The organism is Halorubrum distributum JCM 10118, assembly GCF_000337335.1.
Classification (GTDB): domain Archaea; phylum Halobacteriota; class Halobacteria; order Halobacteriales; family Haloferacaceae; genus Halorubrum; species Halorubrum distributum.
Window position 1 is genome coordinate 1 of the sequence record NZ_AOJN01000023.1, and the last position, 53,972, is coordinate 53,972.

58 protein-coding genes, 4 tRNA genes and 1 pseudogene (1 of these 63 running past the window's edge) are annotated in these 53,972 nt (G+C 69.7%); 23 read left to right on the top strand and 40 right to left on the bottom strand.

Translation table 11 applies throughout. The annotated features are described in order from the left end of the window. Positions 1 to 184: 184 nt before the first annotated feature. Positions 185 to 568: a glycine cleavage system protein GcvH gene (gene gcvH, locus C466_RS03975; RefSeq protein WP_004595290.1), complete on the bottom strand. Its 384-nt coding sequence runs from the start codon at positions 566 to 568 to the stop codon at positions 185 to 187. 128 nt (positions 569 to 696) lie between these two features. Continuing rightward, complete coding sequence (fen, locus tag C466_RS03980) at positions 697 to 1,674, bottom strand: flap endonuclease-1 (protein ID WP_004595289.1); 978 nt, start codon at positions 1,672 to 1,674, stop codon at positions 697 to 699. A gap of 140 nt (positions 1,675 to 1,814) precedes the next feature. On the opposite strand from fen, the gene fer reads away from it, so the two are divergent. Continuing rightward, complete coding sequence (gene fer, locus C466_RS03985; protein WP_004595288.1) at positions 1,815 to 2,471, top strand: ferredoxin Fer; 657 nt, start codon at positions 1,815 to 1,817, stop codon at positions 2,469 to 2,471. A gap of 57 nt (positions 2,472 to 2,528) precedes the next feature. On the opposite strand, the gene C466_RS03990 is transcribed toward fer, so the two are convergent. From C466_RS03990 to C466_RS04000, 3 genes are all read right to left on the bottom strand, one after another. Next, positions 2,529 to 3,110: a DoxX family protein gene (locus C466_RS03990; RefSeq protein WP_004599582.1), complete on the bottom strand. Its 582-nt coding sequence runs from the start codon at positions 3,108 to 3,110 to the stop codon at positions 2,529 to 2,531. Positions 3,111 to 3,284: 174 nt separating this feature from the next. Continuing rightward, positions 3,285 to 5,498, bottom strand: coding sequence for a DHH family phosphoesterase (locus C466_RS03995; RefSeq protein ID WP_004595286.1), 2,214 nt, complete (start codon positions 5,496 to 5,498; stop codon positions 3,285 to 3,287). A gap of 106 nt (positions 5,499 to 5,604) precedes the next feature. Next, on the bottom strand, positions 5,605 to 6,213 hold the full coding sequence (locus C466_RS04000) for a YIP1 family protein (protein ID WP_004595285.1): 609 nt from the start codon (positions 6,211 to 6,213) through the stop codon (positions 5,605 to 5,607). A gap of 164 nt (positions 6,214 to 6,377) precedes the next feature. Here C466_RS04000 and C466_RS04005 point away from each other — a divergent pair, with 164 nt between their 5' ends. Then, complete coding sequence (locus C466_RS04005) at positions 6,378 to 6,842, top strand: type IV pilin (protein ID WP_004595284.1); 465 nt, start codon at positions 6,378 to 6,380, stop codon at positions 6,840 to 6,842. Positions 6,843 to 6,909: 67 nt separating this feature from the next. Here C466_RS04005 and C466_RS04010 read toward each other — a convergent pair whose 3' ends face one another. Both C466_RS04010 and C466_RS04015 read right to left on the bottom strand, forming a co-directional pair. Next, the gene (locus tag C466_RS04010; RefSeq protein ID WP_004595283.1) at positions 6,910 to 8,043 is read right to left on the bottom strand and encodes a Gfo/Idh/MocA family protein; all 1,134 of its coding nucleotides are present in this window, start codon (positions 8,041 to 8,043) and stop codon (positions 6,910 to 6,912) included. 26 nt (positions 8,044 to 8,069) lie between these two features. Then, complete coding sequence (locus tag C466_RS04015; protein ID WP_004595282.1) at positions 8,070 to 9,041, bottom strand: sugar phosphate isomerase/epimerase family protein; 972 nt, start codon at positions 9,039 to 9,041, stop codon at positions 8,070 to 8,072. A 178-nt stretch (positions 9,042 to 9,219) separates the two neighbouring features. Here C466_RS04015 and C466_RS04020 point away from each other — a divergent pair, with 178 nt between their 5' ends. Continuing rightward, positions 9,220 to 10,116: a PspA/IM30 family protein gene (locus C466_RS04020; RefSeq protein ID WP_004595281.1), complete on the top strand. Its 897-nt coding sequence runs from the start codon at positions 9,220 to 9,222 to the stop codon at positions 10,114 to 10,116. Positions 10,117 to 10,191: 75 nt separating this feature from the next. On the opposite strand, the gene C466_RS04025 is transcribed toward C466_RS04020, so the two are convergent. The 3 genes from C466_RS04025 to C466_RS04035 form a co-directional block, all read right to left on the bottom strand. Continuing rightward, on the bottom strand, positions 10,192 to 11,238 hold the full coding sequence (locus C466_RS04025) for a dipeptide epimerase (protein ID WP_004595280.1): 1,047 nt from the start codon (positions 11,236 to 11,238) through the stop codon (positions 10,192 to 10,194). Beyond that, positions 11,238 to 12,293, bottom strand: coding sequence for a DUF1611 domain-containing protein (locus C466_RS04030; RefSeq protein WP_004595279.1), 1,056 nt, complete (start codon positions 12,291 to 12,293; stop codon positions 11,238 to 11,240). Before C466_RS04030 ends, C466_RS04025 begins: the two co-directional genes overlap by 1 nt. Before the next feature lie 511 nt (positions 12,294 to 12,804). Then, complete coding sequence (locus C466_RS04035; RefSeq protein WP_004595278.1) at positions 12,805 to 13,122, bottom strand: DUF5785 family protein; 318 nt, start codon at positions 13,120 to 13,122, stop codon at positions 12,805 to 12,807. A gap of 132 nt (positions 13,123 to 13,254) precedes the next feature. On the opposite strand from C466_RS04035, the gene C466_RS04040 reads away from it, so the two are divergent. Then, positions 13,255 to 13,722 carry a hypothetical protein gene (locus C466_RS04040; protein ID WP_004595277.1) on the top strand — a complete coding sequence of 156 codons (468 nt, stop codon included), beginning with the start codon at positions 13,255 to 13,257 and terminating at the stop codon, positions 13,720 to 13,722. 15 nt (positions 13,723 to 13,737) lie between these two features. Here the strand turns inward: C466_RS04040 and fdhF are convergent, their stop codons facing one another. After that, a complete protein-coding gene (gene fdhF / locus C466_RS04045; protein WP_004595276.1) occupies positions 13,738 to 15,882 on the bottom strand; it encodes a formate dehydrogenase subunit alpha in 2,145 nt (714 codons plus the stop codon). 316 nt (positions 15,883 to 16,198) lie between these two features. Between fdhF and C466_RS04050 the strand changes: the two genes are divergently transcribed. Next, positions 16,199 to 17,368, top strand: a complete 1,170-nt coding sequence (locus tag C466_RS04050) for a glutathione-independent formaldehyde dehydrogenase (RefSeq protein ID WP_004595275.1) — start codon at positions 16,199 to 16,201, stop codon at positions 17,366 to 17,368. 52 nt (positions 17,369 to 17,420) lie between these two features. On the opposite strand, the gene C466_RS16890 is transcribed toward C466_RS04050, so the two are convergent. Continuing rightward, positions 17,421 to 17,588 carry a hypothetical protein gene (locus C466_RS16890; RefSeq protein WP_004595274.1) on the bottom strand — a complete coding sequence of 56 codons (168 nt, stop codon included), beginning with the start codon at positions 17,586 to 17,588 and terminating at the stop codon, positions 17,421 to 17,423. Positions 17,589 to 17,785: 197 nt separating this feature from the next. Between C466_RS16890 and C466_RS16895 the strand changes: the two genes are divergently transcribed. Continuing rightward, on the top strand, positions 17,786 to 17,938 hold the full coding sequence (locus C466_RS16895) for a hypothetical protein (protein WP_004595273.1): 153 nt from the start codon (positions 17,786 to 17,788) through the stop codon (positions 17,936 to 17,938). Positions 17,939 to 17,948: 10 nt separating this feature from the next. Here C466_RS16895 and C466_RS04055 read toward each other — a convergent pair whose 3' ends face one another. Beyond that, positions 17,949 to 19,103 carry a CobW family GTP-binding protein gene (locus tag C466_RS04055; protein WP_004595272.1) on the bottom strand — a complete coding sequence of 385 codons (1,155 nt, stop codon included), beginning with the start codon at positions 19,101 to 19,103 and terminating at the stop codon, positions 17,949 to 17,951. 90 nt (positions 19,104 to 19,193) lie between these two features. On the opposite strand from C466_RS04055, the gene C466_RS04060 reads away from it, so the two are divergent. Continuing rightward, positions 19,194 to 19,793, top strand: coding sequence for a hypothetical protein (locus tag C466_RS04060; protein ID WP_004595271.1), 600 nt, complete (start codon positions 19,194 to 19,196; stop codon positions 19,791 to 19,793). 4 nt (positions 19,794 to 19,797) lie between these two features. Here C466_RS04060 and yqeC read toward each other — a convergent pair whose 3' ends face one another. Then, entirely contained in the window at positions 19,798 to 20,529 is a 732-nt protein-coding gene (gene yqeC / locus C466_RS04065; protein WP_004595270.1) for a selenium cofactor biosynthesis protein YqeC, read from the bottom strand. A gap of 126 nt (positions 20,530 to 20,655) precedes the next feature. Between yqeC and C466_RS04070 the strand changes: the two genes are divergently transcribed. Further along, positions 20,656 to 22,569: an aldehyde ferredoxin oxidoreductase family protein gene (locus C466_RS04070; RefSeq protein ID WP_004595269.1), complete on the top strand. Its 1,914-nt coding sequence runs from the start codon at positions 20,656 to 20,658 to the stop codon at positions 22,567 to 22,569. A 39-nt stretch (positions 22,570 to 22,608) separates the two neighbouring features. Here the strand turns inward: C466_RS04070 and C466_RS04075 are convergent, their stop codons facing one another. The 4 genes from C466_RS04075 to mvk all read right to left on the bottom strand — a co-directional run bounded on the left by C466_RS04075 (position 22,609) and on the right by mvk (position 25,871). After that, positions 22,609 to 22,950, bottom strand: coding sequence for a hypothetical protein (locus C466_RS04075; protein ID WP_004595268.1), 342 nt, complete (start codon positions 22,948 to 22,950; stop codon positions 22,609 to 22,611). Further along, positions 22,947 to 23,990 carry an Mrp/NBP35 family ATP-binding protein gene (locus C466_RS04080; protein WP_004595267.1) on the bottom strand — a complete coding sequence of 348 codons (1,044 nt, stop codon included), beginning with the start codon at positions 23,988 to 23,990 and terminating at the stop codon, positions 22,947 to 22,949. The genes C466_RS04075 and C466_RS04080 overlap by 4 nt, the downstream gene beginning before the upstream one ends. 64 nt (positions 23,991 to 24,054) lie before the next feature. Then, a complete protein-coding gene (locus C466_RS04085; RefSeq protein ID WP_004595266.1) occupies positions 24,055 to 24,858 on the bottom strand; it encodes an isopentenyl phosphate kinase in 804 nt (267 codons plus the stop codon). After that, positions 24,855 to 25,871 (bottom strand): mevalonate kinase, encoded by a 1,017-nt coding sequence (gene mvk / locus C466_RS04090; RefSeq protein ID WP_004595265.1) that lies wholly within the window; start codon positions 25,869 to 25,871, stop codon positions 24,855 to 24,857. Before mvk ends, C466_RS04085 begins: the two co-directional genes overlap by 4 nt. 126 nt (positions 25,872 to 25,997) lie before the next feature. Here mvk and C466_RS04095 point away from each other — a divergent pair, with 126 nt between their 5' ends. Together C466_RS04095 and C466_RS04100 are read left to right on the top strand one after the other, a co-directional pair. Next, on the top strand, positions 25,998 to 26,585 hold the full coding sequence (locus C466_RS04095) for a mechanosensitive ion channel domain-containing protein (protein ID WP_004595264.1): 588 nt from the start codon (positions 25,998 to 26,000) through the stop codon (positions 26,583 to 26,585). An 85-nt stretch (positions 26,586 to 26,670) separates the two neighbouring features. Further along, the gene (locus tag C466_RS04100) at positions 26,671 to 27,021 is read left to right on the top strand and encodes a DUF4870 domain-containing protein (RefSeq protein ID WP_004595263.1); all 351 of its coding nucleotides are present in this window, start codon (positions 26,671 to 26,673) and stop codon (positions 27,019 to 27,021) included. An 86-nt stretch (positions 27,022 to 27,107) separates the two neighbouring features. On the opposite strand, the gene rpsB is transcribed toward C466_RS04100, so the two are convergent. The 13 genes from rpsB to C466_RS04165 form a co-directional block, all read right to left on the bottom strand. Beyond that, positions 27,108 to 27,935, bottom strand: a complete 828-nt coding sequence (rpsB, locus tag C466_RS04105; RefSeq protein WP_004595262.1) for a 30S ribosomal protein S2 — start codon at positions 27,933 to 27,935, stop codon at positions 27,108 to 27,110. Positions 27,936 to 27,951: 16 nt separating this feature from the next. After that, a complete protein-coding gene (gene eno, locus C466_RS04110) occupies positions 27,952 to 29,154 on the bottom strand; it encodes a phosphopyruvate hydratase (protein ID WP_004595261.1) in 1,203 nt (400 codons plus the stop codon). Next, positions 29,154 to 29,330 carry a DNA-directed RNA polymerase subunit K gene (locus C466_RS04115; protein WP_004595260.1) on the bottom strand — a complete coding sequence of 59 codons (177 nt, stop codon included), beginning with the start codon at positions 29,328 to 29,330 and terminating at the stop codon, positions 29,154 to 29,156. The genes eno and C466_RS04115 overlap by 1 nt, the downstream gene beginning before the upstream one ends. A gap of 2 nt (positions 29,331 to 29,332) precedes the next feature. Continuing rightward, complete coding sequence (locus C466_RS04120; RefSeq protein ID WP_004595259.1) at positions 29,333 to 29,527, bottom strand: DNA-directed RNA polymerase subunit N; 195 nt, start codon at positions 29,525 to 29,527, stop codon at positions 29,333 to 29,335. A gap of 12 nt (positions 29,528 to 29,539) precedes the next feature. Then, complete coding sequence (locus C466_RS04125; protein WP_004595258.1) at positions 29,540 to 29,938, bottom strand: 30S ribosomal protein S9; 399 nt, start codon at positions 29,936 to 29,938, stop codon at positions 29,540 to 29,542. Next, positions 29,932 to 30,381: a 50S ribosomal protein L13 gene (locus C466_RS04130; protein ID WP_004595257.1), complete on the bottom strand. Its 450-nt coding sequence runs from the start codon at positions 30,379 to 30,381 to the stop codon at positions 29,932 to 29,934. The genes C466_RS04125 and C466_RS04130 overlap by 7 nt, the downstream gene beginning before the upstream one ends. Beyond that, positions 30,378 to 30,731 carry a 50S ribosomal protein L18e gene (locus tag C466_RS04135; protein WP_004595256.1) on the bottom strand — a complete coding sequence of 118 codons (354 nt, stop codon included), beginning with the start codon at positions 30,729 to 30,731 and terminating at the stop codon, positions 30,378 to 30,380. Before C466_RS04135 ends, C466_RS04130 begins: the two co-directional genes overlap by 4 nt. A 39-nt stretch (positions 30,732 to 30,770) precedes the next feature. After that, a tRNA-Leu gene (locus C466_RS04140) sits at positions 30,771 to 30,855 on the bottom strand. A gap of 149 nt (positions 30,856 to 31,004) precedes the next feature. After that, positions 31,005 to 31,757, bottom strand: coding sequence for a DNA-directed RNA polymerase subunit D (locus C466_RS04145; RefSeq protein ID WP_004595255.1), 753 nt, complete (start codon positions 31,755 to 31,757; stop codon positions 31,005 to 31,007). Position 31,758: 1 nt separating this feature from the next. After that, a complete protein-coding gene (locus tag C466_RS04150) occupies positions 31,759 to 32,151 on the bottom strand; it encodes a 30S ribosomal protein S11 (protein WP_004595254.1) in 393 nt (130 codons plus the stop codon). Between the two features lie 6 nt (positions 32,152 to 32,157). Beyond that, positions 32,158 to 32,685 carry a 30S ribosomal protein S4 gene (locus tag C466_RS04155; protein WP_004595253.1) on the bottom strand — a complete coding sequence of 176 codons (528 nt, stop codon included), beginning with the start codon at positions 32,683 to 32,685 and terminating at the stop codon, positions 32,158 to 32,160. Then, positions 32,682 to 33,203, bottom strand: a complete 522-nt coding sequence (locus tag C466_RS04160; protein WP_004595252.1) for a 30S ribosomal protein S13 — start codon at positions 33,201 to 33,203, stop codon at positions 32,682 to 32,684. Before C466_RS04160 ends, C466_RS04155 begins: the two co-directional genes overlap by 4 nt. Positions 33,204 to 33,259: 56 nt before the next feature. Further along, positions 33,260 to 33,345 (bottom strand) — tRNA-Ser (locus C466_RS04165). A 757-nt stretch (positions 33,346 to 34,102) separates the two neighbouring features. Here C466_RS04165 and C466_RS04170 point away from each other — a divergent pair. The 6 genes from C466_RS04170 to C466_RS04195 all read left to right on the top strand — a co-directional run bounded on the left by C466_RS04170 (position 34,103) and on the right by C466_RS04195 (position 38,512). Then, positions 34,103 to 35,143 (top strand): zinc-binding dehydrogenase, encoded by a 1,041-nt coding sequence (locus tag C466_RS04170; protein WP_004595251.1) that lies wholly within the window; start codon positions 34,103 to 34,105, stop codon positions 35,141 to 35,143. Beyond that, on the top strand, positions 35,133 to 35,498 hold the full coding sequence (locus tag C466_RS04175; RefSeq protein WP_004595250.1) for a hypothetical protein: 366 nt from the start codon (positions 35,133 to 35,135) through the stop codon (positions 35,496 to 35,498). The genes C466_RS04170 and C466_RS04175 overlap by 11 nt, the downstream gene beginning before the upstream one ends. A gap of 84 nt (positions 35,499 to 35,582) precedes the next feature. Then, positions 35,583 to 36,161 carry a (d)CMP kinase gene (gene cmk, locus C466_RS04180; protein WP_004595249.1) on the top strand — a complete coding sequence of 193 codons (579 nt, stop codon included), beginning with the start codon at positions 35,583 to 35,585 and terminating at the stop codon, positions 36,159 to 36,161. 21 nt (positions 36,162 to 36,182) lie between these two features. Beyond that, complete coding sequence (locus C466_RS04185) at positions 36,183 to 37,163, top strand: RNA-guided pseudouridylation complex pseudouridine synthase subunit Cbf5 (protein WP_004595248.1); 981 nt, start codon at positions 36,183 to 36,185, stop codon at positions 37,161 to 37,163. Positions 37,164 to 37,186: 23 nt separating this feature from the next. Further along, positions 37,187 to 38,395, top strand: a complete 1,209-nt coding sequence (locus C466_RS04190; protein ID WP_004595247.1) for a succinylglutamate desuccinylase/aspartoacylase family protein — start codon at positions 37,187 to 37,189, stop codon at positions 38,393 to 38,395. A gap of 46 nt (positions 38,396 to 38,441) precedes the next feature. Continuing rightward, positions 38,442 to 38,512: transfer RNA gene (locus C466_RS04195), tRNA-Pro, on the top strand. Positions 38,513 to 38,691: 179 nt separating this feature from the next. Here the strand turns inward: C466_RS04195 and C466_RS04200 are convergent. Then, entirely contained in the window at positions 38,692 to 39,102 is a 411-nt protein-coding gene (locus C466_RS04200; RefSeq protein WP_004599583.1) for a type IV pilin, read from the bottom strand. Positions 39,103 to 39,408: 306 nt separating this feature from the next. On the opposite strand from C466_RS04200, the gene C466_RS04205 reads away from it, so the two are divergent. Continuing rightward, positions 39,409 to 40,920, top strand: a complete 1,512-nt coding sequence (locus tag C466_RS04205; protein ID WP_004595243.1) for a replication factor C large subunit — start codon at positions 39,409 to 39,411, stop codon at positions 40,918 to 40,920. 144 nt (positions 40,921 to 41,064) lie between these two features. Here C466_RS04205 and C466_RS04210 read toward each other — a convergent pair whose 3' ends face one another. Then, on the bottom strand, positions 41,065 to 42,201 hold the full coding sequence (locus C466_RS04210; RefSeq protein ID WP_004595242.1) for a sensor histidine kinase: 1,137 nt from the start codon (positions 42,199 to 42,201) through the stop codon (positions 41,065 to 41,067). 144 nt (positions 42,202 to 42,345) lie between these two features. Here C466_RS04210 and C466_RS04215 point away from each other — a divergent pair, with 144 nt between their 5' ends. Next, a complete protein-coding gene (locus tag C466_RS04215; RefSeq protein ID WP_004595241.1) occupies positions 42,346 to 43,425 on the top strand; it encodes a zinc-dependent alcohol dehydrogenase family protein in 1,080 nt (359 codons plus the stop codon). Between the two features lie 3 nt (positions 43,426 to 43,428). Here the strand turns inward: C466_RS04215 and C466_RS04220 are convergent, their stop codons facing one another. From C466_RS04220 to C466_RS04240, 5 genes are all read right to left on the bottom strand, one after another. Continuing rightward, positions 43,429 to 44,355 carry an amino acid ABC transporter permease gene (locus C466_RS04220; RefSeq protein WP_004595240.1) on the bottom strand — a complete coding sequence of 309 codons (927 nt, stop codon included), beginning with the start codon at positions 44,353 to 44,355 and terminating at the stop codon, positions 43,429 to 43,431. After that, complete coding sequence (locus C466_RS04225) at positions 44,355 to 45,101, bottom strand: amino acid ABC transporter ATP-binding protein (protein ID WP_004595239.1); 747 nt, start codon at positions 45,099 to 45,101, stop codon at positions 44,355 to 44,357. Before C466_RS04225 ends, C466_RS04220 begins: the two co-directional genes overlap by 1 nt. Next, positions 45,098 to 45,928: an amino acid ABC transporter permease gene (locus tag C466_RS04230; protein ID WP_004595238.1), complete on the bottom strand. Its 831-nt coding sequence runs from the start codon at positions 45,926 to 45,928 to the stop codon at positions 45,098 to 45,100. The genes C466_RS04225 and C466_RS04230 overlap by 4 nt, the downstream gene beginning before the upstream one ends. A gap of 1 nt (position 45,929) precedes the next feature. After that, complete coding sequence (locus tag C466_RS04235) at positions 45,930 to 46,733, bottom strand: basic amino acid ABC transporter substrate-binding protein (RefSeq protein ID WP_004595237.1); 804 nt, start codon at positions 46,731 to 46,733, stop codon at positions 45,930 to 45,932. A gap of 122 nt (positions 46,734 to 46,855) precedes the next feature. Beyond that, the gene (locus C466_RS04240) at positions 46,856 to 47,695 is read right to left on the bottom strand and encodes a COX15/CtaA family protein (protein WP_004595236.1); all 840 of its coding nucleotides are present in this window, start codon (positions 47,693 to 47,695) and stop codon (positions 46,856 to 46,858) included. Between the two features lie 338 nt (positions 47,696 to 48,033). On the opposite strand from C466_RS04240, the gene C466_RS04245 reads away from it, so the two are divergent. Together C466_RS04245 and C466_RS15805 are read left to right on the top strand one after the other, a co-directional pair. Then, a complete protein-coding gene (locus tag C466_RS04245; RefSeq protein ID WP_004595235.1) occupies positions 48,034 to 49,536 on the top strand; it encodes an MATE family efflux transporter in 1,503 nt (500 codons plus the stop codon). Between the two features lie 204 nt (positions 49,537 to 49,740). Further along, positions 49,741 to 51,001, top strand: a pseudogene (locus C466_RS15805) (RNA-guided endonuclease InsQ/TnpB family protein). A 58-nt stretch (positions 51,002 to 51,059) separates the two neighbouring features. Here the strand turns inward: C466_RS15805 and C466_RS04250 are convergent. Then, positions 51,060 to 51,515 (bottom strand): DUF5814 domain-containing protein, encoded by a 456-nt coding sequence (locus C466_RS04250; protein ID WP_004595233.1) that lies wholly within the window; start codon positions 51,513 to 51,515, stop codon positions 51,060 to 51,062. A gap of 160 nt (positions 51,516 to 51,675) precedes the next feature. On the opposite strand from C466_RS04250, the gene C466_RS04255 reads away from it, so the two are divergent. Next, a tRNA-His gene (locus C466_RS04255) sits at positions 51,676 to 51,748 on the top strand. Positions 51,749 to 51,776: 28 nt separating this feature from the next. Here the strand turns inward: C466_RS04255 and C466_RS04260 are convergent. After that, on the bottom strand, positions 51,777 to 52,511 hold the full coding sequence (locus C466_RS04260) for an MBL fold metallo-hydrolase (protein ID WP_004595232.1): 735 nt from the start codon (positions 52,509 to 52,511) through the stop codon (positions 51,777 to 51,779). Positions 52,512 to 52,693: 182 nt separating this feature from the next. Here C466_RS04260 and C466_RS04265 point away from each other — a divergent pair, with 182 nt between their 5' ends. Continuing rightward, positions 52,694 to 52,900, top strand: coding sequence for a hypothetical protein (locus C466_RS04265; RefSeq protein WP_004595231.1), 207 nt, complete (start codon positions 52,694 to 52,696; stop codon positions 52,898 to 52,900). After that, a protein-coding gene (locus C466_RS04270) for a hypothetical protein (protein ID WP_004595230.1) crosses the window boundary here: on the top strand, positions 52,897 to 53,972 show its 5' portion. 1 nt of this gene lie beyond the right edge of the window; 1,076 of the gene's 1,077 nt are visible here — the first part of the coding sequence; its start codon is at positions 52,897 to 52,899; only part of the stop codon is in view: it crosses the right edge, with 2 bases visible at positions 53,971 to 53,972. Before C466_RS04265 ends, C466_RS04270 begins: the two co-directional genes overlap by 4 nt.

The window sequence follows — 53,972 nt, forward strand, 5'->3', positions numbered from 1 at the left end:
GGAACGGCGTGGAGATATACCGCGACCGCCCCCGCGAGGAGTGGCCCGTCCGTTCGCGGCTCGTCGGTTCGCGGCTCGTCGGTTCGCGGGTGAAGTGGCGTCGGAAGGTGGCGTGGTCATGGTCGTGTGTCGGGTGGGTGTGTCGTCCGGGGGCCGCGGGCCGTCCTCGGCGTCGGTCCGGGGATCAAGCGATCTGGTCGTCGTACGCGTCGGCGTCGAGGAGCCCTTCGGCGTCGCCGCCGTCGGCGGGCTCGACCTCGAGCATCCAGCCGTCGCCGTACGGGTCCTCGTTGACGAGCTCCGGACGCTCGAAGAGGTCCTCGTTGACCGCGACGACCTCGCCCGAGACGGGCGCGTACAGGTCCGAGACGGCCTTGATCGACTCGACGACGCCGAACGACTCGCCGGCGGCTACCTCGTCGCCGACCTCGGGGAGCTCGACGAACACCACGTCGCCGAGCTCGTCCTGCGCGAAGTCGGAGACGCCGATCCGAACGGTGTCGCCGCCGGTCGTCGCCCACTCGTGCGATTCCAGGTACCGTCTGTCGTCGGGAACGTCGAAGCTCATTGGTCAGGGTCGCCGCGGTCCGCTCGGGGTCCGGCCCGCGACACGTGTGATTGACCCTTCTGACGACGAGGAAATAAAAGGTGTGTTCGCGGCGGTCGCGGCGGGGGAAGACCGTTCGGCGCGCCCCGTCAGGTCCACCGGTCGAGCCCGGTCTGGACCTGCGACTCCGCGATGCGCTCGAACCCCCGCTCGACCTCGTCGGCGTCGACGCCCCACTCGTCGACGACGTACGCGCGGGCGGCCTCGACGTCGGGGTTCACGTCGGCGTCGACCGCGACGTCCTCGGCCGGAGGGTCCATGAACAGCTCGCGGATCGCCTCGGCGCTCGGGACCTCCGCGTCGCGGGCCTCCAGAACGCCCCACAGGTCGCCGTGTTCCTTCACCGCCGTCACCGCCGTCTTCGGCCCTATCCCGCGGACCCCCTCGTTGAAGTCGGTGCCGCAGAGCATCGCGACGTCGACGAGCCCCTGCCGGTCGAGGTCGAGGTCCGAAAGCGTCGCCGCGAGGTCCATCAGCTCCGGGTCGCCCTTGCTCGTCAGCTGGCGGAGCGTCGTCGGCGCGCCGAACAGCAGGGTGTCGTAGTCCTCGCTGCCCGCGTGGTCGACGGCGCCGGTCGCAGCCATGTGCGCGCACTGCGCCTCCCCCTCGGCGGGCGCCTCCACGATCGGCACGTCGAGCAGTTCCAGGAGCTCGCGGGTCGTTTCTTGGATCGTGTCGGTGAGCCGCTGCGTGCGCGCCTCCAGCCGCGCGGCCTCGACGGCGTCGCCGCGCTCCTCGGCGGCCGCCCGCCGCTCCTCGGCCTGCTCGCGCTTCTCGCGGCGCTCGGCCACCTCGTCGGCCTTCAGGTCGGTGACGGCGCCGTCGAACACCATCACCGGGATCAGGTCGTGCTCGAAGAACTTCGGGAGCCCCTGGACGACCCCGATGAGGTTGGCGACCTCGACGCCGTCGGCGGTGGTGTACGTCTCGTCGCTCGTCCACTTGACCGTCGTCGTGAGGTAGCGGTACAGCCAGTTGTGCGCGTCGACGGCGACGACGCTCCCCTCCAGCTCCGCGAAGGGGACGTCGCGGATCGACGCGAGGTCGCGCAGGTCGGCGTTTCCCATTGTCGGAGTCAGGGGCGCGCCGCTCTTAAACGCTCACGGGTCCGGCGGCGGGCGGCGGTCGCCCTCGGCAGTCCCCCGCGGTCCCCCTGCCGACTTCTGGGCCGTTTATGTGCGTCACCCGCGTAGGTGTCCCCGTCTGAATGGTCTCCCCGTTCGAGGTGTTGGAAGTCGACGAGGACGCCGACGACGAGGCGATCGAACGGGCCTACCGCGAGCGCGTGAAGCGCGCGCATCCCGACCAGGGCGGTTCGATCGAGGAGTTCCAGCTGGTCCGCCGCGCCTACCGAGAGCTGTCCGAGCGCGACGGCGACGGCGACGGGAGCGGGGACGGAGTCGACGCCGCGGACGTCGACCTCTCGGAGGGAGACGACGCGCGCGAGCCCAAGTCGACCCGCGTCGAGTTCCTCGACTACGAGGCCGTCGTCGACTACGGCTGGTCGCTCGACGACGACGAGCTGTTCCGGAAGGCCGGCCAGGCCGACCTCGGCCCCGACGCCCACGGTCGCCTGCTCGTCCACCCCGACGAGAGCCTGCTGGAGGCGGCCGAGCGGAGCGGCTTCGCGTGGCCCTTCTCCTGTCGCGGCGGCGCCTGCGCGAACTGCGCGGTGTACCTCGCCGAGGGGGAGCTCTCCCAGCCGACCGACCACATCATGCCCGAGGACCTCGCCGAGCGGGGGTTCCGGCTCTCCTGTAACGGCTACCCGCTGACCGACGAGCTGTCCGTCGTGTTCAACGTGAAGCAGCGACCGGAGCTCGACGACCTCATCCTCCCGCCCGGCCCGTTCACGCGTCGCTGAGCGTCGGGTACTCGGTCGGCACAAAAACGTTCGGCGTCGGGTCGCCGCCGGCGTCCGTCACCCGAGCAGGTACCGCAGCGCCGGAGCGTTCTCGACCAGTTCCGTCTCCTCTAACGCCCGGTCGATCCCGACGATCCGACCCGCGCCCCACGCGCCGAGCCCGAACAGGATCAGCATGTACACGAGCGAGCTGTCGACGAAGTAGCCGTGCGCGACCGGGAACCCGTCCATGAGTCCGCCCTGCCACGCGGCGGTCCAGAACATCGACATCATGATCGCACCCATCAGCGCGGCGAACCGGAAGAGGACGCCGAACAGCAGCGCCAGCCCGATCAGGATCTGTCCGAACACTACCATCGGGTCGATGATCGCCGCGAAGTCCGCGAAGAAGAGGAACAGTCCCTGGAGCGGATTAGCGTCGGCGATGGCGTTCTGGAGGAACCCGACCGAGCTCCACGCGAGGGGGTCGGCGAGACCGCCCTCGAACAGCTTCGCCAGTCCCGCTTGGAGGAACACCCACGCCATCACGACCCGGAGTCCCAGCATCGAGTACGCCAGCCACGTCTCCGAGTAGTTGAAGTCCACGTTGCGGCCGAGCAGGTCTGCGCGGAGCGTCCGTTCCGACGGTTGTGTTGCCATAGTGTGACACCTCACGTGAGGAAGTTTCACACACCAGCAATAATCTACCGGCGGGTCCGATGCTCAGCAGTTTTGGAACTGTAGTGAGCCAAAACCCGTGCGCATATTCGACTGGGGCGCCCGCAGAGGGCGGACGGCCCGGTCGCTCCGGTCAGAACGACTCGGTCGCCCCGGTCAGAACGACTCGGCGACCGCGGCGACGACGGCGTCTTCGACCGCGTCGCGCTCGCCGGAGAGGAACTCGATCTTGCCCTCGCGGACGCCCGCGGTGGCGATGTCCGCGTTCGGCGCGAGCTCGCGCGCGCGCTCGGCCACGTCGCGGACGGAGACGTCCGCGGTCGTGCGCACGTACAGTTCGTCGGTGCCGACGCCGACCGTCGCGAACGGCTCGCCGTCCGCGCGGCGCCGGTGGAGGTCGTCGAGCAGCAGCGGCGTCGGCGGGAAGTCGTACCGGTGGGTGTAGCCGTCGGTGTCGAGCAGCGCGAACTCCACGCCGTCGACCGCCTCGGTCACGACGTTCGCGTCCGCCGTCTCGACCTCGGTCTCCAGCTTCTCGCGGAACTGTTCGGAGACGTGCGCCGCGAGGTTGCCGCCGTCCGAGAACAGCAGGTCGGCGATCAGTTCGCGCTTGTCCTGGTACGACTGGTAGTACGCCTCCAGGGCGACCGCCTCGCGGAGCTCCGCGACGCGCTCGGCGTCGTAGCCCGCGTCGCGCGCGAGGTCGACATAGCGTTCGGGGGCGTCCGCCCAGTAGCTCACGGCCGGCAGGTGCCGGAGGTCGTCGCGGACCTCGCCGTTGATCGCGGACGCCAGCGAGGCGACGAGCGCGCCCGTCGAGAGCGTCTCGTCGCCGTCGACGTCGGCCAGCTCGGGCGAGACGAGCGTGTCGACCGCGTCCCGCGTCTCGGGGTCCGCGACCGCGGCGTCGACGACGACCGCGTCGACCCCGTACACCGACAGCAGGTCGATGCCGTCGGCGGACTCGGTCGTCGAGCCGGCGCCGACGAGCAGGAAGAGGGGGAGCTTCTCGTCGTGGCGGTCGCGGTCCTGGAGCATCCGGGTCGCGTCGTTGGTGGCCGCGTCCATCCCGTACACCGGCTCGTCGAGCGGGCGGCGGGTGAAGTAGTGGTACTCGGCGTCGCTCTTCGCGTGCTCGTCGCGGATCAGCGGGAGGACGGCGCGCTCGACCGCGGCGCCGGCGACGTAGCCGTCGGCCGTCGCCGGGTGGCGGACGACGATCGGCCGCGACTCGAGGACCGCGCGGCGGACCGCCTCGGCCGCGTCGAGGAGGCCGTCCGCGAGCTCGGCGACCGTCTCGTCGCCGCCGAGCGGCTGGAGGCCCTCGGGTCGCGCCTCGTCGGTGAGCGCCTCGGCGATGCGGCGGCGGACCGCCTCGGCCCCCTCGCCGTCGAGGAGGACGAGCGCCTCGGACTCGACCTGAACGTCGCCGCGGTGGCTCTCCACCTCGCCGTCGACCCGCACCGCGTCGCCGACCTCGACGTCCGGGTGCGCGCGGACGCCCGGCTCGACGAACGCGGCCACGTCGACCGCGCCCGTCTCGTCGCTGACCTCGAACACCGTCGGGCCGCCGGTCTGGCGGACGCCGACGACCTCGCCCTCGATCCGGACCGCGTCGCCGACTGCGTCTCCGAGCGTCTCGATGGACACGCGCTCGGGTTCCGCGTCGGCTTCGTCGTCGGCCGCCCCGGACTCCGCCGGCTCCGCGTCGTCGACGGTCGCTTCGCCGCCGCTCTCGGCGGACTCCGCTGCTGCCGAGTCCACGTCTCCCTCGGGCTCCGCACCCTCGTCGTCGGTCACGTCCGCCTCGGGCTCGTCGGTCTGCTCCGTGGCGGCCGACTCCGCCTCGCCCTCGGCGGGCTCGTCGACCGACGCCTCGGCCGCCCCACCGTCGTCCGCGTCGACCGTCGCTTCGGGTTCGGCGGGCTCCTCGCTCGTCGGTTCGTCGGCGCCATCGGCGTCGTCAGCGGCGTCGGTATCCGTTTCCTCGTTGGGGAGGTGTTCCCCGGAAGACTCCTGAACGAGGACGCCGCGGAACTCGCGGTCCGCCTGTCGGATCGACCAGCCGAGGTCGACGTTGCCGTTGTCGCGGACGCCCTTCACCTGGACGAACACGTCGTCGCCAGGCTCCCAGTCGAGGCTGTCGAGGCGGCGGTCGAGCTCGGAGCGGTGGAGCAGTCCGGTGACGCCCGGCGCGAGGTCGACGAACACGCCGAACTCGGCGTACCCGTCGACGACGCCTCGGTAGAACCGGCTCGGAACCAGATCGTCGGGAGCGTCGCCGCGGAAGTCGAACACGACGTCTTCCTGGTGCGAGTCGCAGACGCGACCGCCCCCGACGTCGGTGCCACAGATGATACAGGATCCCATTTGAATACACCGAGAGTCTCGGGCCTAAAACGGTTGTCGAAAGCCCGCTAGCGACTCGACGAGAACGCCACGAACGCTCGGCCGTCACGCCACGAACGCTCGGCCGTCACGCGCCCAGCAGCGTCCGCGCCGCGGCCACGACGCGGTAGCCCACGCCGTAGCCGAGCGCGGCGGGCGGGAGCGCGGCCGCGACCGTCCGGACCGGTCCGAGCCCGTGGATCTCCCTGAACCCGACGAACAACAGCACCGCGGCGTACGCGCCACAGAGCACCCGGAGCTCGGGGATCGCCGGCCCGCCGAGCGCCATCGGCGAGCTCGCGTACGCGACGACTTGGACCGTCTCACTCACGCCGCCGCGGTCGCGCAGCCCCAGCCCGCCGTCGAACTCGACGCTCGCCAGCACGACCGAGACGGTCGCGACCGCGGCGGTCAGGTGAAGGCCGACCGGCGCCGCCAGCGCGACCACGACGAGGAACACCACGGCCTCCGACAGCAGCCGCGAGGAGGGGACGACGACGGGCATCGCCGCGGGGTCCGACCCGATCCAGCCGAGCGTGAACGCCGCGGCGACCGCGACCGCGAACGTCAGCGCGGGCGCCTGATCGCCGGGCGTGACCCCGTTGGCGAACGCTCGCCGCGGCCGGACGAGAACCTCGCCCCACGTGCGCGCGATGCCGCGGAGTCCGCGGGGGCGTCCGCCCGCCGAATCGCTCATCCGAGACGTCACGGTCGGAGTTCGGCCGCGCGGAATAACCCGTTTCCGGTTCGCTACGCGGAGGGCCGAACTCGGTCCGGTCGCTCGGCCTCGCCTTCCAAACTTATCAGCGCTGATACGCGGCGCGCAAACGCTTATATCGGTCCCGTCTGAGTGTCGCTCGAATGGCTGCGTTCCGAGACGACGAGCGAGGGTTCACCCCGCTGGCGGGGACGGGACTGCTCGTCGGGGTCGTCGTGTTGCTGCTCGCGCTCGTCGGCGCGGCGGTGTTCGGTCTCATCGACGGCGTCGCCCCGCCGGACGCCGAGTTCGAGGGGCAACAGGAGAACGGCTCGCTCGTGGTCGTCGCGCTCGGCCCCGAGCCGGTCCCGGCCGAAGAGCTGTACGTCCGCGGCGAGGACCCGGACGGGAACGTCCAGTTCGGCGCGTGGCCGGGTGACGGCGTCGTCAGACCGGGCGATCAGGTCGTCGTGCCCAACGCCACCGGCAACGAGAACTTCGAAGTCGTCTGGGAGCCGGTGGCGTTCGACACCCGCGAGACGCTCGGGAGCTACGACGGCGAGGACTCCGCCATCCAAGAGTGGAGCGAGGAGAGCGGCGGCAGCCCGGGCGGCGCCGTCGGCGTCTGAGGCCGGTCCGGGCGATAACCGAGGGAACCGAACACGAACGCTCGCGAGCGTTCGCTCGGCCGTGACGCTACTCGACCGCGACCCACTCCCCGCGCTCGTCGGCGCGCTCGATCGCCGCGAGCGCGCGCTGGACCTCGTACCCCTCTTCGAACGACGGCTCGAACGGCCGGCCCTCGGCGACCGCCGAGAGGAACTCGTAGTTCTCGTGTACGAACGTGTGCTCCCACCCGATCACGTGCCCGGGGGGCCACCAGCGGTCGACGTACGGGTCCGACTCCTCGGTCACCAGCACCGTCTCGTAGCCGCGGTTCCCCTCGCGGAGCACCTCCAGTTCGTTCAGCCGCTCCAGGGAGAACCTCAAGCTTCCCTTCGATCCGTGGACCGCGATCGTGTGGTCGTTCTTGTGCCCCTCGGCGACGCGGCTCGCCTCGAAGCTCCCGGTCGCGCCCGACTCGTAGGCGACCTGCGCGTCGTACGCGTCGTCGACCGTCACGTCGCGGTACTCCTCTATCTCCCCCTCGTCGTCGTAGACGGGCCGCTCGTCGACGAACGTCGTCAGCTGTCCCGAGACGCGGTCGATCCCGCCGACAGCGTCGCCGACGAGGAAGTTCGCGAGGTCGATCGTGTGCGCGCCGAGGTCGCCGAGCGCGCCGGATCCGGCCATCTCGGCGTCCATCCGCCACGCCCACGGCGCCTCGGGATCGACGAGCCAGTCCTGGAGGTACCGCCCGCGGACCTGCCGGATATCGCCGAGTTCCCCGTCCTCTATCAGCCCCTTCGCGTAGCGGATCGCGGGGACGAAGCGGTAGTTGAACGCGGCCCCGGCCGTGACGCCCGTCGCGGCCGCCGCGTCGCGCATCGCCGCCGCCTCCGCCATCGTCGGCGCGAGCGGCTTCTCGCAGAGGACGGGGACCCCCGCTTCGAGGGCCGCGATCGACGGCTCCGCGTGGACGTGGTTCGGCCCGAGGTTGTAGAAGACGTCCACCTCGTCGAGCGCGGCCTCCCAGTCGGTCGCGGTGTGCGAGAAGCCGAACCGCTCGGCCGCGTCCGCGAGCGCCGCCTCGTCGCGCCCGACGAGCGTGTGGCGCTCGATCTCGGGCGCGTCCGGGAAGAACATCGGGAGCCGCGCCATCGCGTTCGCGTGCGCCTTGCCCATGAATCGATACCCCAGAACGCCGATCTTCAGTGGTTCGTCGGTCATTGTCATGGATTATCGCGGTCGCCGCCTCACTCCGCCCAGTAGGCGTCGCCCGGTTCCGTCTCGAACACCGCGCGGTCGAGCACGTCGACGGCCTTCTCTAACCCCTCCCGGGACGACGTGAGCGAGTCCTCGTGTTCGATCGACAGCGCGCCCTCGTAGCCGACCATCCGGAGCGTCGAGACGACGTCCTTCCAGTGTTCCTCGCCGTGGCCGTAGCCGATCGAGCGGAACAGCCACGAGCGGTCGGCCTCCTCGGCATAGCCGGTCGTGTCGAGGACGCCCTTCACGCGGGCCTTCGCGTCGTACACTTTGGTGTCCTTCGCGTGGACGTGGTGGATCGCGTCGCGCTCGCCGAGGAAGCGGATCGCCTCCGTCACGTCGATCCCCTGCCAGTAGAGGTGCGAGGGGTCGAAGTTGGCCCCGATCCGGTCGTTCGTCGCCTCCCGGAGCGCGAGCAGCCCGGTCGGCTCGTAGGCCAGCATGTTCGGGTGCATCTCGATCGCCACGTCGACGCCGTGATGCTCGGCGTGCTGCGCCAGGTCGCGCCAGTAGGGGATCGCGACCTCGTCCCACTGGTAGTCGAGCGCGTCGGCGTGTTCCGTCGGCCACGGCGCCGTGACCCAGTTCGGCGTCGAGTCGCCGGGCGCCCCGGCGGGGAGCCCGGAGAAGCAGGTCACCGCGTCGACGCCCAGCTGGTCCGCCAGCTCGATCGCCTCGCGCAGCTCGCGGTCGGCCGCCGCGGCCCGCTCCTCGTCGGGATGGAGCGGGTTGTTGTGCGTCGCCAGCGCGGAGATCCGGAGGTCGTGGTCGTCGAGCAGCGCCCGGAGGTCCTCGCGGGCCGCCGCGTCGTCCAGGAGCGCCTCGCGGTCGACGTGGTCCTCGCCGGGCCAGCCGCCGACGCCGAGTTCGACGGCGTCGACGCCGATCCCGTCGAGGTACGCGGCCGCGTCGTCGAGCGGTTCGTCGCCCAAGGGAACCGTTAGCACGCCGATGTCCATGCGCGGAGCTTCACCGAGGCCCCGCATAAGCCTTCAGGAAGCGTCGGCGTGGTCGCCGGTCGAATCGATCCGCGGGTCCGAGACGCTCGTCCGCGACCGCGCTCCACCGCCGCGATCCGGGCCGCTCCGCGCCGCGAACCGCATGAGGTTTTAACGGGTGGAACGCGTACGACGTGGTATGGGAATCCTCTCGCGCGCCTCCTACGTCATCCGCTCGAAGGTGAACGCCCTCCTGAACCGAGCGGAGGACCCGGCTGAGTCGCTCGACTACTCGTACGAACAGATGCGCGACGAGCTCCAGGACGTCAAACAGGGGATCGCCGACCTGACGACCCAGAAGAAGCGCCTGGAGATTCAGAAGCGCAAGCTCGAAGAGAACGTCGAGAAGCACAACCGCCAGGCCCGCGAGGCGGTCCAGCAGGACCGCGACGACCTCGCGCGCAAGGCCTTGGAAAAGAAGAAGTCGAAGATGACCCAGATCGAGGAGCTGGAGGGCCAGATCGCCGAGCTGAACAACACGCAGGAACAGCTCGTCGAGAAGAAGAACAAGCTCCAGAACCGCATCGAGGAGTTCCGCACGAAGAAGGAGACGATGAAGGCCCGCTACGAGGCGGCCGAGGCGTCCTCCCGCGTCTCCGAGGCGATGACCGGCGTCGGCGACGAGATGGAGGACGTGAGCCGCTCCATCGAGCGCGCCGAGGAGCGCACCGAGGAGATGGAGGCGCGCGCCGAGGCGATGGACGAGCTGGAGGACTCCGGCGCCTTCGAGGACGCGCTCTCGGACAAGGACAGCATCGACCGCGAGCTGGAGGGGCTCTCGACGAACAGCGAGGTCGACGCGGAGCTGGAGACGCTCAAGGGCGAGCTCGGAAAAGGCGAGTCATCGAACGGCGACGCCGCCGTCAGCGACGAGGAAGTCGACGACGAGCTGGCCGACATCGAGGCCGAGATCGACTCGGACGACTTAGAGAGCGACCTCGATGGTGACGGCGGTTCCGGGAACGCCGACCTCGACGAGGAGCTCGACGTCGAGCTCGAGGAGTCGGAGTCCGACGCGGACGAACAGCGGAACTGAGGTCGCGCCCGGTCAGCGTTCGGTCCCCGCCCTCACCGCGGTCCCCGCCTTCTTTCTTCCCCGCTTCCGATCAGCTCACTCCGACGCCGGCCGCGCTCCGGTCCCCGCGTGGTCCCGGTCGGCCAGTCGGATCTCGCCGTCCGTGAGCTCGACGCCCTCGTACGGGTCCTCGGCGAGCAGCAGCGAGCCGTCGACGTCGGCGTAGTCCAGTAGGGGCGCGAGCTGCGCGGCCGCCGCGATGGAGGCGTTCGACTCGATCATGCAGCCGCACATCACTTCCAGCCCGTGCGCCCGGGCGGCGGCGATCAGCCGGCGCGCCTCGGAGAGGCTCCCGGTCTTCATCAGCTTCAGGTTCGCGATGTCGCACCGGTCGGCGATCGCGGGCACGTCCGCGGCCGTCACGCAGGACTCGTCGGCGGCGATCGGCAGCTCGGCCCGCTCGTAGACGTAGCGGAGCCCCTCCGGGTTCTCGGCGGGCACGGGCTGCTCGACGAACTCCACGTCGCGCTCGGCGAGCCACGCGCTCTTCGCGACCGCCTCCTTCGGCGTCCACGCCTCGTTGGCGTCGACGCGGAGCCGCGCGTCGGGCGCGGCCTCGCGGACCGCGTCGATCAGCTCCCGGTCGCGGTCGGTACCGAGCTTGATCTTCAGCACGTCGTAGCCGGCCGCGACGGCGTCGGCCGCCTTCTCGCGCACGCGGTCGGTCTCGTCGAGCCCGATCGTGAACGAGGTCTTCGGCGCGTCGCTCGGGTCGAGCCCCCAGAGCCTGTACAGTGGGACGCCGAGCCGCTTCGCAGCGAGGTCGTGGACGGCGATCGAGACGGCGCAGCGGGCGGCGGGGTTGCCGTTCACGACCCCCTTCAGTTCGGCCTCGATCTCGCGGAGCGCGTGGGGGTCGCCGACGCGATCGACGGCGTCGAGCAGGTCCGGCATGACCGCGGCCACCGTGTCGGCCGTCTCGCCGTAGTGGGCCGACGGCGCCGCGCCGCCGACCCCGGTCATCCCCGCGTCGTCCGTGATCCGAACGACCACGTTCTCGGCCTCGGTCTGGGTGCCCCGCGAGATGGTGAACGGGTTTTCGAGGGGCAGCGAGACCCGCTCGAACTCGGTTTCGAGGCTCATTAGCTACCGAGCCCCGCGTCGACGATTCCGTCCACGATGCGGTCCGCGCCGTCCCGGACCGGGTCGGCGGCCGGGACCTCGACCTCGTCGCCGAAGTCGGCCACGGCGTCCGCGGCGGCCGCGTCGTCGGCCACGTCCTTCGTGTTGAGCGCGCCGGCGACGACGCTCGTCTCGTGGACCGGCGCCGCGAGGTCCTCGTAGAGGTCGACGTAGTCGGCGAGCGGCGGGAGGTCGAACGACTCGTAGCCGTGGACGACCTCGCGGCCCGCGGCGTGACAGAGGACGAGACCGTCCGCCATCGACCCGTGGAGGATGCCGCAGGTGACCGCCGAGTAGGCGGGGTGGACGATGCTCCCCTGCCCCTCGACGACGAGCAGGTCGTGGTCGTCGCCGGCCTCGACGAGCATCTCCTCGACCGCGCCCGCCGCGAAGTCGGAGACGACGCGGTCGATCGGGTTCCCCCACCCCGCGATCATGATCCCGGTCTGTCCCGTCGGGACGAACGCGGCGTCGATGCCGCGCTCGCGGGCGGCGGCGACGATCTCCAGCGAGGCGGTCATCTTCCCCACCGAGCAGTCGGTGCCGACCGTGCACACCACGTCTGCCTCGACGTCGCCCGAGGCCCCCGACGCGACCGTGAGGTCGTCGTCGGGCTTCCGGACGTCGACGAGGTCGACGCCGTGCTCGTCGGCCAGCGCGGCCAGCCCCTCGTCCTCGTTTAAGAAGTAGTGGAGGCCGCTCACCACGTCGCAGCCGGCCTCGATCGCGGCTTCGACGTCCGACCGCCACGACTCGTCGAAGCCGCCGCCGATCGGCGCGATCCCGATATATAAGGCGTCGAGGTCGCCGTCGGCCGCGGCGTGCGCGTCCGCGAACGACTCGACGATCGGCGCGTCCGCGATGTCCGGGACGTGGTCGGTCACTCGGTCGCCGGCGCGGTCGCGGTCGAGGACGCCGCACACCTCCTGGTCGCCGTAGCGCATCACGCCGAGCGCGGTCTTCGCGCGGTCGGGGAACTTCTCGTGGGCGAGGACGGCGATCCGCTCGTGGTCCATGGTGGGTCGCTCGCCCCGGGAGTTCTTAAAAGAGTCGAGGGTCGGCCGAGGGGCCGACTCGACCGCAGCGATTTCATCGGACGGAACTCCGACCATCGCTGCGACATTTATAAACAAACTGCGGTGGCGCGTGCCTGCGAGGCCGCCCCTGCGGCCGAGCAGCACGCGCGAGGGAAGTCAGTCGCCGGAGCGAAGCGGAGGCGACTGACGAGGCTGGGGAGGTGTGAGGCGCGGTGCCGTGCGGTGCGGGGCGGGACTCAAAGGGGCAGCCGGGAAGCGGTCGCAGGCGACGCAAGCACCGCAGGGAGCGGAGCGACCGAGGAGCGCAGCGAGCGTGCGGCCGCTTCCCGGCTGGGGCTTTGGAGGAGTTCGCCGTCGATCCGCCAGCGGCCATTTATAAATAAGCGGCTGGGGCTTTGGAGGAGTTCTCAGCCGAGTTACAGTCTCCTATTTATAAACGAGCGACTGGGGACCATTCAAAAAGAACGACCTCGCGATCTGAACGCGCGTCTTACGCGCTGCCGTCGACGAACTGGTCGGCGCCCTCGTAGAACCAGTAGCCGTTCTCGCGCATCGCCCGACCGAGCTCCTGATGGAACTCGACGAAGTCCGCGAACTCCTCCTGCTCGACGTTCTCGAAGATTTCCTCGACGGAGACGACCGTCTCGAAGTCGATCCGGATCGGGTGGTCGCCGTACTGCTCGACGTACTCCGCCGCCGTCAGCGGGAAGTCCTCCTCCTCGTCGATCTTCTTCGCGAGCACGGCGTGGCCGTACTGCCGCATGCCCTCGCTCCCCTGCTCGCCGTCGGGGTCGTGTGGCCAGTCCATATGGGGAAATTCGCCGGATCGGGGATAGTGGTTTCGGATGCGGCGGTGACGGCCGGCCGCGCCCCGCGACCTGCTCAATCACACGCCGACCGCCGCACAAGGCACTTCACGGCGCTGCGCGTGGCTCGCGACATGCGCCGCAGAGCCCTCCTCGCGTCCGCGGCCGCCCTCTCGACCGCCTCGCTCGCCGGCTGTCCGACGCCACCGTGGACCCACGATCCCACGGAGATCGACGGCGCCGAGGTGACCTTCCGCCGCGAGTACGACGGGGAACTCGACGTCACGGGCTCCGGCGGGAACGACGTCGCTGAGGTGCGCCGCCGCCTCGACGAGGATCCGCCGCGGCTGGTCGTGGCGGGATCGCTCCTCGACGGACCCCGGCGCTGCTATCGGGTCACGCTGTTCGAGGCCGGTCTCGACGACGGGATGCTCCGCCTCCGGATCGTCTCCGAGGACGACCCCGACTCGGACGTCGACCGCTGCTCGGACGTCGCCGAACCACACCCGTACTCGGTCGCCGTCGCGTTCGCCGACGCCTCCGTTCCGGAGCGCGTCGAAGTCCGCCACGGCGATGAGGCGGTGCTGGAAGAACGCGTATAAAGGAGCCGACGTCGCTTAGTCGTCCGCCGAAGCCGGCGAGTCGTCGCCCGCGGCCTCGATGTCGACCTCGATCTCCGCGGACGCGGCCTTGTACTCCGGAATCTTGGCGCGCTCGTCGAGCACGTCGTTGGTGAGGCGGTTCGCGGAGGCGGCCGCGAAGTGCGGCGTGGTCCAGACGACCCCCTCCTTGATGTCCTCGGTAACGTCGGCGCGGACGGTGATCTCGCCGCGGCGGGACTTCAGCACGACGTGGTCGCCGTCCTCGATCCCGTACCGCTCGGCGTCGTTCGGGTGGACGTCGACGAAGTTCTCCGGGTGCTGCTTCGAGAGCGTGGGCGAGCGCCGGCTCATCGTCCCGGTGTTGTAATGCTCTTCGAGCCGCGCGGTGGTCAACACGAGCGGGTACTCCTCGTCGGGGACCTCCTTCGGCTCCTGGTGGACGACGCCCTCGATGCGGCCGAGGCCGTCCTCGGTCTCGAACTCGTCCTCGTAGAGGAACGGGTCGCCCTCGTCGCCCTCCTCGTAACAGGGCCAGTGGAGCCCCGTCTCGCCGAGCGCGTCGTAGGTCATCCCGTGCATGATCGGGCACACCTCGCGCAGCTCCTCGAACACGTCCTCGGGGCCGTCGAACTCGAACTCGTCGCCGTCGAACAGCCGCGTGCCGACCTCACAGAGGATGTCGAGGTCGTGGCGCGTGTTCTCGTGGACCTTGTGGACCCCGCGCATGCGCTGGACGCGCCGGTCGGTGTTGGTGACGGTGCCGTCGCGCTCGGCCCACGTCGTCGCGGGGAGGACGACGTCCGCGAGCTCGGCGGTCTCGGTCATGAAGATGTCCTGGACCACCATGAAGTCGAGATCCTCGCGGAACCGCTGCTCGGTCCGGTTGCCGTCCGGCTCGCTCATGATCGGGTTCTCGCCCATGACGTAGAGGCCGTGGACGGTGTCGCCGATCGCGTGGGAGATCTCGACGTTCGTCAGCCCGGGCTCCGCGGGCACCTCGAACCCCCACACGTCCTCGACCGACTCGCGGGCCTCGTCGTCGTCGACGAGCTGGTACCCCGGGAGGACGTTCGGCATCGCGCCCACGTCGCAGGTCCCCTGAACGTTGTTCTGTCCGCGCAGGGGGTTGACGCCGGTGCCGGGCCGGCCGAGGTTCCCCGTGATCAGCGCGAGGTTGATCTCGTTTTGAACGTTGTCGACGCCGCAGGTGTGCTGACTCATCCCCATTCCGGTGAAGATGGCGGCGTCGTTCGCCATCGCGTACTTCTCGGCGGCGAGCTCGATGTCCGCCAGCGGGACGCCGCACTCCTCGGCGGCCGCCTCCTTGTCGAAGTCCGCGAGCGTCTCCTTCAGGTGGTCGATGCCCTTGGTGCGCTCCTCGACGAACTCCTCGTCGATCCAGCCCGCCTCCGGCTCCTCCTCGTGACGCTCTAAAATCGTCTTGAGGACGACGTTCAGGAGCGGAATGTCGGTACCCGGCTTCAGCTGGAGGTGTATGTGCCGGTCGGTGTCGTCGATCTCGAACGACCGGGTGGTCTTGTTCGCGTGCGGGTCGACCTGGATGACGGTCGCGCCCTCCAGCACGGCCTGCCGGAAGTACTGGCTGTTGGCGATCGGGTGCTGCTCGCCGGGGTTCGCGCCCTGGATCCACAGCACGTCCGCGGAGTCCTCCAGGTCGGCCATGCTGTTCGTCATCGCGCCCATCCCGAGGCTGGTCCGCAGCGCCCAGACGGTCGACGCGTGACACATCCGCGTGCAGTTGTCGACCTGGTTGGTGCCGTACCGCCGCGCCAGCTTCTGGATGAGGTAGTTCTCCTCGTTGAACGTCTTCGAGGAGCCGAAGAAGCCCATCCCGTCCGGGCCGTGCTCCTCGCGGATGCCCTCCATCTCGTCGACGACGCGGTCGAGCGCCTCCGACCAGGTCGCCTCGCGGAACTCGCCGTCCTCCTTGATCAGCGGCTCCGTCAGCCGGTCCTCGTGGTCGACGACCTGCGTCGCCGCGCCGCCCTTGATGCAGACGCTCCCCTCGTTCACTGGCGCGTCGCCCCACGGCATGAACCGCATCTCGCCGGGCTCGTCGCCCTCGAGCACGCGGATCCCGCAGCCGACGCCGCAGTACGGACAGATCGTCTTCGTCGCGTCGTCCGGCTCACTGGACATCGGTCTCACCGCCCCCGTGTGTGCTCATACCGCATGATCCATCGTGGCCGTCCATCAGTGTACCGGTGGTTTCCGTCGGTGAGAGAGTGCGCGGAGCGGAAGACGGGCGAGGCGGAGGGTCAGCGAACCGGAAGGCGGGCGAGGCGGAGAGCGGGCGAAGCAGAGGGTCAGCGAACCGGAAGACGGGCGGAGCGGAGGGCGGATGAGGCACGAAGCATTCGGCGAATTAGCATCGATGGCTGACAGGTTATTAATGGTAATTTATAATGGAAAAACATTTACTATGGTTTGTTAACACGTTTCAACCGGGATCAACATGAAAGCCGTTGTCTATCAAGGCCCGTACGACGTGGCCGTCGAAGACGTAGACGAACCGGAGATAGAACACCCGAACGACGTCGTCGTCGACATCACGACGTCCTGTATCTGCGGGTCGGACCTCCACATGTACGAGGGACGGACCGCGGCCGAGGAGGGGATCATCTTCGGCCACGAGAACATGGGCGTCGTCAGCGAGGTCGGCGAGGCGGTCTCGACGCTGGAGGAGGGCGACCGCGTCGTCATGCCGTTCAACGTCTCCTGCGGCTTCTGCCAGAACTGCGAGGAGGGGTACACCGGCTTCTGTACCAACGTCAACCCCGGCTTCGCGGGCGGCGCGTACGGCTACGTCGCCATGGGCCCGTATCCGGGCGGACAGGCGGAGAAGCTGCGCGTCCCGTACGCCGACCACAACGCGCTGAAGCTGCCGGAGGGCCGCGAACACGAGGACGCGTTCGCGCTGCTCGCGGACATCTTCCCGACGGGGTGGCACGGCACCGAGCTGGCGAACCTCGAGTCCGGCGAGTCCGTCGCCATCTTCGGCGCCGGGCCGGTCGGGCTGATGGCCGCCTACAGCGCGAAGCTCAAGGGCGCGGCCGAGATCTACGTCGTCGACCAGGTTCCGAGCCGACTCGAGTTGGCCGAGGAGCACTGCGACGCCCACCCGATCGACTTCTCCGAGGGCGACCCGGTCGACCAGATCATCGAGGAACACGGCGGGATGGTCGACAAGGGCGTCGACGCGGTCGGCTACCAGGCGACCGACCCGGACGACGTCGACACGGAGACGGAGGACTACTCCTACCAGCCGGCCAAGGAGAACCCGGCGGTCGTGATCAACAACCTCATCCGCGTGGTCCGGCCGACCGGCGAGCTGGGGATTCCCGGACTCTACGTTCCCGAGGACCCCGGCGCGCCCGACGACATGGCCGCGCAGGGCCGCCTCGGCATCGACTTCGGGAAGTTCTTCGAGAAGGGGCTCAAGTGCGGCACCGGGCAGTGTAACGTGAAGGAGTACAACCGCTACCTGCGGGACATGATCATCGAGGGCCGAGCCGATCCGACGTGGGTCGTCTCGCACCGCGTGGACCTCGAGGAAGCGCCCGAGATGTACGAGGCGTTCGACGCTCGCGAGGAGGGCGTCACGAAGGTCCTGCTGGAGCCCTGACTCTCGAGCTACCCCTCACCCGCGTTCCGTTTTTTCCAAACCGCGACGCGCGTCAGACCCGGAGCCACGCCTTCGGGTGTTCCGCCCTGAGGTGCGACTGGTACCGCGAGACCAGCTCCGGATAGCCGTCGGCGACGCAGTGCCACTCGCAGAGGTCGCAGCCCCGTTCGACCGCCTCGTCGCCGCCCTGAACGTGTCCGCCGCGTCTGTATGTGACCATGGGATTCCCGCCGCGGCCGCTCCGCGTTGATAGGTACCATACGCCACGGACGGGGTTCACTCTGTCGGCGGTGGAGACGCGCGGCGGCGACCGCAGGAACCCCGCCCCGTCGCACCTGCCTTGTCGCTCCCGCTCGCCGTACCCGACTCGTCGCTCCCGCCGAAACCGGTATGTCGATCCCTCTCGTGGTGACTCGTATGTGTAAGTACTGTAACTGGGCGTTCCACGACGAGTGGGGCCAGCTGCTGAAGTACGACGACGTCTACCAGTCGGCGATCGGCGCCGAGACGGAGTCCACCCACGGCTTCCACGAGGACTGGGACGACCTACAGGCGGAGCTCGGCATCTGACGCGGCGGCCTCACAGCGGGAACGCCTCGGTCGCCTCCTCGCCGGTCGCCGTCTTCCCGTCGACCTCGGCGGTCGCCAGGTCGTCGAGCTCGCCGCGAATCTTCGCCTCGTCCATCTCGCTGCCGATGAACACGAGCCGCGTCCGGCGGTCGTCGTCGGGGGCCCACTCGCCGATCGGTCCGGCCTGTACCGACGGGCCGGCCTGGCTCACGCCGATGACCTCGTCGGTGCCCGTGACGTTCGCGACGCCCTTCGCCCGCACGATGGCGCCGTCCCAGTCGTCGAGCCAGTCCGCGAACGGCTCCGGGTCGAGCGCGTCGGTCGAGCGGTAGACGAACGAGTCGACCCCGTGGGCCGCGGCGGCCCCCTCGGCGTGGTCGTGGCCGTGCGCGTGGCCGCCTCCTTCTCTCCGGCTCTCGCCCGACGATTCTCCCTCGCCCTCGCTCTCGGCTATCGCCCGCTTCCACCCCGGCGACCGCTTGGCCGTCTCGAAGTCGAACCGCCCCGTGTCGAGCACGTCGTCCGGATCGACTTCGGAGTAGCTCGTCCGGATCCGCTTCGCTCGCGGCCCCAGCCGGTCGGCGACCGACTCGATCTCGTCGAGCACGTCGTCGGGGACCATGTCCGTCTTGTTCAACACGAGCACGTCGCAGAACTCGATCCCCTCGACGAGCACGTCCGCGAGTGGCCGGTCGGCCGCCGGCTCGCCGTCGCCCGGGAGGCTCTCGCCGGCGTTGAACTCCTTCCAGAACCCGTAGCTGTCGAGGACGGTCACCATCGTGTCGAGCCGGAAGCGCTCGGTCGGGTCGACCTCGCTGTCATCGGTCCCCTCGGTGAACGCCCGCGCGATCGGGATCGGCTCGGAGATGCCCGACGACTCCACGAGGAGGTAGTCGAACTCGCGGGACTCGGCGAGCGCCGCGGCCTCCGACAGGAGGTCGTCCTGGAGCCGGCAGCAGATACAGCCGTTCGAGAGGTCGACGACGCCCTCCTCGTCGTTCTCGCGGGCGACGAGCTCGGCGTCGACGTTCACCTCGCCCATGTCGTTTAAGATGACCGCGATCCGCCTGTCGCCGGGGTTCGCGAGGAGGTGGTTCACCATGGTCGTCTTCCCGGCGCCGAGGTAGCCGCTGAGGACCGTGACCGGGATCCGGTCGTCTGCCATGTATGCTACCAGTCCCCACGGTTGTATCAAACGATCGATCGGGACGATCGGCACGAACGTTCATCCGTCCCACCGCCGTACCGCGAGCCGATGGACCTGAGCGAGTCGACCGTCCGGGACCGTGCCCGGGCGTACGCGGCGGCGGAACCGCTGTACGACGTGGAGCGCCAGCACGTCGAGACGGTCGCGAAGACGTTCGCCGGCGACGAGTACGGGCGCCGCGACGCGCAGTGGATCGTCCGGTGGTACTTCCGGCGGTACCTCGGCGAGTATCCTGACCGCGAGCGGCGCGAGCGGGAGGAGGCGTTCCGCGACAACGAGTTCGACGACGTGATCGACGCCATCGACGGCGCCGTCGACGCGGTGGGCGTGAATAGCGACGACTCAGCGAACGTCGCCGCCGCCCTCGACGCGCTCACCGCGCTCGACGGGGTCGACGTCGCGGTCGCGTCCGGGTTCCTCCAGTTCCTCGCGCCCTCGCGGTTCGTCGCGATCGACCGCCGGACGTGGACGGTACTGGCCGCCGCCGGCGAACTCGACGACCCCTACCCGGACCCGCCGTCGGCGGCCGACTACCGGCGGTTCGACGACGCCTGCCGGGCCGTGACCGACCGGACCGGCGTCGACGCGTGGACGCTGTACCGGGCGCTGTGGCGGTCGTTCGAGGAGCTTCCGGCGGGGACCTCGTAGCGGCTCACTCCACGACCTCGACGACCGGGTCGTCCGCGATCAGGCGCGTGAGGAGGACGCGCGGCACGTTCGCGCGGAAGAGGATCTCCCCGGCGACCGCCCGGGCCGCGGCGGCGTCCGCCTCGTCGTCGACCTTGTTCACGACGGGGATCGCGGCCGCGTCGCCGGGGACCCCCTTCAGCCCGCCCGCGGGGCTCGCGAGGACCGTCGCGACGTCGGCGGGGCGGATCTCGTCGCCGATCTCGCGGCCCGTGATCGCGGCGACCTCCTCCGGCCGGTGGACGAGCTCCTCGGTGAGGGGTTCGCCGACGACGTGCGCGCTCGCGATCGGGACGACGACGTCCGCGCTCGGCGGGATCTGCGGCTCGTGGTCGCCGGGCGCCTTGAATTCTCGGAGGCGCGCCCCGTCGGCCTTCACGAGCGTCGCGCCGGGCGCGGCGTCGGCGATCTCGGCGACGGTGTCGACGTCGTACCCGAGGTACCGGTCCGAGCGCTCGCGCTCGGGGACCAGCCCGAGCGGCCAGTCGCCGTCCGCCGCCTCCTCGATCGCGGCCGCCGGGTCCTCGGTCACCCGCACCGCGGCAACCCGGTCGTCGAAGATCGGTATCCGCACGCTCGCGGTCACGACCGACCGGTCGAGCCGGTCCGCGAGCGCGAACAGCGTCGACTTCTTGCCGCCCGCGCCGACGACGCAGACGGTCGCGTCGCGGGCGTCGAGCGCGGTCGTCAGGTCCATGCCCGGACGTTGTCCCGCCCCCGGCCTCACTCTAACGGTCGGAGCCTCGGCCGGAGGGGGCGCCGCGCGGGCACTCGACCCCAGCGGCGAACAGATTGATACGTCTCCGCCGCGCAGAGTGGCTGAATGAGTCGGCGCCGCACTCGGGTCCTCCGCGTCGACCTCTCGACGCGCGAGACCGCCCGCGAGCCCGTCCCGCGGGAGTGGCGACGCGACTACGTCGGCGGGAAGGGGCTCGGAGCGCGCTACCTCTACGAGAAGCTGTCGCCGGGAACGGACCCGACTGCCCCGGAGAACTGCCTCGCGCTTTTCGTCGGGCCGCTCGCGGGATACCTCCCGGGAGAGACGCGCTACGCCGCGGTGACGAAGTCTCCGCTCACCGGCGGCTTCCTCGACTCCTACGCAGGCGGCGACTTCGCCGACCGCCTCGCGGGGTCGCTCGCAGACTGCCTCGGGCTGCTCGTGACGGGCGCCGCCGACCGACCGGTCCGGATCGAGGTCGAGGGCGGCCGCGCCCGGATCGAGCCGACCGACGCGTGGGGCGACGACGCTGCCGAGACGGCCGAGCGGTTCCCTGACGCCGGGGTCGCCTGCGTCGGCCCCGCCGGCGAGCGCGAGGCGGCGTACGCGACGATCGCGAGCGGCGGCGGCGCCCACCACGCGGGCCGCGGCGGCGCCGGAGCCGTGATGGGCGCGAAGCGCCTCAAATCGGTCGTCGCTCGCGACCCCTCGCCGACGGTTCCGGACGACCTCGCCGCGCTCCGCGACCGCGACGCCGCGGCCTACGGCGACGAGCCGACCGGCGAGTGGCAGGCGGCCGGCGAGACGGTCGAGACGGTCGACTACGCCAACGAGGTCGGGATCCTCGCGGCGGAGGGGTGGACGGAGACCGGCTTCGACGGCGCCGACGACATCGGCGTCGAGGCCGCCCTGGAGCGCTCGTCGGGGCGCGAAGGGGCCGACGAAGGGGAAGGCTCGGACGTCCCCGGCGGCTTCCGGATCGACACGCCCGACGGCGAGGTGGTCCCCCGCGGCGCGGCGCCGATCACGCTCGGCGCGGGCCTCGGCATCGACGACTTCGACCGCGTCGTCGACCTCTGCGGGGTCTGCGACCGGCTCGGCCTCGACGTGATCGGCGCGGGCAACGCGGTCGCGTGGGCGGTCCGCGCCGGCGAGGCGGGGATCGTCGACTGTCCGGTCTCGTTCGGCGACGCCGACGGCGCCGAGCGCCTCTTGGAGGCGATCGCGGCCCGCGAGGCGCCGCCGGATCTCGATGTCGATCCCGACCTGCCGGACGCGCTCGCGGACGGTATCGACGCCGCGGTCGAACGGTTCGGCGGCGCGGGACTCGTGCCGACGGTGAAGTCGATGGCGCTGCCGGGCTTCGACCCCCGCGCGGCGGTCGGCGTCGCGCTCGCGTACGCGACGAGCGACCGCGGCGCGTGCCACCGCCGCGCGCGGCCGCAGGACAGCGAGCCCCTCGCCCGGCCGGACCGGTCCCCCGCAGACCGGGTCCGCGACGTGGTCGGCGAGCAGAACGCTCGCTCCGTCCTCTGGAGCCTCGTCGTCGACGACTTCGTCGGCGAGGCGGTCTGGACCGACCTCGGCGCGGAGTGGCTCGCGGCGGTCGACCATCCCGCGGTCGCCGACGTCGACCGCGACGGGGACGGGACCGACGCCGGCGTCGACAGCGGAACCGACGCCGCCACGCCGGACGAACCGGTCGACGCGCTCGCGGCGACCGGCGAGCGCATCTGGACGCTCACGCGGCTGTTCAACGCCCGCGAGGGCTTCGACCGCGCGGACGACGCGCTCCCCGCCCCGCTGCGCACCGCCGCGGCCGACGGCACGCCCGGCGTCGACGTCGAGGCGTTCGACCGCCTGCTGGACCGCTACTACGCGGCGCGAGGGTGGGGAGACCGCGGGCTCCCGACGCCAGCGACGCTCGACCGGCTCGGACTCGCCGGCGTCGTCGACGACGCGACCCCGCTGGACGAACGCCCGATCGACCCCGTCGCGGCGGCCGAGTCCGACGACTGACGGGCGGAAAAACCGTGCTCTCCGGCCGACGCGGACCCCTCAGCGGCGCAGTCCCCCCTCGGCTTTGATCCGCATGATGTGCCGGACGTTGAGATAGATCTCCTCCGGGGACGTCTCCTCCTCGTCGTCGTACAGGTCCGAGACGCGGTAGAGGACCGCCGAGAGCTGCTTGCTCTCCGAGCTGTCTCCCCGAACGTCCTCGGCCACGTCGCGGAGGAACTCCCGCACCTCGTCGTCCGCGGCGAACTCCGCGTCCGACGCCTCGTCCGGTACCACCGGATCGACGCCCGCGGCGGCGAGGGGGTCCTCGCGGTCGGCGGCGGCACCTCCCGCCTCGGCGCCCCCCTCGGCGTCTGGGGCGTCGTCGCCAGCGTCGGTCATCGCCCCTCGCTCACCCCCCGACGCCGGACGACACCGGCGTTGTTCGCGACGTTCTCGACGAGCACCTTGAACGCGTCCGCGGTCTCGCCGTCCTCCAGGACGACGGGCTCGCCGTCGTCGCCGCCGGTGCGCACCTCCGGGTCGAGCGGGATCCCGCCGAGGAACGGGAGGTCGTGCTCCTGCGCGAGCGCCTTCCCGCCGCCGGAGCCGAATATCTCGTGGAAGCCGCCGCAGTCCGGACAGCGGAAGCCGGCCATGTTCTCGGCGATGCCGAGGACGTTCGTGTCGTGTTTGCCGAACATGCGGAGCCCCTTCACCGCGTCGTCGAGCGCCACGTCCTGCGGCGTCGTGACGATCACGGCGCCCGTCAGCGGGAGCGTCTGGAGGATCGTGAGCTGGGTGTCGCCGGTGCCGGGCGGCAGGTCCATCACGAGGTAGTCGAGCTCGCCCCACTCGACGTCCTCGACGAGCTGGGTGATGATCTTGTGGACCATCGGGCCGCGCCAGATGACGGGGTCGTCCTCGCCGGTGAGGAAGTCCATGCTCATCAGCTTCACCCCGAACCGCTCGGGGGGAACGATCGTCTCGCCGTCGGTCTCGGGACGCTCCTCGGCCGACACCATCCGCGGCACGTTCGGCCCGTACACGTCGGCGTCGAACAGGCCGACGCGGGCGCCCAGTTGGGAGAGCCCGGCGGCGAGGTTCACCGCCACGGTCGACTTCCCGACGCCGCCCTTCCCGGAGGCGACCGCGATCACGTTCTGGACGCCGGGAAGGACCTGCTCGTCTGCCGAGAGGTCGTCCGGGATCGACGCCGACAGCTCCACGTCGAGGCCGGTGTCCGCCAGCGCCTCGCGCACGTCGTCCGCGACGGCCGACTCGTTCGGCGAGAAGGGGGCGCCGAGCGCGAGCGACACGCGGACCGTCCCCGCGCCCTCGTCGACCTCGACGTCGTTCACCAGCCCGAGCGAGACGATGTCGTCGCCGAGGTCGGGGTCCCGCACGTCCGCGAGCCGCTCCCGCACGTCCGCTTCGTTCATGCTCGGGGGGAGGGCCGTGGGTCGAATAAGGGTTCTGTCACCCGATCCGCCCTCCGGTGGGCGGTCAGTCGATCCGCGTCCCGGCGGCCTCGCCGCGCAGGAACGGCGCCAGTCCCTCCGCGCCGAACACGTACGCCGGCGCGTCGAGCGCGAGCAGTTCCCGGACCTTCGCGGCCATCCCTCCCGAAACGTCGGTGGCGTCGCTCGCGCCGAGCGCGTCCGCGACCGCGTCGAACGCGTCGATCTCGTCGATTACGTCCCCTTCGCCGTCGAGGACGCCGGGGACCGTCGAGCAGACGCCCACGCGGCGCGCGCCGAGCCCCGCGGCGAGTTCGACGACCAGCTCGTCGCCCGAGACGACCGTCACCCCGTCGCGCGCAGTCGCCACCCCGTCGCCGTGGAGGACCGGGACGAACCCCTCGCCGAGCAGCGTCGCCACCGACCCGAGCGGGAGGTCGAGCCCGCCGTCAGCTCCCTGTGACCGCGCCGCGAGCGACAGCGGGTGGACGGGCACCACCGGCACGCCGCGCTCGCGGAGGCGCTCCAGCACGTGCGCGTTCAGCCGCTTCATCGCGCCGTGGACCGCGGCCACCGCGTCCGCGTCGCGCGTCCCGTCGGTCGTCGAGACCCCGTGTTCGCTGGCGTGGTGGTGGCCGAAGCTCCCGCCGCCGTGGACGACGACGAGCCGGTCGAGGTCGCCCGCCGCGAGCGCGCCGGCGACGACGTCGCAGGCCGCGTCGAGCGCCGCGTCGTCGAGCGTCTCGGGGCGGCCCTTCTCCGTGATCAGGCTCCCGCCGAGCTTGAGGACGACGGGGGGTGCGGCGACGTCAGCGGCGTCGGCGTCGAGATCGGCCGCGCCGCCCGTCACGGCTCCACCACCCGGACGCCCTCGGTCGCCAGCTCGGCGCGGAACGCCTCCTCGCAGCCCTGCGTGAACGAGAGCGCGGTCTCCGTCGCGTCGCTCTCGTCGAGCGCGACGATGCAGCCGCCGCCGCCCGCGCCGGTGAGCTTCGCGCCGTGTGCGCCCGCGTCCCGCGCGGCCCACACCATCGCGTCGAGCGACCGGGCGGAGACGCCGAGCGCGGCGAGCAGCCCGTGGTTGAAGTCCATCAGCTCGCCCAGCTCCGCGAGCAGCGCCGGCTCCGGGTCGCTCTCCGGGTCGGCGTCGGCGAGCAGCCCCTCGCCGGCCCGGACGAGGTCGCCGACGGATTCGACCGTGTCCGCGGCGAACTCGTGTTCTTCGCGCAGCGCGCGGACGCCGGCGACGAGTTCGCCGGTGTCGCCCGCGCCGCCGTCGAAGCCGACGACGAACGGGAGGTTCGGGGCGTCGATCGGCTCGCAGTCGTCGCCCTCGACCCGCACCGCACCACCCATCGTCGAACAGAAGGTGTCGGCCCTGGAGGCCTGTCCGTCCTGGACCTCGAACTCGGCCCGGTACGCCCGGTCGGCGAGCTCGCGGCGGTCCAGCGGCTCGCCGAGCGCCCGGGTCGCGGCGTCGATACCGGCGACGACCACGGCCGCGGACGACCCCAACCCCGCGCCCAGCGGGATGTCGCTCTCGACGGTGATGTCGAAGCCCGCGTCGGGCGCGCCGGCGGCGTCCCGCGCCTGCTCGACGGCCGCGTCGACGTATCCCATCGCGGCCTCGACGAGCGGAGTCGGCACGTCGACGTCGGGGCGGTCGCCGGTGCCGCCGGCGTACTCCACCGTGAACCCGTCCAGGGAGAGGTCCTCGGCCTCGACGCGCACGTGGTCGTCCTCGCGCGGCTCGGCGGTCACCGTCGCGCGTCGCTCGATGGCCGCCGGCACGGCCGGCTCGCCGTAGACGACGGCGTGTTCGCCGAAGAGGTACACCTTCCCCGGCGCTTCGCAAACGGTCATACGAACTTCCTCTCCCCGCGCGCTTACAGGCGTTGCGCTTGTCGGCGGGGCGAGCGGCGGGGATCCGGAACGTGAGACTGCCCTGCCCCCGTCAGCTTTTCACCGGCGGCCGTCCTCGTGCGCGCCATGACCGCGCTTCCGTCGCTTCTGCGACAGTCGTTCACGAACTTCGTCGAGGGGTTGGCCGTCGCGATCCCCCGCCTGCTCTCGGGGTTGGTCTTCCTCGCGTTGGCGTACGTGACGGTGCGAGTCGTCCTCGCGCTCGTCCGCTCGTCGATCGAGCGTGTGTACGTCGGCGACCGCGAACTGGTCGGCGACCTGATCGTCACGCTCGTGGCCATCTTCCTCTGGTTCGGCGTCGCGCTCACCTTCCTCAAGGTGCTCGGCATGGGCGACATCGCGGCGAGCCTGGGCACCGCCGTCGGCTTCATCGCCCTCGGGGTCTCCTACGCGCTCTCCGAGATGATCGAGGACACGGTGGCGGGCGTCTACCTCCTCCGCGACCCGGACTTCAACGTCGGCTACCGCGTCGAGGCGAAGGGCGTCACCGGCACCGTCGCCGCCATCGAACTCCGGAAGACGCGGATCGACACGGACGCCGGCGACCGGATCGTGATGGCGAACCGCGAGATCGAGCCGCGCTGGACCCACGACGTGCCCGAGGAGCCGGCAGAGGACGCGACGGCCGACGACGGGGCCTCGACCGCCGACTGATCGGGAGCGGCGGTCGACGGACTCTCACCGGGCGAGGAGCCGTCTCCCAAAGCTTATCTATCAGCTACGAAACCCAACTTTCGCTATGTCAACACCCGCTACCGAAACCGGCGGCGAGCGCGTCGAGGGCGACACGACGCTGGCGGCGCTGGCGCACGCGTCGGCGCTCTTCGCCTCCTTCCTCGGACCGATCCTGTTCCTGGTCCTCGCGGACGACGACGACGAACTCGTCAAACAGAACGCGAAGAACTCGCTGAACTTCCAGATAATAGTCTTCGTCTCCCTCATGATCGCGGGCGTCCTGAGCTTCGTGTTCATCGGGCTCCTGCTGTTCCCGATCATCGGGATCGTCGACCTCGTCTTGGTCCTCATCGCCACCGTGAAAGCCAACGACGGACAGGTCTACTCGTACCCGTACACGCCTGACATCGTCTGAGCCCGCGCTCTTTCGGAGCGAGACACCGGTCGCTCGCGGAGGATGAGCGAGCGAAACGTAGTTCGTGAACGCAAAAAGCGACCGGCCTACAGTTCGTCCTCGAAGTCTTCGAGGGCGAACACCGTGTCGGCGCCGCGGCGGTCGAGCGTCTCGTTGGCGAGGAGCCAGTAGACGACCGACAGCGCGCGGCGACCCTTGTTGTTCGTCGGGATGACGAGGTCGACGTTCGACAGCTGGTTGTTGGAGTCGCACATCGCGATGACGGGGATGCCGACGGTGATGGCCTCCTTGACGGCCTGCGCGTCGCCGATCGGGTCGGTCACCACGACGACGTCCGGCTCGATGTAGCCGGCGTAGTCGGGGTTCGTCAGCGTGCCCGGGATGAACCGTCCCGTGCGGGCGCGGGCGCCGATGGCGTCCGCGAACTTCTCCGCCGGGAACCGGCCGTACTGCCGCGAGGACGTGACGAGGATCTGCTCGGGGTCGTAGTTCGCGAGGAAGTCCGCGGCCGTGCGGATCCGCTGATCGGTCAGGCTCACGTCGAGGACGTACAGCCCGTCGTCGCGGACGCGGTGGATGAACCGCTCCATGTCCGCCGTCTTCTGCTGGGTCCCGATGTGGACACCGGCGGAGAGGTAGTCCTCGACGGGGATTAGCAGGTCGACGTCGTCGTCGGGCATGACGTCGTCGTCGAACGGGGAGGCGTCCTCCTCTTCGTCAGCCTCCTCCGCGGCCTCGGCGGCCTCGCTTTCGGCGTCGGCGGACGCCCCAGTTTCGGCGTCAGCGGACGCCTCCTCGGCGCCCGCGTCGGCGGTCGGTTCCTCGGTCGTGTCGGCCTCCTCCTCGACCGCCGCGTCGACCGCCTCGGTCTCCGCGTCGTCGTCGAGTTCGACCGCGTCGTTGTCTTCGCTCATGCGTGGTGTGGGCCCGTCATACCGCGTCGTCCGCGATGCGGACCAGTTCGTTCAGCTTGGCGGTGCGCTCGCCGCCGACCGTGCCGGTCTTGATGTAGCCGGCGTCGGTCGCCACGGCGAGGTGTGCGATGGTGGTGTCCTCGGTCTCCCCCGAACGGTGGGAGATGACCGTCTCGTACCCGTTGCGGGCGGCGAGCTCGACGGCGTCGAACGCGTCAGACAGCGTCCCGATCTGGTTCGGCTTGATCAGGATGCTGTTGGCCGCGCCCGCGTCGATCCCGTCCTGGAGCCGCTCGACGTTGGTGACGAACAGGTCGTCGCCGCAGATCAGCGTCCGGTCGCCGACCCGGTCGGTCAGCTCCGCGAACGCCTCGTAGTCGTTCTCGTCGAGCGGGTCCTCGACGTACGCGAGGTCGTACTCGTCGACGAGCCCGGCGACGTACTCGATCTGCTCGTCGGCCGACTTCGTCTCGTCGCCGTACACGTACGCCTCTCGGTCGTCGTCGTACAGCTCGGCGGCGGCCATGTCGAGTCCGAACCGGATCTCGAACCCGACCTCGTCTTCGACGCGGTCGACCGCCTCGTCGACGACCTCGAACGCGTCCGCGTCCGAGATGGGGGGCGCCCACGCGCCCTCGTCACCCTTCGCCGCGGGGACGCCGCGCTCGTCGAGCACGTCCGCGACCGCCGCGTGGACCGCGGCGTTCGCGAAGACGGCCTCCGAGACGCTCGGCGCGCCGACCGGCGCCGCGAGGAACTCCTGGATGTGGGTCGCCTCCTTGGCGTGCTCCCCGCCGCCGACGACGTTGCCGAGCGGAATCGGGAAGTTCTCGCCGCGGAACGCGCCGCCGAGGTGCTGGTACAGCGGTGCGCCCAGCACGTCGGCGGCCGCCTTCGCCGCCGCCATCGAGATGGCGACCGCGCTGTTGGCACCGATGGCGGAGAAGTCGTCCGTCCCGTCGGCGGCGCGTAAGGCGTTGTCGACCGCGCGCTGGTCGCCCGCGTAGACGCCTTCGAGGCGCGGCACCGCGTGTTCGCGGGCCTTCGCGATCGACTCGCTCGCGGGCAGTTCGATCGCCTCGTACTCGCCCGTCGAGGCCCCGCTGGGGGCCGCCCCGCGGCCGAAGCCGCCGGACTCGGTGAGCACGTCGGCCTCGACCGTCGGGTTCCCCCGCGAGTCGAGCACGCGGCGGAGCGAGACGCTGGTGATCCGCGTCATCAGCTCTCCCTCCGGACGGTGAACGGGAGCGCGCCCGCGTCGTACTCCTCCGCGGCGACGAGGATCGGCTCCGTCTGGTCCGTGTCGATCAGCACGGGCGCCCCGTAGGACACCTGCAGCGCTCGCGCGCCGAGGATGCGTGCCTTCTCGTATCGATTGTATCGCTGTTCTGACATGGTTACTGGTACGGCGAGACGACGTCGACGAGGTCGCGGTGGCTGACCATCATCCGGCGGCAGCAGTGCCGGTCGACCCCGAGGTCGTCGAGCACCTCGCCGGGGTCCTCGTCGCCCTCGCGAGCCCGCTCCTTGAACTCTTCCCAGTGTTCACCCACGACGTTGCCGCACGTGAAACACCGAACGGGAATCATCATGACTGGATCACCTCAGCGGTAGGACTTCTGGTAGCGAGCGCGCGCGCCGGGTCCGCCCCACTTCTTGGGTTCGGACTGGCGCACGTCGTTGACCAGCAGGGTGCGGTCGAAGTTCATGTACGCGTCGCGCAGCTCCGCGTCGCCGAGGTGCTGGACGAGGCCGCGGGCGATGGCGGTCCGCGTCGCGTCCGCCTGGCCGCTGAAGCCGCCGCCCTCGACGTCGATGTCGATGTCGACGCCGTCGCGGAGCTCCTCGCCCGCGATGCGGAACGGCTCGAGCATCTTGAGCCGCGCCTGCTCCGGTTCGACCAGCTCGACTGGCTGGGAGTTGATGCGCACGCGACCCTCGCCCTCGCGCACGGTGGCGCGGGCGACGGCCGTCTTCTTCTTGCCTGAGGTGTTCGTTACCATGTGACGTTGGCTCCCAGAGACTCGGAGATCTCCCCGAGCGTGGTGAATTTGATGTTCGAGAGGCGGTCGAGCGAGGTGCCGTCGAGGACGACGCTCTCGACGTCCTCGTCGCGCTCGTAGGGGTTCCCGACGTACACGCGCACGTTCGAGAACGCCTCGCGGCCGTCCTCCGACTTGTACGGCAGCATGCCGCGGATGGCGCGCTTGAAGATCCGGTCCGGACGCTTGGGGTAGTAGGGCCCGCTGTCCGAGCCGAGCTCCGCGCGCTTGTGATACGTCTCCATCGTCGCCTCCTCGTTGCCGGTGATGACGGCGCGCTCGGCGTTGACGACGGCGACGGTCTCCCCGGCGAGGACGCGCTGCGCGACCTCGGAGGAGACGCGACCGAGGATACAGTCGCGGGCGTCGATGACGACATCCGCGTCGATTTTCGCGAGGCTCATCGGATCACCCGCACGTTGCTTCCTTCGGGGTTCTGTTCGACGTACTGTTCAAGCGTCACCGCTTCGCCGGCCTGGTCGATCTTCGTCCGGGCGGTCCCGGAGAAGTCGACGGCGGCGACGGTAACGTTCGTTTCGAGCACACCGCTGCCCAGCACCTTGCCGGGGACGACGACCGTCTCGTCTTCCTGCGCGTATCGTTCGATACGGCCCAGGTTGACCTCAGCGTGCGTGCGCCGTGGCTTCTCCAGTCGGTCGGCGACGTCCTGCCACACGTTGGCACCGGAGTCACGCGAGACCGACTTCAGATCGGCAATGAGGTTCTGTAGTTTCGGGTTCGTCTTGCTACTCATAGCTGTCCCTCCTGAACGGAGAGTTCGTGGAAAACGGAGTGCAGGGAGCAGGATTTGAACCTGCGGACCTCTACAGGACAGCGCCCTGAACGCTGCGCCGTTGGCCTGACTTGGCTATCCCTGCGTGCACTCCACCGTATTCCGGCTCCCTTCAAACCACTTTCGGTCCCGGCGTCCCCGCGGTCGGTCGCGGGCGCTCCGGCGGTCGGAGCGGCGCCGCAGCTGTCTGCGGGGGCGACGGTCAGGGGATTGGTTCGAAGGGCCGTCATTTCCTTATACTGCGACTTTCGTCTGTAGTTCGTCCGCGCGCTCCTCGATGGAGTCGATGGCGCGGAGCAGCAGTTCCTCGACGTCGAACGAGCCGTCCGTCTCGATGTGGAAGACGAACGCCCCCGGCACGTCCTCGACCGCGACCTCCTTCCCGGGGAACCGTTCCGAGAGGTCGTTGTCGAACTCGTCGGTGAGCTCGATCTCTCCGTCCGGCGTCTCGATGACGCCGCGGAGGATGTTCGGCTCGTCGTCGTCGAACTCGCCGCGGTCGCCCTCGACCGAGACGCGCTGGAGGTGACGGTACCCGACGGAGACGCCGCCCTGGTGTTTGGCGTGCTCCTTGCCGGTGTCGAGGACCGCGTCGGCCTCGAACTCCAACCGCTGTCCCTCCTTCAGCTCGATGATCGGAACGTTCTCGTCGGCGACTTCGACGAGCGGATCGCTGCTCTCGATGTCGCCGGAGTACGCCGTCGCCGGGCCTTCGACGTCGAGCGCGAGGGTGACCTCGTCGCCGAGTTCGAAGTCGTCGAGCGGCGTCGTCAGGGGCACCAGCCCCAGACGCAGGCCGATCATCTCGTCGAACATGACCGAGGAGTTCTCGACGAACCGGACCGTGTCGATCGAGAACGTCGGGACGTCGGCGATCATCGCGCGGCGAATGCCGTTGGCGAACGCCGGCGTGAGCCCGCGGATCAGCACCCGCGCGCTGCGATCGTCCCGTTCGACGTACTGGACGTCGAATTCGTCTTCGGTCATGTCAGACTCGCTTGTTCTTCGGCGCCTTCGTCCCGTCGTGCGGGATCGGCGTGACGTCCTCGATGCGCCCGATCTCGACGCCCGCACGCGAGAGCGCGCGGATCGTCGCCTGCGCACCGGGACCGGTGGACTTGTTGAGGTTGCCGCCGGGGCCGCGCACGCGAACGTGTACGCCCTCCAGGCCGGCGTCCTTGACGCGCTCGGCGACGACCTCCGCCATCTGCATGGCGGCGTACGGCGACGCCTCGTCGCGGTTCTGCTTCACCACGGTGCCGCCGGACGACTTGGCGATCGTCTCGGCGCCCGTCTCGTCGGTGACCGTGATGAGCGTGTTGTTGAACGACGCGTACACGTGGGCGATGCCCCACTTTCCTCCGTCCTCGGATTCACTCATGGTTGGTTACTCCTGTGACTCCGCGCGCTCGGGGTGGAGATCGTCCGCGAGCGGGCTCGTCTCGTCGAAGGCGATGGCGCCCTCGTCGTCGACGTCCACCTTCACCGACGGGCGCGTGACGCGAGCGCCGTTGACGGTGATGTGGCCGTGGACGATGAACTGGCGGGCCTGCTGGGTCGAAGAGGCGAATCCCTGGCGGTAGACGATCGTCTGGAGCCGGCGCTCCAGGAGGTCCGTCACGTCGAGCGACAGGACCGTCGAGATGTCGTCGTTGTCGCCGAGGATGCCGATCCGACGGAGCCGTGCGACGAACTCCGCGCCGGCGTCCTGGGCGGCGTCGACGTCGCCCTGCGCCTCGCCGAGGAGCCGTCGGGCCTCTCGACGCATGTTACGCAGTTCGGACTGCGCTCGCCAGAACTCCTCTTTGTTCTTCAGACCGTACCGCGAGAGGAGGTCGGACTCCTCGGCGATGCGCTCGCCCTGGTACGGGTGGTTCGGCGTCTCGTAGCCCTTGGTGTTCTTGCCGGTACTCATTCCTCGTCACCCGCTTCGTCGTCCGCCATCTCCTCGCGGATCTCCTCGACGTTGACCCCGATGGTCCCCTCCGAGCGACCCGTGGACTTGGTGCGCTGGCCGCGGACCTTCTGCCCGCGCTTGTGGCGCACGCCCTTGTACGATTCGATGATCTTCATGCGGTTGATGTCGTGACGGCGCTTCTCGTTGACGTCCGTGCCGACGAGGTGCGTCGTCTCTCCGCTGAAGAAGTCGTTCTGTCGGTTCGTCATCCACGACGGGACGTGGTCTTCGAGGTTCTCGGCGATGTCGACCACCGCGTCGATGTCATCCTCGTCGAGGAGCCCGAACGTGGCGTTTCTGTCCACGTCGGCCTTCTCGGCGACCAGCCGCGCCGTGCGCGTGCCGATGCCGTCGAGTTCGGACAGGCTTCGCTCGACCGTCTTCGTCCCGTCGAGGTCCGCGCCCCCGATCCGAACGAAGTACTGGAGGTCTTCCTCCTCCTCCGGCGAGTCGTCCTGTGATTCTTCCGTGCTCATGTGTTGGTTGTGGTGAGCCCTACCGGCGCGAATCCGGCGGTACTCGTCCGTTCGAGCGTTGCGGCGGGGATTCGAACCCCGGAGGCAGTGACGCCACAGAGTTAGCAACCCTGCGCCTTGGGCCAGGCTTGGCTACCGCAACCCGCGTTGTATCATCGCCCTCTCGGACTCGGGACCCGACGCCCCTGCAGTTCGTGCGTTCGTATGCTCCCGCTTTCGGTACTTAAACATCACGAAACGCCCGGGTCGCTGTGGCGGTCTCGCACGGTCGTCGCTTGGGTGGTATCGGAGTCCGACGAGATCGCGGCGGACGCGTCGGATCCGTCGAGGTGGAGCTGTTGGAGTCCTGTTGTTCAAACGCTGTCTCGGCTGAAACAGTTGGTCACCGAGTAGCGCTTCTCGATCGTTTCGGGAGCAGATGCGCCGGAGCGCTTCGGCGTTATTTATAAACAACTCGTGACTTCGCGGTGAACACCGCCTAAGCCCCAGCCGCGAGGGCTCGGTGCGCTCGCTGTCGCCCGAAAATCTTCGATTTTCGGGATGACGAGAGAGCTTCACTCTCTCGAACCACGCGCCTCGGTCGCTCACTTCGTTCGCTCCCTCGGTGCGAACGTCGCGCGCCTTCGCCCTCGCGGCTGCCCCTTTGAGTCCCACCCGACCGCGACCGCACGGCACCTCACGCCTCCCCAGCCTCGTCGGGCGCGTCCGTCGGGCTCCCTTCGGTCGCCCTCGGCGCGCCCGACTCCCTCGCGCGTGCTGATTCGCGGCCTCCGCTTCGCTCCGGCCGCTCGCCGGCACGCGCCACCGCAATGTCATTTATAACTGGCCGCTACCCTCGAGACGCGCCGTCCGTTTCCGTGAGGCGTACTGTTTAGTGGGTCCCGCGGGAGGGTCCGCGTATGCAAGCCGTTCAGTTCGCCGACCACGGCGACCGCGACGTGATCGAGTACGGCGAGTTCCCCGACCCCGAACCCGACCGCGGCGAGGTGCTCGTCGACGTCAAGGCCGGCGCCTTGAACCACCTCGACATCTGGACGCGGCGCGGGATGCCCGGCATCGACCTGGAGATGCCGCACATCCCGGGCAGCGACGCGGCGGGCGTCGTCGAGGCCGTCGGCGAGGGCGTGACGCGGTTCGAGCCGGGCGACCACGTCGCCGTGAGCGCGGGCGTCTCCTGCGGGAACTGCGAGTTCTGCCGCAACGGCGAGGAGTCGCTGTGCGTCTCCTTCCACATCATCGGCGAACACGTCCGCGGCGTCCACGCCGAGAAGGCGGCGGTTCCCGCCGAGAACCTCGTTCCGGTCCCGGACGGCGTCGACTGGGAGGTCGCCGGCTCCGCGTCGCTCGTCTTCCAGACCGCGTGGCGCATGCTCCAGACGCGCGCCGACATCGAGGCGGGCGAGAAGGTGCTCGTCCTCGGCGCCTCCGGCGGCGTCGGCCACGCCGCGGTCCAGATCGCCGACCACGCGGGCTGTGAGGTGTTCGCGACCGCCTCCACCGAGGCGAAGCTCTCGCACGCCGAGGAGTGCGGCGCCGACCACGTCATCGACTACGAGGCGAACGACTTCGCCGAGGAGATCGACGCGCTCACCGGCAAGCGCGGCGTCGACGTCGTCGTCGACCACGTCGGCGAGGCGACGTATCCGAACTCACTGAAGTCGATGGCGAAGGGCGGCCGGCTCGTCACCTGCGGCGCGACCACCGGCCCGAACCCGGGCGCCGGGCTCAACCGCATCTTCTGGAACCAGCTGTCGGTCCTCGGCTCGACGATGGCGACGCCGGGCGAGGTCGACGAGGTCTTGGACCTCGTCTGGGACGGCACCTTCGAACCGCGCGTCCGCGAGGTGCTGCCGATGAGCGAGGCCGCGCGCGCACACGAGATGATCGAGAACCGTGAGGGCTTTGGCAAAGTGGTGGTTAAACCCGACAGTGAGCTCTGAGACCGACGCCGGCGCGGACGCGACCGCTGACGGCACCACCGACGGCGGCTACGTCCACGTCCCGGAGGACGACGGCGGCGAGAGCGAGGGGGCCGCCGGCCCCGAAGCGTCGGCGTCGGCCACCGACGAACCCACCGCCGACGGTTTCGGTCGCGAGGGGTGGGCGCTGACGGCGGCGATTTTCGTCTGCGCGCTCGTCATCCCGGGGATCATCTACGTCTACCCGTACGCCGCGGGCTGGTTCGGGCTCCCCTTCTTCGCGACGTACCTCGCGCTCCCGCTCGTCCCCGCGCTCCTCCTCGGCCTCGTCGCGGTCTGGTCGATGACGGCCGCGACGGCCAATAGCGAGCCCTGACCGCGGCCGGCTTCGCCCCGGTCAGATCGCCCCGTCGCGCCGTCGAACGACAACCGTTTTGAACGACACCCGCGCAGTGGTGATATGTTGATCACCGTCTCCGGCCCGCCTGGGAGCGGGAAGAGCACCAACGCCGTCCAGCTGGCGGACGCGCTCGGTCTCGGGCACGTCTCCGGCGGCGACATCTTTCGCGAGATGGCGGCCGAACGCGACATGACGCCCGTCGAGTTCAACGAGTTCGCCGAGGAGGACCCCCAGATCGACCGGGACCTCGACCGCCGGCTCCGCGAGATCGCGGTCGAGCGCGACGACGTCGTCCTCGAATCGCGGCTCGCCGGGTGGCTCGCGGCCGACCACGCCGACTTCCGGTTCTGGTTCGACGCGCCGCTGTCGGTCCGCGCGGAGCGGATCGCGGAGCGCGAGGCGAAGCCCGTCGACCGCGCGGCGACGGAGACGGAGCGACGCGAGGCCTCCGAGCGCAAGCGGTACCGCGAGTACTACGACATCGACATCGATGACCTCTCGATCTACGACGCCGCGTACAACACCGCCCGCTGGGGCCCCGAACGGTTCCTCGACGTCCTCGTCGCCACCGTCGAGGCGTACGATCCCGACGACGACGAGGGGAAAGCGCCCGTCGAGGGCGTCAGTTACGACTTCTGAGCCCCACCCGCCGCACACCTCATGACAGACGCCTCCGACGCCGACGCCGACGCTCCCGCCGACGGCGAGGGGCCCCTCAGAGCGCCGCCCGGCGAGCGCTCGGTGCCGGAGCTGCTCCGATTCGGCGTCGTCAACCTCGACAAGCCGGCCGGCCCCTCCTCGCATCAGGTGTCGGCGTGGGTTCGCGACGCGATAGACGAGACGCTCGCAGCGCTTGACCCCGAGGGCCCTCCCACCGGCGGCGTCGCCCACTCGGGCACGCTCGACCCGAAGGTCACCGGCTGCCTTCCCACCCTGACCGGCGACGCGACGCGCATGGCGCAGGTGTTCTTAGAGGGCACCAAGGAGTACGTCGCGGTGCTGGAGATCCACGGCTCGGCCCCGGCGGACTTCGAGGACGTGGTCGCGGAGTTCGAGAGCGAGATCTACCAGAAGCCGCCGCGGAAGAGCGCCGTGAGCCGTCGACTCCGCACGCGGACGATCCACGACCTCGACGTGCTGGAGGTCGACGACCGGCAGGCGCTCATCCGGATCCGTTGCGAGTCGGGGACGTACGTGCGGAAACTGTGCCACGACATCGGGCTCGCGACCGGCGTCGGCGCGCACATGGGTCACCTTCGGCGCACCGCGACCGACCCGTTCGACGACCGCGACCTCCACACACTTCAGGACCTCGTGGACGCGCTCGCGTGGGCCGAGGACGGCGACGACACGCTCCTCCGCGAGGTGGTCCGTCCGGCGGAGGACGCCCTGACGCACCTCCCCGCGGTGACGGTCGCGCGGTCCGCCGCGCGCAGCGTCGCGACCGGCGCGCCCGTGTACGCGCCCGGCGTGATCGACGTCGACGACGACGCCGCTCGGCCGGACCGCGACGGCGACGACGACCCGCCGCTCGTTGCGTGTTTCACGCCCGACGGCGTCGCGGTCTGTCTCGGGCGCGTCGTCGGCGATCCGGACGCCGACAGCGGGATCGCCGTCGACTTGGAGCGCGTTCTTTTATAACTCCGCCATCCCCGGGTTCGGGTATGGACGAGTCGGACGCGAACGGGGAAGCGGGCGGACGGATCGAACTCGGAAGCGCGAGCGCCGCGCCGGGGACGCTCGACCGCGGCCGGCTCCCGGTCGCGGAGCTCCCGACCGGAGGCGCGGAGCGGCTCCCGGTCGTCGTCGCGAACGGCGCCGAAGCCGGACCGACGCTGTGGCTCACGGGCGGCGTCCACGGCGACGAGGCGACCGGCGTCGCGGTCGTTCAGGACGCGGTCGCGGCCTTCGGCGACTGCCTCGCCGACCTCGCGGGCGCGGTCGTCGCGGTGCCCGCGGCCTCCCCCGCGGGACTCCGTCGCAACGCGAGAGAGACGTACTACGCCGACGAGGACCCGAACCGTCACTTCCCGGACGCCGACGCGGAGTCAGCGCGCCCGCCGAAGCTCCAGGAGCGGATCGACGCCCGCCTGTACGCCGCGATCACGGGTGAGGTGCCCGACGACGCGGGCGAGTCCGCGGACGATTCGAGGCAGTTCGCCGTCGAGACGGTCGGGACGAACGCAGCCGCGGACGCGCTGATCGACTGCCACACCGCCGGCGTCGGCAGCGAGCCGTTCGCCATCCGGGACCGCGTCCTCTACGGCGACCGGCGAAGCGAGTCCGAGGCGGCCGCGCTCTTCGAGGACCTCGGCCGGCTGGTCGACGCGTTCGGCCTCCCGGTCGTCCGGGAGTACCCCGCCGCGGAGTACGTCGAGGAGAACCTTCAGCGCTCGACCGCGGGCGCCGTGCTCAACGAGGCCGGGATACCAGCGTTCACGGCGGAGCTGGGCGCCCACAGCGTCGTCGACGACGCCATCCTCGACGCGGGCGTCGCGGGCGCCTTCGGCGTCGCGGTCGAACTCGGATTATTGGACTCCGGCGACGTGCCCGAGTCGGTCGGCGAGCCCGGCGTCGGCGTCGATCCCGCTCCGGTCGAGTTCCCCGTGCGGCGCTTCCGCGGGCCGACGACCGACGACTCCGGCCTCGTCCGGCACCGCGTCGCGGCCGGCGACGTGTTCGCCGAGGGCGACGTGCTCGCGAGCGTGGTCGACGCCGCGGGCGCGGAGCGCGCGACGGTCCGCGCCGACAGCGACGGGTACGTCCTCGGTCGGTGCGAGGGGCTGGCCGTCTACGAGGGCGACCCGATCGGCAGCCTCGCGGTCCGGGACGACGGCGCCCTCGTGGTCCCGCGGGACGCCGACGAGGAGTGAAGCGAAGTCCTTAATTACCGGACCGTCGTTTTTCAGCGTGTAGTCAGGGACCGTGGGGTAGTGGTATCCTATGCGGATGGGGTCCGTATGACCTGAGTTCGACTCTCAGCGGTCCCACTTCAATTTCTACGGAAACCAGCGTTAGTAGTCCCGGGATTGTTCGTTTCGTAGACGCGAGGGAACGACCGATCCGATAACATCCACGAAACCGTTGCGACTCACCATTGTCACTGGTTTGGCGCCAGCACCGATCAAAAGCAAGCAAAAACTGCGGAAAAAGACGCTGTATCAGCCGATTAGCTGAAGTCCCAGGTGTCCTCAAAGATCGCGTTCCCGCTCGGGTCGTGGATTATCCGAACTGTAGCGTCTCCACTGGGACTAATACTCGAAATACTGGCGTTTCTCCGTTCACCACTTTGCCAGTCACCACTTCCGAAGTTGTCTCCTCTCTGTCCGTCGACTGAGACAACGAGGTCAGACCCCTCAATTGCTTGACCGCCGGTCTTGGTTACGGTGATATTGTCTGTGGAGTTACTCTCGATCGTAAAGCTCGCCTGCGGCGCGGTATCGCCTAACTGATCGCCGAGTCCGAGGACGAACGTCCCGATGACGGCCGCCAGGATGACTGTGATCGCGACCATCAAGATGACCCCGATAACGGGGCTCACCGCGCGGTCGTCCGATTTGGATTGGTTCTGTGGTTTCATTGTTTGAACCCAGCGGTTCACCGAGAAACGGGAATGAGAGACTCGTGTGCCATAGTCGAAGTGGCCCTCAGGTCCGTTCCGATCGGTTGCTGGTTAGCTAAACGGATGAGGACTGGGCTTATGTACTTAATGGCATGAATATCAGCGCTGAAAGTTGAGCGCGTAGCCCCGGCCTACTCGGGACGTCGTCCCGAAACCGCCGACTCGGACGCCGGTTCGGGGAAGTAGCGTGGGGCGTCTGGATCGCGCGATCACCTCGGGCACCGCTCCGCAACCACTAAACGCGGCTCGCTCCTTGCTTCGATAATGGCCGACTGGACGGAGAAGTACCGCCCGAGCACGCTCTCGGAGGTGCGCGGCAACGACAAGGCCCGCGACGCGTTCGCGGAGTGGGCCCGCTCGTGGGACGACCACCGCGAGGCGGTCGTCCTCCACGGGAGCCCGGGCGTCGGGAAGACGAGCGCGGCGCACGCGCTCGCGAACGACATGGGGTGGGAGACCGTCGAGCTCAACGCCTCCGACCAGCGCACCGCCGACGTCATCGAGCGGTTCGCGGGACGGGCCGCGCGCAACGCCACCCTCGGCGGGAGCGCGGCGGGCGGCGGCGCGGCCGGCGGCGACACCGCCTCCCGGCAGCTCGTCATCCTCGACGAGGCCGACAACATCCACGGCAACTACGACCGCGGCGGCGCCTCGGCGATCACGAAGCTGGTCAAGGAGTCGGGCCAGCCCATCGTGCTCATCGCCAACGACTTCTACGACATGTCGCGCGGGCTCCGGAACGCGACTCAGGAGATCGAGTTCCGCGACGTCTCCGCGCGTTCCATCGTCCCGGTCCTCCGCGACGTCTGCCGCAAGGAGGGGATCGAGTTCGAGTCGGACGCGCTCCAGCGGATCGCGGAGGGGAACCGCGGCGACCTCCGCGGCGCGATCAACGACCTCCAGGCCGCGACGCAGGGGCGCGACTCGATCACGGTCGAAGACGTGGTAACGGGCGATCGCGACAAGGCGCTGGGGCTGTTCCCGTTCCTCGACGCGGTCCTCAAGGAGGAGTCCGCGGAGGAGGCGCTCCAGTCGGCGTACGCCGTCGACGAGACGCCCGACGACCTGACGCGGTGGATCGAGAACAACCTCCTCGACGTGTACGAGCCCGCGGAGGCGGTCCGCGCCTACGACTTCCTCGCGAACGCGGACGTGTGGCTCGGCCGCGTGCGCGCCACCCAGAACTACTCCTACTGGCGCTACGCGACCGACAACGCGGCCGCGGGCGTCGCGGCGGCCCGCGACGGCGAGAAGGGCGGGTGGACGCGGTACGGCCGCCCGCAGTTCTGGTCGTCGTCGGACGCGACCGCGGACGAGGTCGTCGGGAAGATCGCGGCCGCGAGCGGCTGTAGCGTCGCGACCGCTCGCCGCGAGGTGTTGCCGTTCCTCCAGGCCGTCACCCACCACTGCAAGCCCCGCGAGCTGACCGTCGCGATGGCGGCCGCCTACGACCTCGACGAAGAGGGCGTCGCCTTCGTTACCGGCTCCGGCGAGTCGACGAACAAGGTGGCGTCGATCGTCGAGGACGCGCAGGCGCGGCGCGACGAGCTGATCGAGGAACACGCCGACGGCGCCTTCGCCCTCGACGCGGCAGGGCGCGCGGACGGCGACGACGCGGCGGCCGACAGCGACGACGGGTCCGCCGCGGCCGGATCCGACGCGGACGCTGCCGGTGCCGGTCGCGACGACCCCGTGGACGAGGAAAGCTCAGACGACGCGGCCGCGGGAGACGACGACGGCGACGACGATCAGGCCGGGCTGAACGACTTCATGTGAGTCGCTCCCCGGCCGCGCACCGCGGAGCGGCTCCTGATCGGCTCCGGAGTTCGCAGGTGGTCCCTTCTCTCCGACCCGCTTTCCGTCCGGCACCGTGTCCGTCGGGGTGCGACGCGGTACCGGACGAGCGTTCCGGCAGGACGGTCAGACGCCGCGAGTCCGACTCGCCTCGCCCTCGGACGGCTCCGCGGTCTCGACCGGCTCGTCGCAGACGAACTCGAACCGAGCGCCGCCCTCCCGGCTCCGGGCCGCCGAGACCGTCCATCCGTGAGCCTCCGCGATCCGCTCGACGATTGCCAGTCCGAAGCCGGTCCCGCCCGGGGCGGTCGTGTGCCCCGGCTCGAAGACGGCCTCCCGCTGGTCCGGGTCGATCCCCGAGCCGTCGTCCGCGACGTAGAACCCGTCGTCCGTCCGCCCGACGCGAACGCGGACCGCGGCGTCCTCCGCGTTTCCCGCGGCGCGCTCTCCCGACAACTCCTCGCGCGGCGAGAACGTGCCGGACGCGGCCCGGTCCCCGGACCCGCTCTCGACCGGGTCCGAGCCGGGTAGCGCGTCGACGTCCTCGGGCGTCCCGTGTTCGAGGGCGTTCCGGAAGAGGTTCTCTAAGGCCTGCCGGAACCTGTCGGCGTCGCACGGGACCGTTCCGAGCGGGCCGTCGACGACGAGGGCGGCGTCTGCGCGTTCACCGACGGTCTCCCACGCGCTCTCGACGACCGGCCGCAGTTCCGTCGGCTCGGCGGACTGGACCGTCTCTCCCTCCCGCGCCAGCGTCAGCAGTTCGCCGATGAGGTCGTCCATCCGGTCGAGCGCGTCGAGGGCCCGGTCCAGCCGCTCGGGCGACGCGTCCTCGTCGAGTTCGGCGGCCAGTTCGATGTTCCCGACTGCGACGGAGAGGGGGTTCCGAAGGTCGTGTGAGACGACGCTCGCGAACTCCTCGAGCCGTTCCCGCTGTCGCTCCAGCCGTCGCCGTCGCTGAACGCGTTCGTCCGCCAGAAAGAGGTACCCCACGACGTCGCCGTCGTCCGTCGCCCGCCCTCGCTCGTGGACCCACCGCGGCCCCTCATCAGACGTGACTCGATACACCACGTCGACGGGGTCCGAGTCGAGCGCCTCGCGGAGCCGCTCCCGGTCGTCGCCGACGACGCGGTCGAGCCAACCGCCGTCCGGTCGTTCCGCGACCTCGGGCCGTGGCTCACCGGACGCCTCGATCACGAACCGCGAAGGGTCGCCCTCGGGGCGACGGTACGCGATCCCGGGCCGCCGTTTCGTCGAACGCGACACGTGTCAACGAGGTTACTCGGCAATGATAAACCTTACTCGGATATCACTTGTCATGCGCTGAGAACAACTAAATATCGTGTGAAATAATCGGTGGAACGGGGGAATGCCGGGGGTACTTTGTCGCGGCCGCCGATGGATCGGCGTATGCGCGCAGCGATCCTCCGAGCGTACGGCGAGCCGCTCGCGGTCCGCGAACTCCCGGACCCCGAACCGGCCCCCGACGGCGCCGTCGTCAGCGTCGACGCCTGCGGCGTCTGCCGCAGCGACTGGCACGCGTGGGCCGGCCACGGCGAGTGGGCGAACGACCGGGTCCCGCGCGGCCAGGTCCTCGGTCACGAACCGGCCGGCGAGGTGGTCGACGTCGGCGACGAGGTGGACCGGTTCCGCCCGGGCGACCGCGTGGTCGTCCCCTTCTCGCTCGGCGACGGCACCTGTCCGCACTGCCGCCGCGGGGCCGGCAACGTCTGCGAGGACGGGCGCGCGCTCGGGTTCGAGGCCGCCGCGCCGGGCGCGTTCGCGGAGCGGGTGGCCGTCCCGGCCGCCGACTACAACCTCGTCGAACGCCCCGAGTGGCTCGGCGCGACCGCGGCCGCGGCGCTCGGCTGTCGGTACATGACCGCCTATCACGCGCTCGCGGAGCGGACGACCGTCGGCGGGGGCGACGCCGTCGCCGTCCACGGCTGCGGCGGCGTCGGGCTCTCCGCGGTCCAGATCGCGGCGGCGCTCGGCGCGCGCGTGATCGCGGTCGACGTCGACGACGACGCCCTCGCGCTCGCGACCGAGTTCGGCGCGGCCGAGACGGTGAACCCGGCGTCGCTGCCGGAAGAGGACGACTCAGTTCCCGAACGAGTCCGGGACCTCACCGACGGCGGCGCCGACGTCTCGCTCGACGCCTTGGGGATCGCTGAAACCTGCCGCAACTCCGTCCGGTCGCTGCGGCCGCGGGGCACGCACGTCCAGGTCGGGCTCACGACGGACGCCGAGCGCGGCGAGGTGTCGCTGCCGACGGACTGGATGACGCGGTGGGAGATCTCCTTCGTCGGCTCGCGCGGGATGCCACCGACGAGCTATCCGGACCTGTTCGCGCTGATCGAGGCGACGGGGATCGACCCCGGCGACCTGGTCGCCCGCGAGCTGTCGCTGTCGGAGGTCTCCGACCGGCTCGCCGCGATGGACGAGTACGAGGCGACGGGCGTCGAGGTCGTCACCGACTTCGAGGGGTGACCGTCACCGCTCGCGGTTCGCGCCGAGCCCCGGGATCGCGACGCGGGCGTCGACGCGCTCCATGAACTTCGACGCCGTGAGCACCAGCGCGAGGTACATCGCGCCGAGTATGAGGAAGACGGCCGTGTACCGGAAGGTGTCGGTCGCGACCTGGTTGGCCCGGTAGTACAGCTCCGGGACCGTGATGAAGCCCGCGAGCGACGAGTACTTGATCAGGTAGACGAACTCGTTCGTCCACGAGGGGATCGCGTAGCGGAGCGCCTGCGGGAGCACCACGTAGTAGATCGACTCGATCTTCGAGAGCCCGATCGCCCGTCCGGCCGTGATCTGCCCCTCGTCGACGCTCTCGACCGCGCCGCGGATGTATTCGGCCTGGTAGGCGGCCCCGTTGAGCGTGAATCCGAGGATCGCGACCCAGACCACGTCGCGCGGGAACACGCCCGACAGCGACGCCGGAACCGACGCCGCGAGGTTGAGGCCGTAGTACAGCACGAACAGCTGCGCGAGCAGCGGCGTGCCGCGCAACAGCTCGGTGTATCCCAGCGAGAGCCACGCCGAGAACCGGCCGTACACCCGCGCGACCGCCAGCGGCACGGCGATGAAGAAGCCGCAGACGAGGCTCACCCCGGTGATGACGACCGTGAGCCACGTCCCCTGCGCGAGGACGGGCGAGAGTTCGACCACGAACGCGGCGTCGGCCGCCACCGCGGCGAGCCCCGGCACCGCGGCGAACGCGCTCTCGACGGCGTCCGGCGCGACGAACGGCTCGCCGACCGGGGCGATGGCGCCGCCGAGCCATCGGTTGACCCAGCTGACGACGAGCCAGCCCCAGAACAGCGCGCCGGCGGCGACGAGGAGGGCCTTCCCCGCGGACGCGTCCGCGTCGGCCACGCGCTCGCCCACCGTCCGCGGTCGCGTCGCCCCCGCCATCAGTCGTGGCTCGCGATGCGTTCGAGGAAGCGGCCGGTCCGCTCGTTCTCGGGGCGTTCGAACAGCTGCTCCGGCGGGCCGCGTTCGACGACCCGACCGTCGTCCAGGAACACGACCTCGTCGGCGACCGCCCGCGCGAAGCTCATCTCGTGGGTGACGACGAGCATCGTCATCCCCTCGTCGACCAGGGACCGCATCACCTCCAACACCTCGCCGATGAGCTCGGGGTCGAGCGCGCTCGTCGGCTCGTCGAACAGCATGAGCTTCGGCTCCATCGCCAGCGCGCGGGCGATCCCCACGCGCTGCTGTTGGCCGCCGGACAGCTCGGCCGGATACGAGTCGAGCTGGTCTGCGAGGCCGACGCGCTCCAGCTGGTTCGCCGCGCGCTCGCGAGCCTCGTTCTCGGAGAGGTCGAGGACGCGGCGGGGTCCGAGCGCGACGTTTCCGACCGCGCTCAGGTGTGCGAACAGGTTGAAGCTCTGGAACACCATGCCGACCTCCCGCCGGAGCTCGTCGACGTCGGTGTCGGGCGAGAGGACCTCCTCGCCGTCGAGGGTGATCGAGCCCTCCTGGGCCTCCGCGAGCCGGTTGACGCAGCGCAGCATCGTCGACTTCCCGGAGCCGGACGGGCCGATCAGCACGGTCACGTCGCCCCGGTCCATCCCGAAGGAGACCTCGTCGAGCACCTGCTCGTCGCCGTACCACTTCGAGACGTCGCTCACCCGGAGGAAGTCGCCGTCAGTCACGCCGACTCCCCCTCCGGGATCGCGTAGCGGGTACCGAGGTAATCGAGCGCGCGGTTCGTCGTGAACGTGAGGACGAAGTAGATGCCACTGATGAACAAGATGACTTCCAGGACCGCCGTCGTCTCCTGCGTGAACAGGTCGTACCCGCGGGTCAGAAGCTCCGCGAGCCCGATCGCGAAGACGATACTCGTGTCCTTCAACACGATGGTGAACTCGTTTTGGAACCCCGGGATCGACCGCCGAAGCGCCTGCGGCACGACGACGTACCGGATCGCTTCGAACTGCGAGAGCCCGACGGATCGGCCCGCCTCCAGCTGGCCGTCGTCGACGCTCGACAGCGCCGCACGGAATATCTGCGACTGGTACGCCGCGCTCCGCAGCCCCAGTCCCAAGATGCTCGCCGAGATCGCCGGTGAGATCGACCCGACGCCGAGGTTCACCTGCGGGACGCCGATCACGAAGTACATCACGAGGAGGATGACGACGATCGGCGTCCCGCGGAGAACGACGCCGGCGGTGCTCACGAGCCGCTTCGGGAGCCCCTCGCCGTACACCTCCACCGCGCCGGCGGGGAAGCCGGCGAGGAACCCGAGCAGGATCGACGCGACGGTGAGCCCGACCGTCAGCAGGACGCCGCCGGCCAGGTAGTCGACGTTTCGGACGACGAACCACCAGTCGGCGGGATCGCCGACCAGCCACCAGTCGATCGACTCGCTCACGGACCCGACGGCGGCGGCCGTCAGCGGCGTCTCACCGGAGGCAGTACTCGGCGCGAGAGCGCCGAGGCTATCGGACGCGTCGAGCGCGAGGGGCCCCGCGACCGACATCCTACTCCTGCCCGAACCAGGTGTCTCTGAGCTCTCCGAACGTCCCGTCGTCCTGGACGGTCTGGAGCCCGCTGTTGAGCGCAGACTGGAGCTCCGACTCGTTCTGACGGATCCCGAAGCCGTACTGCTCGCCGGTCTGCTCGACGAACGCGACCGTCACGTCACGGCTCGCGGTGAACGTGTCCGCGACGGGGGTGTCGACGACGACCGCGTCGATGTTCCCGTTCGTGAGGTCCTCGACCGCGAGGACGTAGCTGTCGTACGTCGAGGAGTTGTCCTCCGAGATGATTCCCTCGTTGACGAGGTTCGACTCGACCTCGCCGGCGCCGGTGGTCCCGGACTGTGCGCCTACCCGGGTCCCCTCGAAGTCCGCCCACCCGGACGGCTGGAAGTCGCCGCCCTCGCGGACGAGGACGGCCTGGTTGGCCTCCCAGTAGGGGTCCGAGAAGTCGATCGTCTCTTCCCGCCCCGGTTCGATCGTCAGCGCGGCGGCGATCACGTCGATCTCCTCGTTCTGGGTGAGCGCGGGGATGAGCCCGTCGAAGTCGAAGGTGGCCCACTCGCCGAGCTCGTAGTCGGTCTCGGCGACGACGGCTTCGAGCAGGTCGACGTCGAACCCGACCAGCTCGCCGTCCTCCCGCATTTCGAACGGCGGGAATCCGGGCGCGGTTCCGGGCGTGATCGTCATGTTGCCCCCGCTCTCGCCGAGACAGCCGGCGAGGCCGGTGGCTCCAACGGCGGCCGTTCCGCCGGTCAGTTTCAGGTAGGTCCGACGACTCACGTCGGCGTGCGTGCGGCGTGTCATACCCGTGCGAGTACGGCGAGCGATTTTAACCTTTCCTCCCTCGGGCAGGGCCAATCCGTCTCTGGGAGTCCGACACCGCCTCTGGCAGGGTGGCTAACAAAGATTCGGCCGTGCGGCGCCGGTCAGTCGCCGCCGATGGGGACGGAACCGTCGCGCACCTCGTCCGTCCCGCGGAGGGTCCACGCCGCGCCCGCGGCGAGCGCGACCGCGATTCCCAGCGCGGCGAGGTTGATCCCCTGCCACGTCGCGGTGTAGAGGACCAGGTCGCGGCCGAGAAGCAGCGTCGCGACGAGCGCGGCCATCGAGCCGGCGGCGAGCGCGCGGACGGTGGCGGCGGTGCCGGCGTCGAGCCCGTCGTGCCCGCCTCGGACCGCCTCCGTCGCGTACGCGACCGTCGCGACGAGCCCGAGGTGTCCGGCGAGCCCGGTAATATAAAAGGCGGCCTGCGCGGGCGGCGCGTAGGTGAGGAACGGCACCGCCCGCGAGAAGAGCGCGCTGGCAACGATGCCCGCGACCGCGACGCCCGCGGCCGCGCGGAGGAGACGTGCGTTCCCGCGCCCGCCGCCCCAGATCGTCGCCAGTCCGAGCAGCGTGAAGATGGACAGCGCCCCGATCAGGTGCGCGGCGTGAGTCGAGACCGTGTACCCGCCGGGGATGAGTCCACCAAGGGTAACGGTGATCGCACCGACCGTGATCTGGACCGGGAGGATCACGACTGCCAGCGTCGCCGCCAGCTTGGTCCGGCGCTCGAATCCGGAGCCGAGCCACGTCCACCCGACGACCCCGACCATGAGGAAGCCGGTCACCATCGCCCACACGCGGTGGAACCACTCGATGAAGTCCGGGTTGATCGTGAGTGCCGGAATTAGCTGGTCGGAACACAGCGGCCACTGGGCCTGACACGCGAGCCCGGAACCGGTCGCCGCGGTGTAGACGCCGAGCGAGAAGAGGACGAGCGTCATCCCCGTCGTCGCCGCCGCGTATCGCCTGAACGTTAGCCACGCGGGCCGAAGACTCATTGGCCGAATTCGGGCGCGCGCGTACTTAGACCGTTCGGCCGCTCCCCGCGCTCGGGAAGTGTATGCGGCCGCCTGCCACGCCCGGGGAGCGCATGCGGTCGCCTGCTACGACCGGGAAGCGCGGCGTCGCGCCCGCCGGCTTCCGAACGCTTTTGACTGACCAGTCAGTCAGTCAGTATTAGTACGAACCGAATGGAACACACGGACCGACCGATCCCCGACGCCGCGCACGGCCCTCTCCGCGAACGCGACGATCCGATCCCTTCCGGGGTGACCCGCTGATGGGCCTCCGCGACTCGATCGACTCGCTGTTCAAGGGCGCCGACGAGCTCGACCTCACCTCCGGCGACATCGGGTGGCCGCTGTTTTTCCTCTCTTTACCGATCGTCGTCCAGAACCTCTTTCAGGTGCTGTACAACCTGGCCGACACCTTCTGGCTCGGCCGCTACAGCACCGAGGCGCTGTCCGCGATCACGTTCGCGTTCCCGATCGTCTTCCTGATGATCTCGCTGGCGCTCGGCGTCTCCGTCGCGGGGAGCGTCCTCGTCGCGCAACACACCGGTGCCGGCAACGAGGAGCGCGCCGCCTACGCCGCCTCGCAGACGATGGCGTACGCGGCCGTCATCTCCGTCGTGCTGGGCGTGCTGGGCTACGTCCTCGTCGACGACGTCACCGCGCTCCTCGGCGTGAACGAGACGGTCGCGCCCCTCGTCGTCGAGTACATGCGGGTGTACGCGGTCGGCCTGTTCGCCGTCTTCGGCTTCGCGGTGTTCATGGCGCTGATGCGCGGCTATGGCGACACGGTGACGCCGATGTACGTCATGGCCGGCTCGGTGGTCCTCAACATCCTCCTCGACCCGATCTTCATCTTCGGGTTCGACGCGAACCCCCTGTTCGGCGCCCTCGGCCTCGGGGGACTGGAGGCGGCCGCGCTCGACGCGACCGGGTTCACCGGCTGGGGGATCGCCGGCGCCGCCATCGCGACCGTCGGTTCCCGGGCGCTCGCCCTCCTCGTCGGGCTTCGGATCATGTTCCGCGGTGACCGAGGGGTTCGGATCCGGCTCTCGGAGATGCTCCCGGACCTCGAGTTCGGCAAGACGATCCTCGGCATCGGCCTCCCCGCCTCCGCCGAGGGCGCGGCCCGCTCCGTGTCGATCACCGCGCTCCTCGTCGTGGTCGCGAACTTCCCGAACGCGGTCAGCGGGGCGTACGGCATCGGGACGCGGATCTTCTCGGTGATCTTCCTGCCGGCGCTCGCCGTCTCGCAGGGGATCGAGACGATGACGGGACAGAACATCGGCGCCGAGGAGCTGGACCGCGCCGCCGAGACGAACCACTTCGGCGCGCGTGCCATGCTCGGCCTGCTCACCGTCGGCGGCGGCGTCATCGTCCTCGGGGCGCGCCCGATCGCCGGCGTCTTCTCGCCGGACCCCGCGGTCGTCGACCACGCGACGACGTTCCTCCGCGTGAGCGGGCTCTCGTTCGGGTTCATCGGAGTCATGCGCGCGTACACCGGCGGGTTTCGCGGCGCCGGCCACACGATGATCGCGGCGGTCATCTCGCTTGTCACGCTCGGCTTCGTCCGCCTGCCGGTCGCGTGGGTCGCCGCCGGGTCGCTCGGCGCGATGGGGCTGTGGATCGCCTTCCCGGTCTCGAATGTCGTCGGCGGCGTGGTCGCGTATCTCTGGTTCAAACGGGACACGTGGCGCGAGGGGAACCTGACCGAGGACGACGCCCCCGTCGAGGAGATCGGACCCGGGGTTGCCTCGCCCGATAACGACTGACGACGCGTTCGCGCCCTCGACGGCGAGCGGGGGCGGTGTCGGCGGTCCGACTCCGTTCCGGGCGCTATCTTTCTACGAGGAGAGAATCCCGGCGTTTACGCCGAGAGTGAATCCGACAGCGTTGACACAATCTCTCACCGATTGCAGGCTGGATATTCCACGCTCATCCACACCGTTAAGTAAGTGTATTTACATAGGCTATGTATGGCGATTAAGGCCACACGCACCTACGTTGGTTCCATCAAGAACCACCAACAGGTCTGCGATGGTCTTGATTCGCTCGGAGATTCCGCCTCCAAAATCTGGAACGTCGCACGATGGACAGCCGATCGTATCTGGGACGCAACCGGCGAGATCCCCGATTCAGGAGCGCTGAAATCGTACATGAAGAACCAGCCGTGCTGGAAAGACTTGAACGCACAATCCAGTCAGAAAGTCATCGAAGAACTTTCTGACGCTTTCCAGTCTTGGTTCGATCTGCGACACAAGTTCGATGAGGCGAATCCGCCCGGCTACCGCAAACACGGTAACACCCGGCCACGTTCCACGGTCACGTTCAAAGAAGACGGATTCAAACACGATCCTGAGAACGACCGGGTCCGACTCTCGAAAGGCTCGAATCTGAAAAAACACTTCTCAGACTTCCTGCTTTGTGAGTACCAGACCCGACCAGATGTTGATCTCTCGGAAGTCAACAGCGTACAGAACGTTCGTGCCGTCTGGAACGGTGACGAGTGGGAACTCCACTTCGTCTGTGACGTCGAGCTCGAATCTGCCGACACAGCAGGCGACGGCATCGCAGGGATCGACCTCGGCATCACAAACATCGCCACAGTCGCGTTCCCCGACGAATACGTGTTGTACCCCGGTAACTCGCTCAAAGAAGACAAACACTACTTCACCAGAGCTGAGTACGACACCGAGGGAGAGAGTGGCCCGTCAGAGCAGTCGATGTGGGCACGTCGAAAACTCTCCAAACGTGAGACACATTACTATCACACGTTGACGGACGCCATCATCGCGGAGTGTGTCGAACGCGGTGTTGGCACGCTCGCGGTGAGCTGGCCTGAAGACGTGCGAGCGTCAGACNGCGTCAGACTGGGGCAAGACCGGGAACAAGAAGCTCCACTCGTGGGCGTTCGACCGCATCTACCAGTACCTCGAATACAAAGGCGAGATGCGGGGTGTAGAGGTACTGAAAGAGAACGAGTGGAACACCTCGAAAACGTGTTCACGATGTGGAGACGACACGAAATCGAACCGTGTCGAACGTGGCCTGTACGTCTGTTCGTCGTGCGAGTTGGTAGCCAACGCAGATTGTAACGGGGCGGAGAATATGCGTCAGAAGATAACTCCGAGTCCTCACGGCGAGGATAGGAGTAACGGCTGTGTGGCACAGCCATCGACATACTTGTTCGACCGCGAGAGCGGGACGTTTCACACGAGAGAACAGGTCGTGTCGTAGACCAGCAAATATCCCACCTGCGATACGGGAAGCCTCTCCGTTTACGGCGAGGAGGATGTCACCCGGACAGCTCCCGTTTCGCCTTCCGCGCCCGCTCGGACATCTCTCCGTTGCCGTCGACGTCCGCGAGCGTCTCGATCGCCTCCAGCTTCCGGACCGAGTCGTCGAGGAACGAGAGCACGTCGCCGGTGTAGGCGTACACCATGTAATCGTCGGTCATCACGTCGACGATGGCCTGCGGGCCGAGCCCCTCGGCGCGCAGTTCGAGGACGTAGCGCATGAACTTCTCCTCGGGATGGCCGCAGTAGGGGTTCGAGTCGCAGTCGCAGTCGAGGAAGTCCTCGGCGAAGTCGAGGACGCGGTCGCGGGTCGTCTCGTCGAGCTTCGAGAGGCCGTCGCCGGTGAAAAGCAGGTCGAGGGTGGCGCCGGCGAACGCCCCCTTCGGGATGTTCGCCTCCAGCTGGGAGGCGAGTTGCCGGTGGTTTTTCACGTAGATCTTGTCGGTGAAGGCCACAGTTACGCTCCGATACGCCGCGGATCCTGAAAAGCGGCGCGGTGATCGGAGCAGCGCGCGACCCGTCGGCCGGACGCTCCGTCCCGGACGCCACTCGATGCCACGCCCGTCCGGGAGTCGTAACCGTTATTTACCGAAGCGGGGTACTTTGCGACGCGTGTCCGGGTTAGGGTAGTGGACTATCCTTCAGCCTTGTGGAGGCTGAGACGCGGGTTCGATTCTCGCACCCGGACCTTTTCGCGAAACGTGACGACGAACCGATTAGAACTCGATCCGCTCGCCGTCCTCCGGAACCAGCACGTCCTCGGTCTCCGCCCGAAGCTCCTCGCGCGAGAGCAGGCAGTGGTTGATCGCCTCCATGTGGACCACGGCGACCGCGGCGTCGGTGGCCTCGCGCACGGCGGTCACGTCGTTGACGCCCATCGTGATCGGCTCGCCCTCGTTGAACCGCGCCGCGCCGCCGTTGAGGAGGACCGCGTCGGGCTCGAACCGCGCGAGCGTCTCCGCGACGGGCTCGTACCAGACCGTGTCGCCGGCGAGGTACAGCGTCTCGGCGCCCTCGAAGACGAACCCGGAGACGGGGCCCATCTGCTCGGCCAACTCCCCGTGTCCGTGGCGGCCGGGCGTCCGGCGGAGCGTGACGCCGTCGAACGAGGCCGTCTCCTCGACCGGTCGCACGTCGGTGAAGCCGTCCTCGACGAACGCGTCCTCTTCGGCCGGCTGGCAGAACAGCGGCACGTCCGCGTCGAGCTCCGCTGCCGCCGCCTCGTCGAAGTGGTCCGGGTGGCGGTGGGTGACGACCACCGCGTCGTGCGTGAGATCGACCTCGGGCATCGAGACGAGCGGGTTGTTCCGGTCGTTCGGAGTGTTATCGATCGGGGGCAGCGCGCCCCGCGAGGCGAACAGCGGATCGACGAGGAAGGACGTCTCGTCCACGGTCGCGAGGACCGTGGCGTTGCGGGCGAGGGTGACGTCGAGGTCGGCGTCTGTCGGCATACCTCTCTTTCGGGGAGCCGCGGGTTGTGACTTGTGGCGCGCTCACTCGGCGCACGCGGCGGCGAACTCGCGGCACGCACGCTCGAACGCCGCCGATACGGGCTCTCTTCGGCGTCGACGCGGCCGGCCGCCGCTCCGCTCACGGGCGAGTTTTATTCCGATGGGAGGAGATCCCTCGGAGTATGACCGAACCCCACAGGCGTCTGAACCGACGGGACGCGATTCGGGCCGACGCGGCGGTAGAGGCCGGATTTCTCAGCGCTCTCGATGGGTGTCCCGATCGCCACGGCACCGCGTTTGAGGAGGGGTTCGAGGGCGGACTCGGCGGTCGAGCGATCGGTCCCGAGCGCGACGCCGACGAACTCGCGGCGTGCGTCGGGCGGCGATGACCGGTCCGGCGGGGGCGACGTCGGGCACGGACGACGCTCCCGACGCCGACAGCAGCGCGGACACCGCCGACACGATGCGCGAGCGCGCCGGCGAGAACCGGGTGAAGCTCTGGCTGCTGTTGCGCGCGAACCGGCTCGTCGTCGCGGCGGTCCTGACGTTCGCCGTCTTCGTCGCGTTCGTCGCCGTCGCGGTCGCGCTCTCGCCGTCGCTCGCGACGAAGGTCGGCGCGAGCGACCCGATCGAGACGCTGTTCGCGTCGATGATCACGGCGATCGTCACCGGGGCGACCCTCGTCGTCACGATCGGACAGCTCGTGCTCACGCAGGAGAACGGCCCGCTCGGCGACCAGCGGGAGCGCATGGACGACACGCTCGCGGTCCGGGACGACATCGCGGACCTGACCGACGGGCCGACGCCCACGGACCCGGCCGCGTTCCTCGACGCGATCCTCGGCGCCGCGGCGGGGCACGCCCAAGACCTCCGCGACTCGGTGGACGACGAGGGAGACGACGCCGACGGGTCGGGCCGGGACGCGCTCCGAGCGGAGGTCGACGACCTCGTGACGGGACTCACCGAGAACGCCGACGCGGTTCGCGGCCAGCTCGACGGCGCCGAGTTCGGCTCCTTCGACGTCGTCTTCGCCGCGCTCAACTTCGACTACGGCCCGAAGATCGGACAGATCGAGCGCATCGCCGCCGACCACGACGAGGCGCTCACCGACGACGAACGGGGACGCCTCGGGGAGCTGAAAGCGACCGTGTCGCTGTTCGGGCCCGCCCGCGAGCACGTCAAGACGCTGTACTTCCAGTGGGCGCTGATCGACCTCTCGCGGCTCATCCTGTACGCCGCGGTGCCGGCGCTGGTCGTCGCGGGCCTCATGCTCACGGCGGTCGACGCCGGGACGTTCCCGGGTCGCACCCTCGGCGTCGACCACGTGACGCTCGCCGTCGGGGGCGCGTTCGCGGTCGCGCTCCTCCCGTTCTCGCTTTTCGTCTCCTATCTGCTCCGCGTGCTCACCCTCGCGAAGCGCACGCTCGCCATCGGGCCGCTGGTGTTGCGCGACTCGGAGTG

Coding starts and splice junctions, on each gene's coding strand:
- gcvH (WP_004595290.1), bottom strand. CDS start 568: ATGAGCTTCGACGTTCCCGACGACAGACGGTACCTGGAATCGCACGAG.
- fen (WP_004595289.1), bottom strand. CDS start 1,674: ATGGGAAACGCCGACCTGCGCGACCTCGCGTCGATCCGCGACGTCCCC.
- fer (WP_004595288.1), top strand. CDS start 1,815: ATGGTCTCCCCGTTCGAGGTGTTGGAAGTCGACGAGGACGCCGACGAC.
- C466_RS03990 (WP_004599582.1), bottom strand. CDS start 3,110: ATGGCAACACAACCGTCGGAACGGACGCTCCGCGCAGACCTGCTCGGC.
- C466_RS03995 (WP_004595286.1), bottom strand. CDS start 5,498: ATGGGATCCTGTATCATCTGTGGCACCGACGTCGGGGGCGGTCGCGTC.
- C466_RS04000 (WP_004595285.1), bottom strand. CDS start 6,213: ATGAGCGATTCGGCGGGCGGACGCCCCCGCGGACTCCGCGGCATCGCG.
- C466_RS04005 (WP_004595284.1), top strand. CDS start 6,378: ATGGCTGCGTTCCGAGACGACGAGCGAGGGTTCACCCCGCTGGCGGGG.
- C466_RS04010 (WP_004595283.1), bottom strand. CDS start 8,043: ATGACCGACGAACCACTGAAGATCGGCGTTCTGGGGTATCGATTCATG.
- C466_RS04015 (WP_004595282.1), bottom strand. CDS start 9,041: ATGGACATCGGCGTGCTAACGGTTCCCTTGGGCGACGAACCGCTCGAC.
- C466_RS04020 (WP_004595281.1), top strand. CDS start 9,220: ATGGGAATCCTCTCGCGCGCCTCCTACGTCATCCGCTCGAAGGTGAAC.
- C466_RS04025 (WP_004595280.1), bottom strand. CDS start 11,238: ATGAGCCTCGAAACCGAGTTCGAGCGGGTCTCGCTGCCCCTCGAAAAC.
- C466_RS04030 (WP_004595279.1), bottom strand. CDS start 12,293: ATGGACCACGAGCGGATCGCCGTCCTCGCCCACGAGAAGTTCCCCGAC.
- C466_RS04035 (WP_004595278.1), bottom strand. CDS start 13,122: ATGGACTGGCCACACGACCCCGACGGCGAGCAGGGGAGCGAGGGCATG.
- C466_RS04040 (WP_004595277.1), top strand. CDS start 13,255: ATGCGCCGCAGAGCCCTCCTCGCGTCCGCGGCCGCCCTCTCGACCGCC.
- fdhF (WP_004595276.1), bottom strand. CDS start 15,882: ATGTCCAGTGAGCCGGACGACGCGACGAAGACGATCTGTCCGTACTGC.
- C466_RS04050 (WP_004595275.1), top strand. CDS start 16,199: ATGAAAGCCGTTGTCTATCAAGGCCCGTACGACGTGGCCGTCGAAGAC.
- C466_RS16890 (WP_004595274.1), bottom strand. CDS start 17,588: ATGGTCACATACAGACGCGGCGGACACGTTCAGGGCGGCGACGAGGCG.
- C466_RS16895 (WP_004595273.1), top strand. CDS start 17,786: ATGTGTAAGTACTGTAACTGGGCGTTCCACGACGAGTGGGGCCAGCTG.
- C466_RS04055 (WP_004595272.1), bottom strand. CDS start 19,103: ATGGCAGACGACCGGATCCCGGTCACGGTCCTCAGCGGCTACCTCGGC.
- C466_RS04060 (WP_004595271.1), top strand. CDS start 19,194: ATGGACCTGAGCGAGTCGACCGTCCGGGACCGTGCCCGGGCGTACGCG.
- yqeC (WP_004595270.1), bottom strand. CDS start 20,529: ATGGACCTGACGACCGCGCTCGACGCCCGCGACGCGACCGTCTGCGTC.
- C466_RS04070 (WP_004595269.1), top strand. CDS start 20,656: ATGAGTCGGCGCCGCACTCGGGTCCTCCGCGTCGACCTCTCGACGCGC.
- C466_RS04075 (WP_004595268.1), bottom strand. CDS start 22,950: ATGACCGACGCTGGCGACGACGCCCCAGACGCCGAGGGGGGCGCCGAG.
- C466_RS04080 (WP_004595267.1), bottom strand. CDS start 23,990: ATGAACGAAGCGGACGTGCGGGAGCGGCTCGCGGACGTGCGGGACCCC.
- mvk (WP_004595265.1), bottom strand. CDS start 25,871: ATGACCGTTTGCGAAGCGCCGGGGAAGGTGTACCTCTTCGGCGAACAC.
- C466_RS04095 (WP_004595264.1), top strand. CDS start 25,998: ATGACCGCGCTTCCGTCGCTTCTGCGACAGTCGTTCACGAACTTCGTC.
- C466_RS04100 (WP_004595263.1), top strand. CDS start 26,671: ATGTCAACACCCGCTACCGAAACCGGCGGCGAGCGCGTCGAGGGCGAC.
- rpsB (WP_004595262.1), bottom strand. CDS start 27,935: ATGAGCGAAGACAACGACGCGGTCGAACTCGACGACGACGCGGAGACC.
- eno (WP_004595261.1), bottom strand. CDS start 29,154: ATGACGCGGATCACCAGCGTCTCGCTCCGCCGCGTGCTCGACTCGCGG.
- C466_RS04115 (WP_004595260.1), bottom strand. CDS start 29,330: ATGTCAGAACAGCGATACAATCGATACGAGAAGGCACGCATCCTCGGC.
- C466_RS04120 (WP_004595259.1), bottom strand. CDS start 29,527: ATGATGATTCCCGTTCGGTGTTTCACGTGCGGCAACGTCGTGGGTGAA.
- C466_RS04125 (WP_004595258.1), bottom strand. CDS start 29,938: ATGGTAACGAACACCTCAGGCAAGAAGAAGACGGCCGTCGCCCGCGCC.
- C466_RS04130 (WP_004595257.1), bottom strand. CDS start 30,381: ATGAGCCTCGCGAAAATCGACGCGGATGTCGTCATCGACGCCCGCGAC.
- C466_RS04135 (WP_004595256.1), bottom strand. CDS start 30,731: ATGAGTAGCAAGACGAACCCGAAACTACAGAACCTCATTGCCGATCTG.
- C466_RS04145 (WP_004595255.1), bottom strand. CDS start 31,757: ATGACCGAAGACGAATTCGACGTCCAGTACGTCGAACGGGACGATCGC.
- C466_RS04150 (WP_004595254.1), bottom strand. CDS start 32,151: ATGAGTGAATCCGAGGACGGAGGAAAGTGGGGCATCGCCCACGTGTAC.
- C466_RS04155 (WP_004595253.1), bottom strand. CDS start 32,685: ATGAGTACCGGCAAGAACACCAAGGGCTACGAGACGCCGAACCACCCG.
- C466_RS04160 (WP_004595252.1), bottom strand. CDS start 33,203: ATGAGCACGGAAGAATCACAGGACGACTCGCCGGAGGAGGAGGAAGAC.
- C466_RS04170 (WP_004595251.1), top strand. CDS start 34,103: ATGCAAGCCGTTCAGTTCGCCGACCACGGCGACCGCGACGTGATCGAG.
- cmk (WP_004595249.1), top strand. CDS start 35,583: ATGTTGATCACCGTCTCCGGCCCGCCTGGGAGCGGGAAGAGCACCAAC.
- C466_RS04185 (WP_004595248.1), top strand. CDS start 36,183: ATGACAGACGCCTCCGACGCCGACGCCGACGCTCCCGCCGACGGCGAG.
- C466_RS04190 (WP_004595247.1), top strand. CDS start 37,187: ATGGACGAGTCGGACGCGAACGGGGAAGCGGGCGGACGGATCGAACTC.
- C466_RS04200 (WP_004599583.1), bottom strand. CDS start 39,102: ATGAAACCACAGAACCAATCCAAATCGGACGACCGCGCGGTGAGCCCC.
- C466_RS04205 (WP_004595243.1), top strand. CDS start 39,409: ATGGCCGACTGGACGGAGAAGTACCGCCCGAGCACGCTCTCGGAGGTG.
- C466_RS04215 (WP_004595241.1), top strand. CDS start 42,346: ATGCGCGCAGCGATCCTCCGAGCGTACGGCGAGCCGCTCGCGGTCCGC.
- C466_RS04220 (WP_004595240.1), bottom strand. CDS start 44,355: ATGGCGGGGGCGACGCGACCGCGGACGGTGGGCGAGCGCGTGGCCGAC.
- C466_RS04230 (WP_004595238.1), bottom strand. CDS start 45,928: ATGTCGGTCGCGGGGCCCCTCGCGCTCGACGCGTCCGATAGCCTCGGC.
- C466_RS04235 (WP_004595237.1), bottom strand. CDS start 46,733: ATGACACGCCGCACGCACGCCGACGTGAGTCGTCGGACCTACCTGAAA.
- C466_RS04240 (WP_004595236.1), bottom strand. CDS start 47,695: ATGACGCTCGTCCTCTTCTCGCTCGGCGTCTACACCGCGGCGACCGGT.
- C466_RS04245 (WP_004595235.1), top strand. CDS start 48,034: ATGGGCCTCCGCGACTCGATCGACTCGCTGTTCAAGGGCGCCGACGAG.
- C466_RS04260 (WP_004595232.1), bottom strand. CDS start 52,511: ATGCCGACAGACGCCGACCTCGACGTCACCCTCGCCCGCAACGCCACG.
- C466_RS04265 (WP_004595231.1), top strand. CDS start 52,694: ATGACCGAACCCCACAGGCGTCTGAACCGACGGGACGCGATTCGGGCC.